Source organism: Jeotgalicoccus saudimassiliensis (genome assembly GCF_000756715.1).
Lineage (GTDB): Bacteria > Bacillota > Bacilli > Staphylococcales > Salinicoccaceae > Jeotgalicoccus > Jeotgalicoccus saudimassiliensis.
The window spans coordinates 1,499,725-1,557,395 of sequence record NZ_CCSE01000001.1 but is presented as its reverse complement, the minus strand read 5'-3'; the positions used below and the strand labels follow the sequence as shown (position 1 = coordinate 1,557,395).

54 protein-coding genes, 1 tRNA gene and 2 riboswitches (2 of these 57 only partly in view) are annotated in these 57,671 nt (G+C 41.4%); of the genes, 19 read left to right on the top strand and 36 right to left on the bottom strand.

Annotated elements, in window-relative coordinates; all coding sequences use genetic code 11:
* From RZ44_RS07725 to RZ44_RS07705, 5 genes are all read right to left on the bottom strand, one after another.
* Nucleotides 1-606 carry the 5' portion of an NAD(P)/FAD-dependent oxidoreductase gene (locus RZ44_RS07725; protein ID WP_035810123.1) on the bottom strand. Its footprint begins 561 nt before the window's first position, so 606 of the gene's 1,167 nt are visible here — the first part of the coding sequence; the start codon lies at nt 604-606; its stop codon lies off the left edge, out of view.
* A gap of 28 nt (nt 607-634) precedes the next feature.
* Nucleotides 635-1,846, bottom strand: a complete 1,212-nt coding sequence (locus tag RZ44_RS07720; RefSeq protein WP_035810122.1) for an NAD(P)/FAD-dependent oxidoreductase — start codon at nt 1,844-1,846, stop codon at nt 635-637.
* A 2-nt stretch (nt 1,847-1,848) separates the two neighbouring features.
* Entirely contained in the window at nt 1,849-2,166 is a 318-nt protein-coding gene (locus RZ44_RS07715) for a (2Fe-2S)-binding protein (RefSeq protein ID WP_035810121.1), read from the bottom strand.
* A gap of 1 nt (nt 2,167) precedes the next feature.
* A complete protein-coding gene (locus RZ44_RS07710) occupies nt 2,168-2,428 on the bottom strand; it encodes a (2Fe-2S)-binding protein (RefSeq protein ID WP_035810120.1) in 261 nt (86 codons plus the stop codon).
* 287 nt (nt 2,429-2,715) lie between these two features.
* Nucleotides 2,716-2,797: transfer RNA gene (locus RZ44_RS07705), tRNA-Leu, on the bottom strand.
* 132 nt (nt 2,798-2,929) lie between these two features.
* Here RZ44_RS07705 and RZ44_RS07700 point away from each other — a divergent pair.
* Nucleotides 2,930-3,577 (top strand): HD domain-containing protein, encoded by a 648-nt coding sequence (locus RZ44_RS07700; RefSeq protein ID WP_035810119.1) that lies wholly within the window; start codon nt 2,930-2,932, stop codon nt 3,575-3,577.
* Nucleotides 3,578-3,632: 55 nt separating this feature from the next.
* On the opposite strand, the gene RZ44_RS07695 is transcribed toward RZ44_RS07700, so the two are convergent.
* Nucleotides 3,633-4,154 (bottom strand): hypothetical protein, encoded by a 522-nt coding sequence (locus RZ44_RS07695; protein ID WP_141638998.1) that lies wholly within the window; start codon nt 4,152-4,154, stop codon nt 3,633-3,635.
* A gap of 231 nt (nt 4,155-4,385) precedes the next feature.
* Between RZ44_RS07695 and RZ44_RS07690 the strand changes: the two genes are divergently transcribed.
* The gene (locus RZ44_RS07690) at nt 4,386-5,003 is read left to right on the top strand and encodes an NAD(P)-dependent oxidoreductase (RefSeq protein WP_035810116.1); all 618 of its coding nucleotides are present in this window, start codon (nt 4,386-4,388) and stop codon (nt 5,001-5,003) included.
* Nucleotides 5,004-5,052: 49 nt separating this feature from the next.
* On the opposite strand, the gene RZ44_RS11315 is transcribed toward RZ44_RS07690, so the two are convergent.
* The 9 genes from RZ44_RS11315 to RZ44_RS07650 all read right to left on the bottom strand — a co-directional run bounded on the left by RZ44_RS11315 (nt 5,053) and on the right by RZ44_RS07650 (nt 15,906).
* Nucleotides 5,053-5,226, bottom strand: a complete 174-nt coding sequence (locus RZ44_RS11315) for a hypothetical protein (RefSeq protein ID WP_171816119.1) — start codon at nt 5,224-5,226, stop codon at nt 5,053-5,055.
* Between the two features lie 69 nt (nt 5,227-5,295).
* Nucleotides 5,296-5,399: riboswitch (SAM riboswitch) on the bottom strand.
* A 70-nt stretch (nt 5,400-5,469) separates the two neighbouring features.
* Nucleotides 5,470-6,879, bottom strand: coding sequence for a sodium:solute symporter family protein (locus RZ44_RS07685; RefSeq protein ID WP_035810115.1), 1,410 nt, complete (start codon nt 6,877-6,879; stop codon nt 5,470-5,472).
* Between the two features lie 154 nt (nt 6,880-7,033).
* Entirely contained in the window at nt 7,034-7,990 is a 957-nt protein-coding gene (locus tag RZ44_RS07680) for a 2-hydroxyacid dehydrogenase (protein ID WP_035810114.1), read from the bottom strand.
* Between the two features lie 189 nt (nt 7,991-8,179).
* Nucleotides 8,180-8,902 carry a transglycosylase family protein gene (locus RZ44_RS11465; RefSeq protein WP_035810113.1) on the bottom strand — a complete coding sequence of 241 codons (723 nt, stop codon included), beginning with the start codon at nt 8,900-8,902 and terminating at the stop codon, nt 8,180-8,182.
* A gap of 336 nt (nt 8,903-9,238) precedes the next feature.
* Nucleotides 9,239-10,126 carry a hypothetical protein gene (locus tag RZ44_RS07670; protein WP_035810112.1) on the bottom strand — a complete coding sequence of 296 codons (888 nt, stop codon included), beginning with the start codon at nt 10,124-10,126 and terminating at the stop codon, nt 9,239-9,241.
* A 103-nt stretch (nt 10,127-10,229) separates the two neighbouring features.
* The gene (locus RZ44_RS07665) at nt 10,230-11,696 is read right to left on the bottom strand and encodes a carbon starvation CstA family protein (RefSeq protein ID WP_035810111.1); all 1,467 of its coding nucleotides are present in this window, start codon (nt 11,694-11,696) and stop codon (nt 10,230-10,232) included.
* A gap of 131 nt (nt 11,697-11,827) precedes the next feature.
* Nucleotides 11,828-12,547, bottom strand: a complete 720-nt coding sequence (locus RZ44_RS07660; protein ID WP_035810110.1) for a LytR/AlgR family response regulator transcription factor — start codon at nt 12,545-12,547, stop codon at nt 11,828-11,830.
* The gene (locus RZ44_RS07655) at nt 12,531-14,183 is read right to left on the bottom strand and encodes a LytS/YhcK type 5TM receptor domain-containing protein (RefSeq protein WP_035810108.1); all 1,653 of its coding nucleotides are present in this window, start codon (nt 14,181-14,183) and stop codon (nt 12,531-12,533) included. Before RZ44_RS07655 ends, RZ44_RS07660 begins: the two co-directional genes overlap by 17 nt.
* A gap of 109 nt (nt 14,184-14,292) precedes the next feature.
* Nucleotides 14,293-15,906 (bottom strand): BCCT family transporter, encoded by a 1,614-nt coding sequence (locus RZ44_RS07650; RefSeq protein WP_035810106.1) that lies wholly within the window; start codon nt 15,904-15,906, stop codon nt 14,293-14,295.
* A gap of 394 nt (nt 15,907-16,300) precedes the next feature.
* Here RZ44_RS07650 and RZ44_RS07645 point away from each other — a divergent pair, with 394 nt between their 5' ends.
* Nucleotides 16,301-16,723: a universal stress protein gene (locus tag RZ44_RS07645; RefSeq protein ID WP_035810104.1), complete on the top strand. Its 423-nt coding sequence runs from the start codon at nt 16,301-16,303 to the stop codon at nt 16,721-16,723.
* Between the two features lie 41 nt (nt 16,724-16,764).
* Here RZ44_RS07645 and RZ44_RS07640 read toward each other — a convergent pair whose 3' ends face one another.
* Nucleotides 16,765-17,868 carry an ABC transporter ATP-binding protein gene (locus RZ44_RS07640; RefSeq protein ID WP_035810102.1) on the bottom strand — a complete coding sequence of 368 codons (1,104 nt, stop codon included), beginning with the start codon at nt 17,866-17,868 and terminating at the stop codon, nt 16,765-16,767.
* A 192-nt stretch (nt 17,869-18,060) separates the two neighbouring features.
* Between RZ44_RS07640 and RZ44_RS07635 the strand changes: the two genes are divergently transcribed.
* The 3 genes from RZ44_RS07635 (at nt 18,061) to RZ44_RS07625 (ending at nt 21,861) form a co-directional block, all read left to right on the top strand.
* Complete coding sequence (locus tag RZ44_RS07635) at nt 18,061-18,483, top strand: universal stress protein (protein ID WP_035810100.1); 423 nt, start codon at nt 18,061-18,063, stop codon at nt 18,481-18,483.
* Nucleotides 18,484-18,515: 32 nt separating this feature from the next.
* Nucleotides 18,516-19,997, top strand: a complete 1,482-nt coding sequence (gene mqo, locus RZ44_RS07630) for a malate dehydrogenase (quinone) (RefSeq protein ID WP_035810098.1) — start codon at nt 18,516-18,518, stop codon at nt 19,995-19,997.
* A 196-nt stretch (nt 19,998-20,193) separates the two neighbouring features.
* A complete protein-coding gene (locus tag RZ44_RS07625) occupies nt 20,194-21,861 on the top strand; it encodes an ABC transporter substrate-binding protein (protein WP_035810096.1) in 1,668 nt (555 codons plus the stop codon).
* Between the two features lie 46 nt (nt 21,862-21,907).
* Here RZ44_RS07625 and RZ44_RS07620 read toward each other — a convergent pair whose 3' ends face one another.
* Both RZ44_RS07620 and RZ44_RS07615 read right to left on the bottom strand, forming a co-directional pair.
* On the bottom strand, nt 21,908-23,092 hold the full coding sequence (locus tag RZ44_RS07620) for an NAD(P)/FAD-dependent oxidoreductase (protein WP_035810094.1): 1,185 nt from the start codon (nt 23,090-23,092) through the stop codon (nt 21,908-21,910).
* Between the two features lie 74 nt (nt 23,093-23,166).
* Nucleotides 23,167-24,300: a trans-sulfuration enzyme family protein gene (locus RZ44_RS07615; protein WP_035810091.1), complete on the bottom strand. Its 1,134-nt coding sequence runs from the start codon at nt 24,298-24,300 to the stop codon at nt 23,167-23,169.
* A gap of 148 nt (nt 24,301-24,448) precedes the next feature.
* Between RZ44_RS07615 and RZ44_RS07610 the strand changes: the two genes are divergently transcribed.
* Nucleotides 24,449-24,739 carry a hypothetical protein gene (locus tag RZ44_RS07610; RefSeq protein WP_035810088.1) on the top strand — a complete coding sequence of 97 codons (291 nt, stop codon included), beginning with the start codon at nt 24,449-24,451 and terminating at the stop codon, nt 24,737-24,739.
* 33 nt (nt 24,740-24,772) lie between these two features.
* On the opposite strand, the gene RZ44_RS07605 is transcribed toward RZ44_RS07610, so the two are convergent.
* From RZ44_RS07605 to RZ44_RS07585, 5 genes are all read right to left on the bottom strand, one after another.
* Complete coding sequence (locus tag RZ44_RS07605) at nt 24,773-25,591, bottom strand: MetQ/NlpA family ABC transporter substrate-binding protein (RefSeq protein WP_035810085.1); 819 nt, start codon at nt 25,589-25,591, stop codon at nt 24,773-24,775.
* A 19-nt stretch (nt 25,592-25,610) separates the two neighbouring features.
* Nucleotides 25,611-26,261, bottom strand: coding sequence for a methionine ABC transporter permease (locus RZ44_RS07600; RefSeq protein WP_035810083.1), 651 nt, complete (start codon nt 26,259-26,261; stop codon nt 25,611-25,613).
* Nucleotides 26,251-27,282, bottom strand: coding sequence for a methionine ABC transporter ATP-binding protein (locus RZ44_RS07595; RefSeq protein ID WP_035810081.1), 1,032 nt, complete (start codon nt 27,280-27,282; stop codon nt 26,251-26,253). Before RZ44_RS07595 ends, RZ44_RS07600 begins: the two co-directional genes overlap by 11 nt.
* 163 nt (nt 27,283-27,445) lie before the next feature.
* Nucleotides 27,446-27,545, bottom strand: a riboswitch (SAM riboswitch).
* A gap of 92 nt (nt 27,546-27,637) precedes the next feature.
* Nucleotides 27,638-28,222, bottom strand: a complete 585-nt coding sequence (locus tag RZ44_RS07590; protein ID WP_035810079.1) for an NUDIX hydrolase — start codon at nt 28,220-28,222, stop codon at nt 27,638-27,640.
* 22 nt (nt 28,223-28,244) lie between these two features.
* Entirely contained in the window at nt 28,245-28,979 is a 735-nt protein-coding gene (locus tag RZ44_RS07585) for a DUF554 domain-containing protein (RefSeq protein ID WP_035810076.1), read from the bottom strand.
* Nucleotides 28,980-29,183: 204 nt separating this feature from the next.
* On the opposite strand from RZ44_RS07585, the gene RZ44_RS07580 reads away from it, so the two are divergent.
* Together RZ44_RS07580 and RZ44_RS07575 are read left to right on the top strand one after the other, a co-directional pair.
* On the top strand, nt 29,184-30,803 hold the full coding sequence (locus RZ44_RS07580; protein WP_035810074.1) for a MutS-related protein: 1,620 nt from the start codon (nt 29,184-29,186) through the stop codon (nt 30,801-30,803).
* Nucleotides 30,804-30,927: 124 nt separating this feature from the next.
* Nucleotides 30,928-31,848 (top strand): DMT family transporter, encoded by a 921-nt coding sequence (locus tag RZ44_RS07575; protein WP_035810072.1) that lies wholly within the window; start codon nt 30,928-30,930, stop codon nt 31,846-31,848.
* A gap of 54 nt (nt 31,849-31,902) precedes the next feature.
* On the opposite strand, the gene RZ44_RS07570 is transcribed toward RZ44_RS07575, so the two are convergent.
* Nucleotides 31,903-34,161, bottom strand: a complete 2,259-nt coding sequence (locus tag RZ44_RS07570; RefSeq protein ID WP_035810070.1) for an ATP-binding cassette domain-containing protein — start codon at nt 34,159-34,161, stop codon at nt 31,903-31,905.
* A 220-nt stretch (nt 34,162-34,381) separates the two neighbouring features.
* Here RZ44_RS07570 and RZ44_RS07565 point away from each other — a divergent pair, with 220 nt between their 5' ends.
* Nucleotides 34,382-34,774 carry a hypothetical protein gene (locus tag RZ44_RS07565; protein WP_035810066.1) on the top strand — a complete coding sequence of 131 codons (393 nt, stop codon included), beginning with the start codon at nt 34,382-34,384 and terminating at the stop codon, nt 34,772-34,774.
* A 44-nt stretch (nt 34,775-34,818) separates the two neighbouring features.
* On the opposite strand, the gene RZ44_RS07560 is transcribed toward RZ44_RS07565, so the two are convergent.
* Nucleotides 34,819-35,604 (bottom strand): SDR family NAD(P)-dependent oxidoreductase, encoded by a 786-nt coding sequence (locus tag RZ44_RS07560; protein ID WP_035810064.1) that lies wholly within the window; start codon nt 35,602-35,604, stop codon nt 34,819-34,821.
* Nucleotides 35,605-35,773: 169 nt separating this feature from the next.
* Between RZ44_RS07560 and RZ44_RS07555 the strand changes: the two genes are divergently transcribed.
* The 6 genes from RZ44_RS07555 to RZ44_RS07530 all read left to right on the top strand — a co-directional run bounded on the left by RZ44_RS07555 (nt 35,774) and on the right by RZ44_RS07530 (nt 44,405).
* Nucleotides 35,774-37,330, top strand: a complete 1,557-nt coding sequence (locus tag RZ44_RS07555) for a DUF6583 family protein (protein WP_035810061.1) — start codon at nt 35,774-35,776, stop codon at nt 37,328-37,330.
* Nucleotides 37,331-37,355: 25 nt separating this feature from the next.
* Nucleotides 37,356-38,576 carry an ABC transporter permease gene (locus RZ44_RS07550; protein WP_035810057.1) on the top strand — a complete coding sequence of 407 codons (1,221 nt, stop codon included), beginning with the start codon at nt 37,356-37,358 and terminating at the stop codon, nt 38,574-38,576.
* Nucleotides 38,573-39,697 carry an ABC transporter permease gene (locus RZ44_RS07545; RefSeq protein ID WP_035810052.1) on the top strand — a complete coding sequence of 375 codons (1,125 nt, stop codon included), beginning with the start codon at nt 38,573-38,575 and terminating at the stop codon, nt 39,695-39,697. Before RZ44_RS07550 ends, RZ44_RS07545 begins: the two co-directional genes overlap by 4 nt.
* Nucleotides 39,684-40,340 carry an ABC transporter ATP-binding protein gene (locus tag RZ44_RS07540; protein WP_035810049.1) on the top strand — a complete coding sequence of 219 codons (657 nt, stop codon included), beginning with the start codon at nt 39,684-39,686 and terminating at the stop codon, nt 40,338-40,340. The genes RZ44_RS07545 and RZ44_RS07540 overlap by 14 nt, the downstream gene beginning before the upstream one ends.
* A 134-nt stretch (nt 40,341-40,474) precedes the next feature.
* Nucleotides 40,475-40,966, top strand: coding sequence for a dihydrofolate reductase (locus RZ44_RS07535; protein ID WP_035810047.1), 492 nt, complete (start codon nt 40,475-40,477; stop codon nt 40,964-40,966).
* Between the two features lie 202 nt (nt 40,967-41,168).
* The gene (locus tag RZ44_RS07530) at nt 41,169-44,405 is read left to right on the top strand and encodes an efflux RND transporter permease subunit (protein ID WP_035810045.1); all 3,237 of its coding nucleotides are present in this window, start codon (nt 41,169-41,171) and stop codon (nt 44,403-44,405) included.
* Nucleotides 44,406-44,449: 44 nt separating this feature from the next.
* Here the strand turns inward: RZ44_RS07530 and RZ44_RS07525 are convergent, their stop codons facing one another.
* The 9 genes from RZ44_RS07525 to RZ44_RS11045 form a co-directional block, all read right to left on the bottom strand.
* Entirely contained in the window at nt 44,450-44,926 is a 477-nt protein-coding gene (locus tag RZ44_RS07525; protein WP_035810044.1) for a glutathione peroxidase, read from the bottom strand.
* Nucleotides 44,927-45,115: 189 nt separating this feature from the next.
* Nucleotides 45,116-46,033, bottom strand: coding sequence for a methylisocitrate lyase (prpB, locus tag RZ44_RS07520; RefSeq protein WP_035810041.1), 918 nt, complete (start codon nt 46,031-46,033; stop codon nt 45,116-45,118).
* A 6-nt stretch (nt 46,034-46,039) separates the two neighbouring features.
* On the bottom strand, nt 46,040-47,545 hold the full coding sequence (locus RZ44_RS07515; protein ID WP_035810038.1) for a tripartite tricarboxylate transporter permease: 1,506 nt from the start codon (nt 47,543-47,545) through the stop codon (nt 46,040-46,042).
* Between the two features lie 13 nt (nt 47,546-47,558).
* Entirely contained in the window at nt 47,559-48,008 is a 450-nt protein-coding gene (locus RZ44_RS07510; RefSeq protein ID WP_052108893.1) for a tripartite tricarboxylate transporter TctB family protein, read from the bottom strand.
* A 24-nt stretch (nt 48,009-48,032) separates the two neighbouring features.
* A complete protein-coding gene (locus RZ44_RS07505; protein ID WP_052108889.1) occupies nt 48,033-49,028 on the bottom strand; it encodes a tripartite tricarboxylate transporter substrate binding protein in 996 nt (331 codons plus the stop codon).
* A gap of 135 nt (nt 49,029-49,163) precedes the next feature.
* Nucleotides 49,164-49,832 (bottom strand): response regulator, encoded by a 669-nt coding sequence (locus tag RZ44_RS07500; RefSeq protein ID WP_052108886.1) that lies wholly within the window; start codon nt 49,830-49,832, stop codon nt 49,164-49,166.
* Nucleotides 49,813-51,435, bottom strand: a complete 1,623-nt coding sequence (locus tag RZ44_RS07495; protein ID WP_035810031.1) for an ATP-binding protein — start codon at nt 51,433-51,435, stop codon at nt 49,813-49,815. Before RZ44_RS07495 ends, RZ44_RS07500 begins: the two co-directional genes overlap by 20 nt.
* A gap of 104 nt (nt 51,436-51,539) precedes the next feature.
* Nucleotides 51,540-52,964, bottom strand: a complete 1,425-nt coding sequence (locus RZ44_RS07490; protein WP_035810029.1) for an SLC13 family permease — start codon at nt 52,962-52,964, stop codon at nt 51,540-51,542.
* Nucleotides 52,965-53,006: 42 nt separating this feature from the next.
* Nucleotides 53,007-53,639 carry a TetR/AcrR family transcriptional regulator gene (locus tag RZ44_RS11045; protein WP_052108885.1) on the bottom strand — a complete coding sequence of 211 codons (633 nt, stop codon included), beginning with the start codon at nt 53,637-53,639 and terminating at the stop codon, nt 53,007-53,009.
* Between the two features lie 115 nt (nt 53,640-53,754).
* On the opposite strand from RZ44_RS11045, the gene RZ44_RS07480 reads away from it, so the two are divergent.
* Together RZ44_RS07480 and RZ44_RS07475 are read left to right on the top strand one after the other, a co-directional pair.
* On the top strand, nt 53,755-54,489 hold the full coding sequence (locus RZ44_RS07480; protein WP_035810027.1) for a glucose 1-dehydrogenase: 735 nt from the start codon (nt 53,755-53,757) through the stop codon (nt 54,487-54,489).
* A 29-nt stretch (nt 54,490-54,518) separates the two neighbouring features.
* Complete coding sequence (locus RZ44_RS07475) at nt 54,519-55,271, top strand: SDR family NAD(P)-dependent oxidoreductase (protein ID WP_035810025.1); 753 nt, start codon at nt 54,519-54,521, stop codon at nt 55,269-55,271.
* Nucleotides 55,272-55,335: 64 nt separating this feature from the next.
* Here RZ44_RS07475 and isaB read toward each other — a convergent pair whose 3' ends face one another.
* A complete protein-coding gene (gene isaB / locus RZ44_RS07470) occupies nt 55,336-55,899 on the bottom strand; it encodes an immunodominant staphylococcal antigen IsaB family protein (protein ID WP_035810022.1) in 564 nt (187 codons plus the stop codon).
* 192 nt (nt 55,900-56,091) lie between these two features.
* The gene (locus tag RZ44_RS07465; RefSeq protein ID WP_035810021.1) at nt 56,092-57,171 is read right to left on the bottom strand and encodes an aldo/keto reductase; all 1,080 of its coding nucleotides are present in this window, start codon (nt 57,169-57,171) and stop codon (nt 56,092-56,094) included.
* Nucleotides 57,172-57,299: 128 nt separating this feature from the next.
* On the opposite strand from RZ44_RS07465, the gene RZ44_RS07460 reads away from it, so the two are divergent.
* Nucleotides 57,300-57,671, top strand: partial view of an SDR family oxidoreductase gene (locus RZ44_RS07460; RefSeq protein WP_026859437.1) — the 5' end (the start) only. The gene runs 477 nt beyond the window's last position; only the first 372 of its 849 coding nucleotides appear in the window; the start codon lies at nt 57,300-57,302; the stop codon falls past the right edge of the window.

The following is a 57,671-nucleotide window of genomic DNA, read 5'->3' as shown; positions in this document are numbered from 1 at the left end:
TGCATTTACAACTTTGTTTGCTGTGTACATGCCGTTCGAAGTTTCGATATTAAACGTACCGTCCGGATTTTTATGAAGATTTGTCACTTCGGTATGCGTATGTATTTTGGTACCGTACTGCTTTGCTTTATCCACCATCGAAAAAGTCAGCAGATACGGATTGACGATGGAGTCGGTGCTGCACTCCAGCCCGCCGTACAGATTATCTGCGAGATACGGTGATTCATTGCGCAGATCTTCACGGTTTAGCATTTTAAAGTCCAGTCCCGCTTTTTGCTGCTGGTTAACCCAGCGCTCTGCGGCTTCCAGCTCCACTTCATTTTCACAGACCATAACACTGCCGGGACTGCGGTATTCAAATGGAATATCGAGTTCTCTGCTTAATTCGCTGACCAGTTTCTGACTCTCAAAAGACATCTTGCTGTCGAATCCGGGATCTTTGTCTACTGCCAAAATATCGCCGTCACATTTTGAAGAAGTTCCGCTTGCGACATCTCCTCTTTCAAGCATCGTAATATCCAGACCGCTTTTTGAACCGTAGTAGGCAATGGCGGCACCGATAATACCGCCGCCGATGACCACAACGTCACAGTGCGTCTTTGTCATAGTATTCCCTCCTGTATATATTGATGAATTATTCATTTGTCAGCTGATACTGCTTCCACTGTTCTTTTAACTTCTCTCTGCCGGCATTAATATCGGGGTGGAACTGTATGTATGCATTCGCTCTGATATTTGCCGTTTCACTGACTGATTCCTGAATCTCTTTTTCAATATCTTTACCGGTAAAGTCACCAGCCATCGATAATCCTGCTGTTCTACCCTGTGCAGCAGCCACTTTGGCGCCTTCGATACCAGTAATGTTGCCTGCGACATAAAGTCCCGGAAGCGGAGTTTCCATATTGTCATTGTGCAGTGGAATATATCCGCCGAGTTCCTCAACGAGATAAAACGGACATCCTGCGACACCGGCCAGTTCTGTTAACGGGTACAGACCACCCGCGATACAGACGAAATCCAGTGCAACCCTCTTCTCGCTCCCCGGTATGACTCTACCGTCTGCATTAATAGAAGCGAGCTTAACACCCTCGACTTGTCCGTCACCGTAAATTTCAGTGACAGCTTTACGCAGCTGGATTGGAATCCCCCACATCTTCACACCGTCTTTCGGATAAAACTTCACACCCATATTCTGCATGAAGTTATTTTTCATTAACTTGCTGCCGTATTTTACAAACATTGACGGCGCCATATGAGAAACGTGGAGCAGTGATTTAATCACTGCTTTCGGATCGCCGGCATCTTTCGTTATCATATTTTTTTCGGGTAATGTTAATCCGGCAACTTCTACATCCGCCATTTTTAATTCCATGGCAATCGCAGCGGACAATACATTTACGCCGATAATAATCCCGCGGTTACCGGGTTTTACACGATGGACGTTCGTCATGACCTGTGCAGCACCGACCGACATTACGCCGGGTAATGTCCAGCCCGGTACAGCGACCGGTGATTCAGCGGCACCTGTGGCAAGCAGCAGCTTTTTAGTCTGGAATGTACCTTTTTCGGTATAGACCGTCCATAGATCATCATTGTTTTCGATATCATTTACCGGCGTGCTCAACATAACTTCTGCACCATGATTAACGGCATCTGCAAAGAGTTTCTGCGATTCTTCAATACCGTTCCACCAGCCGCCGCCCGGTTCTTCATACAACTGACCGAGCAGTCTGCCGCCGGCTTTCATGTATTCATCAATTACAAGAACTTTCATGCCATGCCCGGCACAGGTCGAGGCAGCCGTGAGTCCCGCAGGACCTGCCCCTATGATGATGGAATCATACATAATTAATCCTCACCTTCCGGAATGATTTTGCCGCTTTCAACGACCATGCCTTCTTCAACACATGTTAAACAGGCTCTGACTCCTGATTTTCCGTTCACGGTTACTCTGCATTCAAAGCAGTGTCCGATGTTGCAGTATATTCCTCTTGGAGTGCCGCTCTTTTCGTGCCGGCGGAGTGTTCTGATGTTATTGGCTAGTAAAGCGGCGGCCAATGATTCATTTTCTATTGCCTGATATGTAACACCGTCAAACTGAAAATCAACATACCTGCTTTTGTCGATCTTGCCAAGTACCGGATGCTCTGTAATTCTTTCTGCCATGTTACTCTCCTCCCAGACTGCCAAAACTGATCGGCCGGACAGGCGGCTGATATTTTAATGCAACAGTCTCTTTGCTTTGAACATCGTCGTTCGCAATCTGATCAATCACCGGTCTGCATGAACGTCCGCCGCAGTATCCCATCGCTGCACGCGTACGCAATTTCAGCTCTCTTGAACTGCACTGGAATTTTTCGGCAGTGTCTTTTAAAGTCTTATAGCTGACTTCCTCGCATCTGCATACTATTAAGTCGTCGTTATTCATGATCAATCCTCCGTATCTGATACATATTAAATTTCAAAATAAACCTGGGAAACGCTTACAATTAAAGCTTTCATCTTATTCCGGAAATGAAATAAGACCGGATATCTTAAATAGTAAATTTCTTTAATAATGATATTTTATACAAGATAGTGTATATCTTACTCCAGATGATTATAAAACTCAAATACTATTCCCAATAATTTTAAATGAAATATTACTTCGTTTTCTAATTTTTTGGAGCATAAAAAAAGACCACTAAAGTAAATTAGTGGTCTCTCATTCATTAGTGCGGGTAAAGGGAGTCGAACCCCCACGCCGTGAGGCGCTAGATCCTAAGTCTAGTGCGTCTGCCAGTTCCGCCATACCCGCGTAATATAATACTAATTAACAATAATATATAATATGTCTTTATGTCAATGTTTTTATTTCATTTTTGTTAAATACGGGAGAATCAACGTATAATGAAAGTAAGATTAAGATAACTGATGGAGGCATCTTTTTATGAATAAAGAAAAAGTAATACAGAATATCGAAGAATGGGTCAGAGCCGAACTGCAAAATGAAAAGAGCGGTCATGACTGGTACCACATAAAGAGAGTGACAGATATCGCAAAGGAATTGTTAAAACACGAAGAGGCGGATGCTTTTACCGTGACTGCAGCATCACTGCTGCACGATATTGCAGATGATAAAATCACATCGAATGTCGATGCTGCACTGGACCGCATTAAAACTCTTCTTGGAAATAATGAAGTGTCTGAAGACACTGTTGACACAATTATCGATATTATTACGACGATGTCATTTAAAGGCGGTACAGGGAGAAAACTGACGTATATCGAAGCTCAAATCGTGCAGGACGCAGACCGTCTGGATGCACTGGGTGCAATCGGTATTGCAAGAACGTTTCAGTACGGCGGTGCCAAAGGACAGGCGATGTACGATCCGGATATTCCCGTAAGAGACAAAATGAACTTTGAGGAATACCGGAACGGTGAATCCACATCGATTAATCACTTCTACGAAAAGCTGTTGTTATTAAAAGATAAAATGAACACACCGGCAGCAGTTAAAATGGCTGAGGAACGTGAGACATTTATGAAAAATTTCCTCGATACATTTTTCAAAGAATGGAATGGAGAACTATAAAAATGATGGACCGGGATACTATGAATCCCGGTCTATCATTGCAATCTTTAAGCTGTTACCTGCCGTCATTCACCTTGTCTTCAATTAAATAGTAATACCGCTGTTTTTTCATCATCCGTATCAGCTCCTTCTCTCTCGTTGAATCATTCGGATAGACGCTCTCATCGGGATATACGCCGTCGACTCTTTTGAATTTACCTGCAAAAGTCATTTCTGCAATTCTGGTAATCAGAATTTCCGGTCTGAACAATATGCAGCTGACTGCCGTATACTGACCTTCTTCCCAGCCTTTTTCCTGTACGAAAATCTCACCGGTCCCCCACTGCCAGTGTGCAATATCATCATAAAAAACTTTATACTCGTTACCTTTGACTGTCAGTATAAAATACTCATCGGTTTCCTGATAAGTGATATCATACTTGCGTTGAATCCCTACAGTAATCAATAAGCAGATCAGCATAACAACAGCAAAAACAATTGCCATTTCCAATTCATTTATAAGACTGCCGAGTACAGAAAATAATGCACAAATAATAGTGACAGCAATCATGACGCGTTTAAAAAATGTCACAAACATTCCCGGTTTCTGCACTTTATTTGTATATCTTTTTTGTGTCATCCTGCGATGTATTAAGTAAACAACATTAAGTACTATAGGAAGCAGAAATAGTATTGTAAAAACAATACTTTTGAAGCTGAACATAAAATTACCGCCTTTATGGAAAATATTACATATAGTATAGCAAAAAGGGTAGAATAATAATTGAGAATGGATATTTAAATATTCGTAAAGAACAGGGGAATTATTATGAAGATTATAGTATTTGGAGCAACAGGCGGTGTCGGGAAATCCACAGTACGCCAAAGCCTCGATGCAGGACTTGAAGTGACTGCATTTGTACGTACACCATCAAAACTTGGTATGACACACGAGAAGTTAAATGTAGTGAAAGGTGATGCATTTGACAAGGAAGCAGTCAGTGCAGCCATTGCCGGACATGATGCGGTCGTGTCATGTGTCGGCTCGAAGAAAGGCATGAAACAGTCGGAAGAGATTCGGAGTATGACGAAAAATATCGTCGAAGGTATGAAAGACAATAACGTCGACCGTATCGTTTACACAGCATCAGCAGGTGTTCATAACGAATTAAAAGGCATCATGGGAAAAGTCATTATGCAGCTGCTTAAGAATGCATTAATCGATCATCGTGCAGCAGTCGGTTATATTCAGGACGCAGGATTGAACTATACAATCGTCCGTCCGATGGGCTTAACGGATAAAGAGTTCACAGGTAAATACCGAGAAGAGGTTTCAGGTGTGCCGCCTAAATCAAGTTCGATTCCGCGTGCAGACGTTGCACACTTTATCGTTAAAGCATTAACGGATTCTAAATATGAAAACTCGTCAATCGGCCTTGCGACGTGATTAGTAAAAAAGTCCCGTATACTGACAGTCAGTATACGGGACTTTTTGCCTATGCTTCTTTTGACAGTATATATTCTCTGTACTCTTCAACATCAATGCGCTGTTTGATTTCGTTTTTGACTCTGCCTATGTGATTTACTTTTGCGATATTACTCATCGTGCTGTTCGGTTTGTATTCTTTCCAGTAATCCAGTTCTGCAAATAGTTCGCGTACGGTCTTCATATTATTACCACCTTTTTTATTTTTTCAAATAAAATAGCTCTTCCTGAATTAAGAAGAGCTTTACCCGACTTCTTATCATCCAGTTTAAATAAACTGTTGGAATTAGCACATCGCTTTACAGCTGTTGCCGGAGTTTCACAGGGCCAAATCCCTCCACTCGCTCTTAATAAGAGAACTATTTTATTTAATTCATATTATACTACATTCAAAAGTGAATTTCTTCCCTTTTGCCTGAAATCTTCCTTATTGAGCAGCTGTGCAGGTGCCGTTGTCTTTTTTATAAGTAAACACAGTGACAACAAGCAGTACGATAATTGCAGCCGGCACAGATACTATTACTGAGTTTATACCTGTAGATTCCAGATAGAAAAATTCCCAGAATAACGTTGCAATAAGCCCTGTAATCATTGAAGAAAGGCCTGCAGCCTTAGTCACCTGAGGGAACAGGAAGACAGCCAGTAACGCTGGTGTAATGCCCGCACCGTATACTGTGTATGAATACATCTGAACTGAAAGTACTGTCGGGAAATACATTGTCAGTAAGAATGCAATCACACCTAACAGCGGAATGAGTAATCTTGTATAGATGAGCTTTTGTTTATCATTAATATCTTTCTTTATGTATTTAGCGAAGAAATCGTAAATTACACTTGTTGCTGCTGACAGCAGATATGAGTTCCCTGTAGTTACGATGAAAGCTGTTAATGCAGCAATCAGAATACCGCCTACTGCTACTGGAAGTACGCTTGTCAAAGCGATAACTGCCATTCCCGGATCAATATTCGGGAAAATTGATCGCGAAGTGAAAGCAAGAACAGAAATAATCGGTGTCACAATGACAAGTGCAAGAATCCATCCGATTGTGCCGCGCTTTGTACTGTTATCGTTATTAGATGCAGCCATTCTCTGGTAAATATTCTGGTCCCCGAGAAGAAGGAATAATGTCGGAAGATAATAACCCATTAACTGCAGGAAGCTTAGCCCGCCTGTAAATGAAGTGTGAGTGTCCGGTACGTTGGCGATAATCTGATCCCAGCCTCCGGCAGCAGAGATTGCCAGTGGCAATGCAATAATGAGTCCTATGATTACAAGAAAAGCACTCGCAGCATCTGTTGGAGCGACAGACATCAGTCCTCCTATACATGCCAGGAAAATAATAATCGCAGCACCGATAATGGTACCCGTTTCAGGTGAGATTCCCGTCGAAATACTTAAGATAAAACCAAGTCCCTGGAATTGATACGATACAATACCGACAAATGCCAGGATGATAATAAATGCAGCAAGCAGGCTTGCCCATCTGCCGTATTTTACTTCCAGTATTTCAGCAACTGTATGTTTGCCGTAATGTTTAATTTTGGATGAAATAATGAAGATTGTTGTAATACCGATAAGTGATGGAAGAGTACTCATTAATGCCGGCCAGATTCCAAAGGAATAAGCCATGGAGTTTTCTCCGCCTGTGACCGAGCCGCTTCCTACCCATGTAGCGAGAAGTGTCCCCATCAGTACTATAGGACCGAGTGACTTTCCTGCGAGAATGAAATCATCACTCGTCGTGACTTTCTTAGAATAATAGACGCCGAGTATCAGCATAAAAATGCCGTAACCGACGACAAACCAAATTAACATTGGCTGATTTGTAAGTTCCATAAATATAACCCCTTTTAAATTTAGTAAACGTACTAGTAGAGGTTAACAAACTATGACAGCGGATACAAATGTAAAAATAATCAGTTAACTCAATGTTAAGTTGAGGTTAAAAAACTGCCCGTCAGCATATAATCACTGATGGGCAGCCTGTATATTACTTATTTACCTGATAATCTAATCGTTCTTTATTCAGCGCTTTAACTGCCTGATCCGCAGCAACTTCCGCCATTTTATTTCTCGCTTCATAAGTGTCGTTACCGATATGAGGTGTCAGAATTACGTTATCAAGTTTAGCGAGCGTTTCATTGATATGCGGTTCTTCTTCATGCACATCGAGCGCTGCAGCCTGAATCTGATTGTTTTTAAGAGCATCGGCAAGCGCTGCTTCATCTACAACACCGCCGCGTGCAGTGTTAATGAAGTATGCAGACTCTTTCATCTGTTCGAATTCTTTTTTACCGAAGAGATGATGTGATGTTTCATTGTAGTTAACCTGAGTAATCACATAATCAGCTTCTTTTAAAGCTTCTTCAAGACTGACTTTTTTCGCATCGAGGTCTGTATCTTTTTCTTCCTGATCGACATATAGCAATTTCATATTAAATGCCAGTGCGAGTTTGCCGATATACTGGCCAATCTGTCCGAAACCGACGACAGCAAGTGTTTTATCGATAACCTGATTTCCGCCGAGGTAACCCATAACCTGCCACCCGTCGAATTCATTTTTCACAGCCATCTCATGCCCTGGAAGTACGCGTCGTGATAAGGCCAGCATCAACGTGAATGCAAGCTCTGCAGTGGATGCCACAGATTCATGAACCGGAGTGTTCGTGACAGGAATATTGTGTTTGTCTGCTTCCTCAATGTCAATGTTGTTGAATCCTGAACCGACATTTGCAATAACTTTAAGATCAGGGTTTGCCCGTATGACTTCAGCTGGTGCCTGCACGTTAACACCTGTAATTAAACCGTCAGCATCTTTTACTTTTTCTGCAATTTCATCAGGTTTTGGTGTCGTTAACTCATCGTGCATGTCCAGTTCAATATTTTGGTCTTTAATGATTTTTACTGCAGTTTCAGGAAGCTTTACTGCACTATAAATTTTAGTCATAATTCAACCTGCTTTCTTTGTTGTATGTATTTGTGTCCTATAGCCTAACTATAGATATTTAAACTTTTATAAGACAGCAAAATGCCTGGTGAAAAATTGAAATTTCTAATTGCCCGGGAAATATCGTAAAAATAAACATAAAAAAAAGATCGGGATTATTATCCCGATCCTTAAATACTTATTATTCTATTACAGGTTGGCACCACATACAGGCCAAGGCTGTGAACCTCTTTGGTCGTAAAGCATTTGTGCTCTTTTAGTCTGTTCAGCTGCTGATGCATCTGATGCTACACCAGAACCGCCAACTGACTGCCAAGTTTGAGCGTCAAACTGGTAAAGACCGTGGTACATACCGTTTGCACTTACAATGTTAGGGTTGCCGCCTGATTCACATGCAGCTAATGAACCCCAGTTTAAACCGCTGTTTGTGTTAGTTGTGCTTGCAGTATTGTTTTGTGGAGCTGGTGCTGCCGGCTCTTCAACTTCTTCTACTGCCGGAGCTTGTGTTTGTGTGTTTTGTGCCGGTTCTTGTACTTCTTCAGTGTAAGTGTAGCTGTTTTCTTCATAAGTGTAGTTGTTTTGTTCAACTGTTTGAGTTTCTTCTTTTACTGCAGGTGCAGCTGTCTGTTCCTGAGCTGGTAATTCAGCTTGTGCGTTACCATTGCTTTGGTAAGCCCATGCATAGTAAGTACCATCAGAGTTGAAATCGTAGTTAAAGTTGTTGTGGCTGAAGTTATAGTCATATGCACCTTCGTGAAGTGCAGATGCGTTTAAAGCTTCAGGATTGTTTTGTGCCGTGTAAGCAAGTTCTTCTTTGTTAAGATCGTATGATGAAGCATCTGCCTGACCTGCTGTAATTCCAGTTACGCCTAAACCTAATGCTAATGTAGTCGCTAATATTGTTTTCTTCATAATTTGTAATTCCTCCAAAAAAAGATTATGCAATTAATGCATTTACTGTTTTTTTAATTTGATTAAGGGTAAACATAAACTTAATAAAAGTCTTGTTTTCCGAAGACATGACCAAATATAACACAGAAGTTTTTTACGTGTGTTACAGTCTAATAAGAAGAACGTTACAATTAAAAGCAGAATTGTAATATTGACATCTGGCTGTATTATTTCTGATTATTACCATGAAATAGACATATTTACGTAATATAAAGGGGCTTTTTCGTAATATATAACAGAAATATGACATAAAAAAAGTTCCGTTCAGCATGAAGCTGAACGGAACTTTTTGTTTTTTTATTCTACACGTCTGTTTTCAAGCTCTTGATAGTCTGTCAGATAATACCTGCCGTCCTGTTCCACGACCTGATAGCGGGCATATACTTCATAAACGCTGTCTGTATTTATATGTGAATATTCCCGTGTTGCATACACGTATTGGCTGCCGTCAGGGTTCTCCACTACAGAATCGATAAAGACGGAGTACGTCATGTGGTTGCTGTAGTTCCCTGATGCTCTGTTTGCAAACAGAGCATGATAGCCCGGTGATTCCGGGAGATAGAAACTGAGTGCGACCTCATCCTCATTATTGAAGTAAGAAGGCAGTGCGAATAAATACTGCTGAACAAATTCTGATGGATTCGCAATATCTGCCGGCATTTTGTCAGAGCGCGGGAGAACAGTTGAATTCACCTGGTTGGAGTCACCATATTTGACTTCAAATGAATATTTCACAGCGCATGGCAGGCAGCCGCTTCCCGGTACCTGCGGCAATGTTCCATCTTCAACAAGGTCCCTGTATGCCTGGAACTGATCTGCTTCCGGAACGTTCTCACACTCTGTAAGCTGCGTCATAATACAATGTTCTGCAGCTGTATAGTCCGGCTCATTTACTGTATTCTCATTTGTTTCAGTCTGCTGATCATCCTCTTTACTTTCGTTGTCAGAAGTACTTTCTTCTGATTTCTCTTCATCTTCTGCTGCTTCTGAATCATCCCCGTCCTGCTCAGCCGAGTCACTCTGACCGGTCTGTTCTTCAGAGTCATCCTGCTTATCAGCTTCAGAGTCCGTTTCTTCTGATGTGTTGTCCGTTTCGTTTTCAGTATCTGCTTCCGGTACGTCCGTGCTGCATGCTGCGAGAGTTATCATCGTAACCGTAAGTAACAAGATTATCCATTTCTTCATAATGAACCTCTCCTAACTTATTGCACGGTTAAATGGTTCTTACTATAAAATATGCCCTAAATAAAGAGCAGTTAAACTCTTCATTTAAGGCATAAGTTATTATTTATTTTGAGTAAGCGTATTGTTCTTTGCTCCAAGAAGAAATATCTGATTCCAGCGGTGTTTTTTCGCTGCGGCGTTTTCTTGCAGCATTAAAGAATAACAGTGTAATGAACAAAGTAACGACCGCACTGATGATTAATGAAATGTTCATCGGCATATTCAAACCGATAGGTGCATTAATAATATAAGTTGTTACCGTCATCGTCATAAATACTGCCGGTACAACAGCTATCCAGTAGTTTCGTCCGCCAATGAACAGATACATAGCTCCAATCCACAGTGCAATCATCGCAGTTGACTGGTTGGCCCAGTTAAAGTATCGCCATAACAGCGTAAAATCCATATTTGTCAGTATAATTGACACGATAAATATCGGTGCAGCAATCCAGATTCTGCTCATGATTTTTTTCTGAGGTACACGGATATAGTCCGCAATAATCATACGTGCACTTCTGAATGCAGTGTCACCCGAAGTAATCGGCAGAACAATGACACCTAAAACTGCAAAGGTACCGAAAATTGGGCCGAGCATCATCGTTGAGATTTCATTGACGATACCGCCGGTACCAATCGTATTAATCAGTTCGCTTAAAGTAACCGGTCCGTCAAACAGACTCATTGCAGCAGCGGCCCAGATCATCGCTATAATACCTTCTGCAATCATCATTCCGTAGAAAATTGAACGCCCCTGTGTTTCATTTTTCGTTGTGCGTGAAATAATCGGTGACTGCGTGGCATGGAAGCCTGATAAAGCTCCGCATGAAATTGTTAAAAACAGCAGCGGGAATATTGCCGCGCCTGCAGGATGAGTATTCGTAAACGACAGTTCAGGAATCGGTGCCTGATTCCAAATGAGTGCGAATCCGATGCCCACTGTGCTGAATAAGAGCAATGCCCCGAGATACGGATAAATCGTCCCGATAATTTTATTGATCGGTAATATTGTTGCTAAAAGATAATAGATAAAAATAAGGACGATAAATATAATGACCGGTACTGCCCCATTAGACAGGTCATACAGTAAATCTGCAGGTGATGCTACAAATACTGTACCGACAAGCAGCAGCAGCAGGATAGAAAAAGCATTTACGACATGTTTCATTGCTTTTCCTAAAAATTTGCCCGCAAGTTCCGGTAAGTGCGCCCCATTGTTACGAATAGAAATCATACCTGTTAAGTAATCATGAACACCGCCGGCAAATATACAGCCCACGACAATCCAGATAAATGCCGGCGGACCGTAAAGTGCGCCCATAATTGGTCCAAAGATTGGACCAACCCCGGCAATACTGATTAATTGAATCAGTGCGTTTTTATTTTTATGCATTGGCAGATAATCGACACCATCATGTTTTGTGTACGCGGGTGTTGCTCTGTGTTCTTTTGGCTGGAAAACTTTCTCGACAAATTTCCCGTATGTAAAGAACCCAATTATTAAAAGAGCGACAGCCCCTATAAATGTAATCATCTTGCTCCCCCTAATTATGAATGCGTTTTCATAGAACAGTTTACAAAAGATACTGATTATAAAGTAGGGATTCTGCTATCGTGTCGAAATACGGTTCCGAAAAGCAAAATAACGGCCTTAAAAGGCCGTTATTATAATTCTATTTGTGTCCGCAGCGCTTTTACGTAATTTCTGCTGACGGGAATTTGAACATCTGTATGACTCAGCGCTAGCTGAAAAGCACCGTTAAACCAGGGTGTCATTTCAATTATCATATCGGTATTCACGATATAACTTTTATGAACACGGAAAAATGGATGATTCGAGAGTCTGGATTCGAGATCCTTTAAAGTCATTCTGCTTTTGAACGTTCCCTTTAATGAAATGACTGATGTCGTGTTATTTTCTCTTGAAGCAAACAATATATCGCAGGGGTTTAAATAAGTTACTGCTTCATCGATGCCGACTGCGAGCTTCCCGGTCGACGGACCGCGTCTGGATTCCAACAGTTCAGCGGCGTGGCGAACAGCTTCGGCCAGTTCTGTTTCATCAACAGGCTTCAGCAAATATCCGGCAGCCTGTACTTTGAAAGCATCCACTGCGTATTCAGAATAGGCAGTAGTAAAAATAATGAGCGGCGGATTTTTCATCTTCTTTAAAATCACTGCGAGCTCTGTGCCGGTCATTTCAGGCATGTCGATATCGAGAAGCAGCAGTTCAGGCTCCTCGGAAATTATTTTGGACAGGGCTTCCTGTCCGGTGGATGCTTCACCGGTAATCTGAATGGAGGGATGTTCTTTCAGTAAAAATTTTAATTCCTCAAGGCTGTACTTTTCATCATCTGCAACGAGTGTTTTAATCGTCTGCTTCATATATAAACGAATCCTTTCGAATATAGTGGAAAGTGCTGGGTATTTTAAAAGATACTGTCATGCCGGACCCCGGTTTTGAACTGAATTGAAGACCGCAGCTCCGCCCGAAAGTCATTATAAGTCTTTTGTTGATATTATACAGCGCGATACCATTGCCGTCTGTACTATTCCCGGGACATGAAGTCAGTGTTTCCATCATCTCCGGGTCTGCACCTGTGCCGTTATCTTCTATATATATGTGAACATCTTCATTACTTTGCCGGATGTTGATTTGAAGCTCACACTGTCCGCTTTTTCTTTTAAATCCGTGTTTTACTGCATTTTCAATAATCGGCTGGAGAGTCAGTGCAGGCAGTGCTGTGTCGAGACAGTTTTCTTCTATATGATATGAGACTTTAATTCTGTCTTCAAACCGGATTTGTTCAATTGATAAATAAGATTTTATATGTTCGAGCTCGTCACTGACCGTATGAACATCTTCGGTAGTGGACTGCAGATTATGCCTTATAAATTTGGACAATGATCTCAGTGCGGCTCTCGCTTTTTCAGGATCGATGCGAATGAGCGACAGCACGGTATTTAAAGTGTTGAAAAGGAAATGAGGGTTTATCTGAGCCTGTAAAGCATTGATTTCAGCATCCTGTGCCAGATTATAGAGCTTATCAGCTTCGGCCAGTTCAAGCTGGCTGTTCAGCAGTTTTACCAGACCAGACAGCGTTTCTTTCTGAAGAGCTGTCACATTGGAATGAAAGTAAAACCCGACAGTACCGATTGTGTGCAGTCTGCTGCTCAGTGTTTCAGTGACCATTGAATCGCTTTTTCCCCCGATTTCAGCAAGTGTGCGGCTGCTTTCTTTAATGACCACACCTTTCAGTTTTAATTCTTTATACAAAATTAAAGACACGTGTCCGGCAGACTGTACAGTCAATCCGGATTTTAAATAAACGAGTGTCTGTTCGGCGATACGGAGTACTTTTTGAGCCTGCAGAGCTGCTGCTTTCTCTTTTTCTCTTTCGACACTTTTAATAATTAACAGGAAAAGCGCACAGCCTACTCCGTTTGCAAGGATCATCGGTATTGCAATGTGCTGAACGAGCGTTACAGCGTCAGCCAGCGGACGGGCAAGCAGTACAATCAGCCCCATCTGCATCATTTCCGCCGCGCCGCCTATCGCGAACACGTGGAGAGGACGGGAGGTAACTCCGGGATTTCTTGAACGGAACCAGGCTGCAAAAATACCTGCTGCAATCGTTGCAATACCGCATGCAAATCCTGTGAACCCGCCGAGCAGCATCCGATGGCCGCCGGCCATAAGCCCTGCTGCGCCACCGACCTTATAGCCGCCGAATAACCCCGCAAGTACTACCCCGATGACGCGGAAGTTGGCAATTGCTTCTGTATTTAAAATACCTGTTGTAAAACGTTCAAGCTGAAATGGTTCCGCCTGAAAAGTAACGCCGGAATATGTACCGATAATCCCGAAAGTCCCAAAGAATAAAATTGCAGTATATTCCTGCTTTTTCGTTGGGGCTGCCGGTGAAAGCATATCTCTGAAAAACCTGAGACGTGTTGCAATAAAGGCAAGCATTACAATCAGGCCCAGCCGTTCAAGCATAATCAGTAACAGTTCGAACATCTGTATCTCCACGTTTCTGTTTTAGTGTCTATATAGTATATCAAAAAAAATTACACTTTAATTTAAAAAAATCCCCCGTAAAAGCTGAATTTTTACGGGAGATTTATCGTTACAGGTCTCTTTCGTCGACACCTGCATTTTTTTGTTCCTGATATTCACGTTCTTCTTTTTTAAGATACTCCTGCATACGTTTTGAATTCGGAGTAATAGTCAGACCGAGATATTTTCTTTCTTCGTTGGCATCTTTATAAAATGAAATCATCATCATAATAATGACAAAGCTGAATGGCAGTGCTGCGATAATTGCGGCCGACTGAAGCGCCTCAAGTCCGGTTTCACCGCCTGACAGCAGCAGAACATAAGCAATTGCCGATAAGCTGATGCCCCATACGATTTTAATACTCGACCGGGGACGGAGTGATCCATATGATGTCTGCATACCGAGTACGAAAGTAGCTGAGTCGGCTGATGTGATAAAGAATGAGGATACGAGTATAATTGCCAGAATTGACAGCGGTACGCTGAGCGGCAATTCATTAAATATAGCGAACAGCTGTGTTTCGGGACCGTGGCCAATGACTTCTGAAACAGAACTTGCAATTTCTATACCGGTAACACCGAAGACGGTAAACCATATTATACCGATAGTTGTCGGCACAGTAAGCAGTGCCAGTACGAACTCACGCACTGTACGGCCTTTTGAAACTCGCGCAATGAAAATGCCGACAAAAGGACTCCAGCTGAGCCACCATGCCCAGTAGTAAATCGTCCACGACTGCAGCCAGCTGTTTTTACTACTGCTTAACGGGGCCGCATCCAGTGTTCTTGCTACAAATGTATTGATGTACTCACCGGCAGCAGTAGGAAGCATATTTAATATGAGCATTGTCGGACCGAGAAACAGTACAACCAGCAGTAAAATTGATGCGATAATCATATTAAGATTGCTTAAATATTTAATGCCCTTACTTAAGCCGCTCCATGCACTGGCAAGAAACAGAATCGTTACTGCTCCAATAATCAGTCCCTGGGCTGTCAGGTTGATAGGGACTCCGAAAAGATAATTGAGACCGCCGTTAATTTGTGTTGTACCGACACCGAGAGATACAGCGACGCCGATGACTGTCGCAAATACAGTTAACACATCGATGAGGATACCGATTGGACCGTCAACTTTATCACCTAAAATGGGACGTAATGTTTTTGACAGTAATCCGGATTCACCTTTTCTGAATTGGAAATAGGCAAGCGCTAAAGCAACTGCACCGTACATCCCCCATGCGTGGGCACCCCAGTGGAAAATTGTTGCACGAATAGCTTCGAGCATTGCTTCCTGTGACTCGGGTTCTGCAGTGGCGGGCATAAAGAAGTGTGCAATTGGTTCGGAAGTGCTGTAAAACACAACCCCGATACCCATCCCTGCGCTGAACAGCATTGTCAGCCATGACCGTGTACTGAACTCAGGCTCGTGATGAGGCTTACCGAGTTTTAATTTCCCGATGGGGCTGAAAATGAGAAATATACAAAAGAATAAAGTGGCTGAAGTAATAATCATGTAATACCAGCCGAAATAGTTACTGACCCAGTTTGATATCGCACCTGCAACGGCTCCAAAACGCTCGGGATTAACAGCTCCGATAACGACAAGCAGTCCGACGATTAAAACCGAATAAATAAATACTTTCGACAATTTTTTATTACCTGGGTTTGAAGGATCCTTCATTAATAATGCTCCTTATAGTTTAATAGAGTATTATCTGCATACCCTAAATTTCGATAACTTCTAAATAAATAACCTATTGATAATAACAAACTTACACTTCAAGTGCAATTTGGCTTTTGTGGAATTAATGATTATATGTAACGCATAGCGTTACTATGTGTGAATGCGGAGGATATAACGTTGTTTTAACGAGGTTTGTGAAGTAACGCCCGGCGTTACATTTTAAAAGTGACAATATAGGAACGAATATTATAACGGAACTGTATATAACTATATTTCTATTTCAACGTGCAGCTGCATCAGATAAAATGTGTAAACTTTTTACGACAGGGAAGACTAATAAATAGAGCATTAACTTTATATGAAGTACGAAAATATAAAAGGATGTGTAAGTATGTATAAAAAAATATTACTGCCGTATGATTTCGGGAACTCTTTCGATAATGTACCCGATCAGCTCACCAAGCTGACGGAAGACACAGAGGGCGCCATGATCACTATATTTAACGTTATTACTGAACAGGAAATGTCGGGTGATGTGAAGTTCAACGGTAAACGTTTCAATGAGATACAGGCGGATAAAGTAAATGAACTTAAGCCTTTTACAGATGAACTGGAGAAACGTAATCTGGATTACGAAGTACGATTTGAAACCGGTCGTGTAATTAACAAGCTTATGAAGGAAATTGAGAATAACGATTATGAAATTATTGTGATGAGCAATAAACGGTCTAAAATGGATATTAAACATGTACTTGGCCACGTTACCCATAAAATTGCGAAGCGTGTAAACACGCCTGTAATGATTATTAAATAAAATATAAATGCCTGCTCACTCATGTTGTCAGCAGGCATCTTTCATTTATCAGTAATTCTTTCCCCGGTTTCTGCATTAAATAAATGTGCTTTGCTCATATCAAATGCAGCGGTAATGGTATCGCCCGGTTCGCTTTGATTTTCAGGACCGTCTTTCACTGTCACTGACTGACCTTCAAGTTCCGCATAAATAATCACTTCTGAACCAGGCATTTCAGAAATTCTGACTGTTGCTTTAAACGGAGTACCATCGGCATGTTTGTCTTCGTCATATAACATAACATTTTCCGGACGGATGCCGAGTTTAACAGGCTTCCCTTTATACCCGAGCGTATTCAGCATGTGACTGGCTGCATCAGTCGGAGTGATTGTTATGCTTCCGGCAGTCAGGTGTATTCCATCGAAGTTGCAGTCTATGATATTCATCGCTGGTGAACCGATAAATTGGGCGGTAAACAGATTGGCCGGTGTTTTATAGACCGCTTCCGGTGTGCCGACCTGCATTATTTCACCGTTATTCATAATGACAATTCTCGATGCCATCGTCATTGCTTCAGTCTGATCGTGTGTGACGTATATAGTTGTCGTTTTCAGGCGCTGATGAAGCTGCATAATTTCAGCTCTCATCTGTACACGTAATTTAGCGTCGAGATTCGACAACGGTTCGTCCATTAGAAAGACATTGGCTTCTCTGACGATTGCACGGCCGAGTGCGACACGCTGCCTCTGTCCGCCGGACAGTGCTTTCGGTTTCCTGTGGAGATAGTCAGTCAATCCGAGAATTGCTGCAGCCCGCCCGACTTTTATCTTTATGTCATGCTTTGATACTTTGTGCATTTTCAGTCCGAAAGCGATATTATCGAATACAGTCATATGCGGATACAGGGCATAATTCTGAAAAACCATCGCAATATCGCGTTTTTTTGGAGGGATGCTGTTCATCAGTGTATCACCGATATAAAATTCACCGTCTGTAATGTCTTCAAGACCGGCTATCATGCGGAGGATAGTAGATTTACCACACCCTGACGGTCCGACAAAAACGATGAACTCGCCTTCTTTTATATCCAGACTGAAATCTTTTACAGCATTAGAATCTGAATGATTATATTGTTTTTTAATATTTTTAAAATGTAACCGGGCCATAAAATTTCTCCTTAAATATGTTCCGTATAAAATATTTACATTACAATTATAACAGTGCGCGGGGTAATTACAGCAGTATTCCATACGCCGTAAACAATTTTACCGGAAAAAGGGTATTGAATTGCAAAAGTATCGTGATAAGATTTAAAATTAAATTAATAGATTAATGGAAATGAAAGGAAGTGCTTTAGTATGTATAAAAGTATTTTAGTCCCGTTTGATTTTGGGAACTCTTTTGATAATGTGCCTGCTCAACTTGCAAAACTGACGAACGGCAGTAAAGAATCAACGATAACAATTTTTAACGTCATCACAGAAAATGAAATGGCGGATAACGTGAAATATCAGGGGAAACATTTTGACGATATAGCAAAAGAAAGAGTAGGAAATATGCAGTTCTTCACAGAACAGCTCGATGAGTATGGTCTGAACTACAAAATTTATTTTGGAACTGGACGTGTAATCGCGGAACTTAAAAAAGAAATCGAAAGCAATGAATACGAGCTCGTCGTAATGAGTAATAAGCGCTCGAAAAGAACGCTTAAACATGTACTGGGCCATGTCACGCATAAAGTGGCAAAACGCGCGAACATACCGGTAATGATTATTAAATAATTCAGTTCAAAAAAACAGAAAGCTGGCTAAACATGGATAATAACTCTTCTAAAAGCATTATATTAATCGGTGCGGGAATTATGAGTACAACACTGGGCACATTTTTGAAAAATCTGGAGCCCGGCTGGAATATTAAAATGTTTGAAAGACTGGATGTATCCGGAAATGAAAGTTCACATGAAACCAATAACGCAGGTACAGGTCATGCTGCATTGTGTGAGCTGAACTATACTGTTGAACAACAAGACGGATCCATCGATATTGAGAAAGCCAAAACAATCAATGAACAGTTTGAAATCTCGAAGCAGTTCTGGTCTTATCTTGTTAAGAGCAAACATATAAATAATCCGAAGGAATTTATCCGTCCCCTGCCGCATATCAGTTTTGTGATGGGGGCAGGTAACGTGGATTTTCTGAAACGCCGTTATGAAGCACTGGCGCCCCACCCGATGTTTCAGGATTTGGAATACACAGAGGATAACAGTGTAATCAAAAACTGGATTCCATTAATGATGAATGGACGCAATTCGGAGGAATCTGTTGCAGCAAGTAAAATTGACGACGGTACAGATGTGAACTTCGGTGAATTAACACGTAAGATGGCGCGCAGTATTGATGGCCATAAAAATGCATCAATTCATTACCGTCACGAAGTACAGGATTTCAGACAGCTTGAAGACGGCAAATGGGAAGTTAAGGTTCATAATATAAAGGAAAGCAAAATAGAATATCATGCAGCGGACTATATTTTTATCGGTGCCGGCGGACATGCCATTCCGCTGCTGCAGAAAACAGGGATACCTGAAAGTAAGCACCTTGGAGGGTTTCCAATCAGCGGTGCCTTCCTGGTATGTAACAATCCTGAAGTTGTCGGGAGACATAACGCAAAAGTATACGGCAAAGAACCATATGGTACACCGCCGATGACAGTGCCGCATCTGGACAGACGTTATATTCAGGGACAAGAAAGTCTGCTGTTTGGGCCGTTTGCTGCCATCGGACCGAAGTTTTTAAAATACGGTTCGAATATGGATATGTTCAAATCGATTAAACCGGACAATATGCTGACACTCGTATCTGCGGGTATTAAAAACATGCCGCTGGTGAAATATTCAATTCAGCAGGTAATGATGCGTAAATCAGACAGAATGGCAGAGCTTAGAAAATTTGTGCCGGATGCAAAAGATGAAGACTGGGATATTCATATTGCAGGTAAACGTGTTCAGGTCATTAAAGATAGTGAAGAACACGGAAAAGGATTCATTCAGTTCGGAACGGAAGTGGTCAGTTCAGAAGATAACACTGTAATCGCACTGCTTGGAGAATCACCGGGCGCATCAGTATCGGTATCAGTGGCACTCGAGGTATTTAAGCAGAGCTTCCCGGAATACCGGGAAACGTGGGAAACAAAATTGAAAGAAATGATTCCATCATACGGGCAGTCATTAATCGAGAACAGTAAACTGCTGTATGAGATCAGAGAAATGACGGCAAAAGAACTGGAATTGAAATAAAGAGAAGCCGGGACTGATTCAAGTCCCGGCTTTTTTGAATTTGGGAGACGTTAGACATTGAAGCAACCTTATTGTCACAGCAGTGCCGCCCGGCTTCTAAAATAAAAATAGCTATTATTATTATTTCATTATATAATTTTAAATATTCTTACTATTTAAAAAGGATATAAATAAAACAATTTTTGGGGGTACTGCTATGCGTAGAAAGTATTGTTTGTTATTGATGATAATTCTCCTGTTAGTGGCTGCAGCCTGCTCGAATGATGAGGCTGTTGAGACCACTGAAAATGAGAGTGCTGAAAGTACCAAAACCGGTGATGTTGTGGTCGGTTTTGATCAGGATTTATCAACTGTTGATCCACACGGAACGAATGATGTGAATGCAATTCAAATCAGAAGACATCTGTATCAGACGCTTGTTGCACGTGAAATTGATATGTCTCATAAACCGGGACTGGCGACTGAATGGAATCAGGTGGATGAAACGACATGGAACTTTAAGCTGGCTGAAGGTGTAACCTTCCATAATGGTTCTGAGTTTACAGCGGATGATGTGAAAGCTTCGCTTGAACGCGTGCAGGATCCGAGCATCAGTGCCCCTACCGTCTTCCTTTTCGAAATGATTGAAGATATTGAGGTAGTCGGTGATTATGAATTGAATATCACAACTGCTTATCCATTCGCCCCGCTGCCTGATAATCTGGCGCATACAGCAGCAAGCATTATGAGTAAGGAAAGTATTGATGCAGATTACCAGAATGCAATTGAGCAGGCGGGTCTTGATTTGACTGTGGAAGATTATTATGAGTTAAGAGATGCCGGCGGTGAACCATTTACAGAGGTTTCGGAACAAATCGCTGAGCATACAAGTGCTTATTTATCAGAGCATCCGGATGGTACAAACTACGTTAAATTTAAAGCGAGAGCACCCGGTCAGAACATAGAGTTCGAACGTTTTGAAGATTATAAAGGTGAAAGTAATATCGATAATCTCACGTTTGTGATTATTCCGGAATCTGGGTCGATGATGGCTGAACTTGAATCCGGCGGTGTGAATATAACAACACCTGTCGATATGGCAATGATGGACAGAGTGAACAGCAGCGACAGTACAGAGTTTGTTGAATCAGAGTCTCTCAGAACAAACTATCTCGGTTTTAATACAGAACAAGAACCTTTCAATGATGTTAAAGTCCGTCAGGCGATTGATTTTGCTATCGACAGAGAAGAGTTAAAAGAAGGTATTTACAATGGACAGGCGTCAATTCCAAACAGTATGATATCTGCACAGGTATTTGGTCATGATGCGGAACTGCCTGAAGTCGGACAGGATATGGAAAAAGCTGAAGCGGCACTTGCAGAATCGAATCACTCAGACGGTTTTGATGCGACGATTTGGGTAAATGACAGTCAGGATCTGATTGATTCGGCGGTATATATTCAGGAACAGCTGAAAGCACTGAATATTAATATAACGATTGAACAATTTGAAATGGCTACATTTATGGAACGTTTAGGACAGGGACAGCATGACATGTTCCTGCTGAGTTTTACTGCTTCAACGGGTGATGCGGACTACCTGATTTCTGCGCTGACACTGAGTACTAACAGAGGTTTCGGAGGTAATCGGGCATTCTATACAAATGATGAAGTGGATACAGTACTTGAGACAGCAAGAAGTGCGACAGAGGATGATGAAAGATTGGCTGAGTATACAAATATTCATAATATGCTTCGTGAAGATGTACCGTATGCACCACTGGTTCATACGAATATGAGTCTTGCATATAACACTGTACAGATTGATGGTGTTGAACTCGATGCAGCAGGCTATATCAGATTGGAGAATCTTACTTTTAAATAAACCAAACGACGTTTCCGGTTATCCGGTAACGTCGTTTTTCATAAATCTAACCTTTCCCTTTCAGCATGGCATGCCAGTACATAATCGGCAGCATATTCTTTTTAAACTGATAAAATATCTTCTTATCATCTGCCTGATTGAGGAATGTCGTTTCTGACGGGATTCTGTCATAGCCGAACTCAGCGAGTATCAGCTCACCGTATTCAGTAGCAATCGGGCATGCAGTCTTGCCGTCGTATTTATGGGACGGTTCTTTATCGTTCATACGTTCAATCAGATTATCAACGAGTACGGGCAGCTGCTGTCTTACGGCTGCTCCCATTTTTACTGTCGGCAGGCTTGATGCGTCTCCAAGTGAAAATACCGTCGTATACTTTTTGTGCATCATCGTATGCTTATCAACGTCGACCCAGCCTTCGTCGTCGAGCAGTCCTGAATTTTCCAGTACTCTTGGGCCGTGCATCGGCGGTGTGATTACAATCATTTCAAAAGGTACGGTATGAATATCACCGTTCACTGTATTTTTAAAGACGGCAATTTTTTCATCACCGTTGACTTCAACAAGTTCCTCATTCAGCATATAATCGATATGTTTTTCTTCCATCTGGCTGATCAGACTGTCGTTATATTTCTTCACTTCAAATATTTCATCCCGGCCGCTCCGGAATATAATATCAACATGGCGGTCATGCTGTTTTACGAAATCATCCATCGTAAACAGCGAGTTCTCAGCAGATACACCGCCCTTAATTTTAGATTTTGGCTTTGTCACCAGTATATTTCCGGTCTTGGTGTTTTTCAGTGATTCATAAGTGTATTCAACAAAGTCATACAGATAGTTTGTACAGACACTGTTTTTGCCGATAAACTCTTTCGCCCCTTTGATGGCATCGTAGTTTAATTCAATACCGAGCGCGACGATTAAATACTCGTAGCTGATAACAGTGCTGTCAGCTGTAATTTCCCTTTTAACCGGGTCTGCATTTTTAACAGAGGCCTGCAGCCAGCGGGCGCCTTTCGGGATTACTTTTTCAGTAGGTTTCTTTGTGGACCGCAGTTTTTCCACACCGCTTCCAACTAACGGCCATGCGGGCTGGAAATAATGATAGTCACCAGGCTCTATAATTAAGACGTCATCTTTTAAATCCTTCTTTTTTGACAGTACACGGCTGGCTGTCGAAATCCCGCCTGCACCTCCGCCGAGAATAACTAGTTTATAGTGCTTTTTCATAAGAACACCTCCGTGTTACTGGAAATATTCCCGTTTACACAGAGGTTACTCATAATATCATTTATTCTTTTTACTTAAATTTCTGCTAATGCCTGTTCCAGATCTTCTATAAGATCGTCAGCATTTTCAAGTCCGATGGATAATCGGAGCAGTGTATCCGGTGCTTTCGTCAGTTCCTTTTCCACAGAAGCACGGTGTTCGATGTAACTGTGTGTACCACCGAGACTCGTCGCCTGGGTAAATATTTTTACGGTGTTGGCAATTTTCAGCGCATCTTCTGCATTGCCTTTTACTTTAAACGACAGCAGTCCGCCGAAGTCGCTCATTTGTGATGCTGCGATGTCATGACCGGGGTGACCGGTTAAGCCGGGGTAGAATACAGTTTCAACTTTCTCATGTGCATTCAGAAAGTCTGCAATCGTACGGGCACTCTGGCAGTGAACTGACATTCTGGCAGATAAAGTCTGAACGCCGCGAAGTGCAAGCCAGCAATCGAATGATGATGGCACAGCGCCTTTGGCGTGCTGCCATGTACGTACGTTCTGAAGCATCCGGCTGTCCTTTTTCGCAACGACTGCCCCGAGCAGCAGATCACTGTGCCCGCCGATATATTTAGTTACCGAATGCAGCGAGAAATCTGCTCCCAGCTGAAGCGGATTCTGAAGAACCGGTGTAGCTGTAGTGTTGTCCACGACAGTAACGGCGCCTGCTTTTTTTGCAATTTCAGCCACTGCTGCAATATCGATGATTTTAATTTGTGGGTTGGATGGTGTTTCAATCCAAAACAAACCGGGTGCCTTTTCACTCACAACAGCTTTCAGCTCATCGGGGTCGCTCATATTTGCAGTGACGATTTCAAAGCGTCTGCCGATATCTGTTTCATTCAGTAGAGTTAAAACGCCGAAATACATATCGTCCGGTAAAATAATACGCTGCGGCATATCCGCCGGCAGTGCTTCAATGACTGACGAAATTGCAGCCATGCCGGATGAAAAAGCGACACAGTCATGACCTTCCTCAAGTGCTGTGAGACATTCTTCCAGTGAACGGCGATTGGGGTTATCTCCCCTGCTGTACATAAAGCCGTCAGTATAAGAACCGTCAGCAGCTCTCTCGTATGTTGTAGACAGGTGAAGCGGTGTTGTTACCGCACCTGTCACGGGATCGACCTGTCTGCCGGCATGAATTGCTTTCGTTTCAAAACGCATATTTATCCCTCTTTTTCTAGTTTATATGATTCAGTATACATCTCACTATTCAAATTATCTATAAATTCAGACAAATAGACTATGAATACAAACGATTGTTTCCCGTGAAAAAGGGTATCTGTTTAGAAACACCGGAAGGAGCTTTTTGATGGAAATTAAAAATATTGAACCTTCGGCGATCACCGACTTTGAGAATGAGCTGCAGCTTGAGAATGTAAAGTATTTAACGCTTTGTACAGAGGAAGGTATTATCGCCTATCTTGCCGGCATAAGCAGTGAGGTGGATAATGAAATTAATGTGCACTACGGATTTGTGAACGACTTCAATGAACCTGTGGCAAAACAGATGTATGAGTTATTTATGACGCATAATATCAGCGAGGATATTACTTTTAATCCTGAAAGTGACGCAGAAGAAAAATTTATAGAATCATTGTAAAAATAAAGGCTCCCCGAAGGGAGCTCCTTTTATTTACCAGCCGATTTCGCTCAGTTCAAGTACTGTCGGAATTAAAGCACCGTCGTACTCTTCTTCGATAAATTCAGCAGTATCAGCTTCCTGATACAGTTCGGCAATTCTGTTGTATGTTTCATTATCTGCATCTTCAGCGTTTGAAGCGATGATGTTTACGTAATCCGTTGCTGTATCATCTTCGCGGTAAATTGAATCGTGGATCGGATGAAGTCCGGCATCTTTTGCTATGCCGTTATTAATAATACCGAGATCCACATCACCAAGGGCACGCGGAATCTGTGCAGGTGCAACTTCTTCAAATTTATAATCATTTGGATTTTCAACTACTGCATTTTCGATTGAACCGAGACCGTCATAGTCTTCAACGAGTGTAATCAGTCCGGCATCTTCAAGCAGCATTAATGCTCGGCCTTGGTTTGATACATCGTTAGGCAGAGCGATTGTACCGCCGTCCGGAATGTCATTTACATCTGTCAGTGAATCGGAATAAATGCCCATCGGTGCCAGGTTAGTCGTAGCGATTGGAACTAAATCCAGGTTTCTCTCTTCGATAAATTCATCGAAATACGCTACAGTCTGGAATGAGTTTAAATCTATTTCACCGTCAGCAAGTGCTGTATTCGGCTGAACGTAATCATTAAAAGAAACGATTTCAATCTCTATATTCTCTTTCGCAGCTTTTTCCGCCACGTAATCCCATACGACTGTGTCGGTACCGCTGATACCGATCTTAACTTCTTCTTTTCCGCCGTCACCGCACGCTGAAAGTATAATGCTGATTAACAGTAAACTCGTAAATAATACAACTTTTTTCATAATATATTTCCTCCAATTTTTATTTTCTTCTTACAACTCTTGCGAACTTGTTACCTGCTGACTGCAGACCCTGAACCATGATGATTAATATCACGACTGTGATCAGCATTGTAATCGTATCGAATCTCTGATAACCGTAAGTAATCGCTAAATCACCAATTCCGCCGCCGCCGACTGTGCCGGCCATTGCAGAAGCACCGACGAGTCCGATGATGGATATCGTGAAGTTTACGATGAGTGACCCGAATGCTTCAGGCAGCACGAATTTGATAATCGTCTGCATCGGTGTTGCACCCATTGCATCTGCAGCTTCCAGCACGCCGTCATCCACTTCAAGGAGTGAACTCTCAACCAGTCTGGAAATATACGGACCGGCGAAGAATACCATTGGGACAATTGCCGCCTCTGTACCGATTGAAGTACCGACGATGAACTTAGTGACCGGTATAATCGCTACGAGCAGGATGATGAAAGGCAGCGATCGGAATATGTTAATGATGCCGTTTAATATTGTGAAAACTGCTTTGTTTTCTAAAATCTGACCGGGACGTGTGACATATAACATAATCCCGAGCGGCAGTCCGAGCAGGACTGAAAAAATAAATGAAATACTGACCATCTGGACAGTTTCCAAAAATGCTTCGAATATCGTACTCCAGCTAACCAGCATATGTATTCACCTCACTGTACTGAACATTGTTTTCCGTTAAATAAAGCAGTGCTTTTTTGAGTTCCTCAGCCTCACCGTCAAACTGAACGATTAAATTGCCGAAAGGCACACCCTGCAGTTCTGTTATATTGCCGAAAAGGACATTGACGTCGAGATTATAAAGCTTGCTGATTTGAGACAGATACGGTTTTACAGCGAGCTGACTGATAAAGTTAATTCTGTAAATAAACTGGCTGCTGCTGCTGTCATCAATCAGTTCCCGGACGTAATTCGGCAGTTCTGTCTGCATAACGGTGTTGACGAATCGTCTGCCCGTTTCTGTCTGCGGACTGGAGAACACATCGAAGACTGAACCGCGTTCAATTATTTTTCCTTTCTCCATTACAGCTACTTTATGACAGATATCGCGGATGACAGACATTTCATGAGTAATCAGCAGAATTGTTATGTTGTACTCTTTATTTATCTTCTTTAGAAGTTTCAGAATCGACTCTGTTGTATCAGGATCGAGTGCTGACGTGGCTTCATCGCACAAAAGAATCGACGGATTCGTCGCAAGTGCCCGGGCAATGCCGACACGTTGTTTCTGACCGCCTGACAGCTGATCGGGATATTGGGATGCTTTATCCGACAGACCGACGAACTCAAGCAGCTCCGTGACGCGCTCCTTAATTTCGCTCTTCGGCGTTTTATTTAAAATAAGCGGCATTGCGACATTCGTATAAATCGTTTTTGAATTTAATAAATTAAAGTGCTGGAATATCATTCCGATACGCTTCTTTGTGATACGCAGTTCAGCCGGTGTCAGCGCAGTTAAATCTTTGTCATCGACGATGACCTGTCCTGCGGAGACGCGTTCCAGCTGATTGACGCAGCGTATTAATGTGCTTTTACCTGCTCCGCTGTATCCGACGACACCGTATATTTCGCCGGTATCGACTTTGAAGTTAATATTATCAAGGGCATGAATTTCTGCATCGCTGCCCTGATACGTTTTATCTACACCGATAAACTCAATCATGTAAAACGCTCCTTAAACATAGTTAAATAGTATGAATTAAAAAATGTAATAAAAATACACCAGTATAAGACCGGTGTTTTTTAAAAACCAGCTATACATTCTTTTGAATAAAGAAATAACCTCTTCTTAAAATATAAGAAGAGGCCGATATGTATAGTCGCTCTTCTCATCTTTTAGCGTAATGCTACAGGATTTGGCACAGTACAATTAAGTCTGTTGCCGAGATTTCACAGGGCCAGTCCCTCCATCTCTCTTGATAAGAAATTAAGTTATTTGAATATTTGATTTAAACTAACTATAGAGCAGCGCAGATTTAATGTCAACATAAAATTAAAATTAATTTCAAAGTGACTATTTAAGTATGCTGCTTAATGCTTGCTATAACAGCATTTATATAACTGTTTTCATGTGGTACAAAATCAGTTTTGCTGATCTGTATATCGTTAACAGTGATTGAGTCTGCTTCTTCAGACCACAGTTCTTCAAATGCAGACAGCTCAATTTTAAATACGCCGGATACTTCATTATCCATAAACACGTAATCAGGTACGGTATTTTCCGGAATGTTATATAAAAACACATGACATAATTCTTTGTCGATAAAATTACCGATGATAATTTCGTCACGTACTGTACCGGTGTAAGTTAAATCATCCGGAGTCAGTTCAATACCGAGTTCTTCTTTAATTTCCCGGACGCCGTCATTAACGTCTTCATCGGAGCTTAAATGGCCGGCCGCGGTTATATCCAGCTGATTTGGAAAATCTTTTTTATCCGGACTGCGAAGCTGGAAATGGACATATTTCCGTCCGCGTTCTTTACTGACGAACCAGCAGTGAAACGTTTCGTGCCACAGCCCCAGCTGATGAGCGGAGGTACGGGACGCTGTACCTGTTAAATTGCCCTGTGCGTCAAATATATTAAGCAGTTCTTCTTCCATAATCAATGCATCTCCTTTGAAGCTAGAACATTTGTACAAAGAATAAGCTGATTGTTTCCCAGTAATACTGAATGACTATAAACAGTACAGCAAATAACAGTGCCGGCAGCATATTCGCTACTCTTATATTCATTAGACCGAGGAGCCGGATACCGATGGCAATAATCATTACTCCACCTGTACCGGTAATTGCGATAATAATATGATCCATCAGATCAGGCTGAATGAAACGGTTAATCTGGGATGCTGACAGCGCAATTGTACCCTGGAACAGTAATACGGAAATTGCTGAAAACATAATGCCGATTCCCATCGTGGATGTCAGGAAAATAGCAAGCACGCCGTCGATTAATGCTTTCGTTAATAACACGGTGTGATCATTTCTGAGACCGCTGTCGAGTGCACCGATGATACTGACTGCACCGACGACGTAAACGAGTGTCGCGGTTACGAATGCAGCAGCAGCACCGCCTTCTGTTGCCCCTGTTTTCGTTTCAAGCCATATACCGAAATGGTTCATCTTATCTTCAATATCCCACTTTTCACCGAGCATGGAGCCGAGCGCGAGACTGGCAACAACTATAATCAGTATATCCCCTGACTCGAGTGCCATATCAATCCCGATAACCAGTACTGTAATAGATAGTGCCTGAAGAATAGTAGATTTCATATTCTCTTTAATATTTCTCCAAAAAAGACCGATGATGCTGCCCAAAATAATAGCAAGAGCATCTACGATAGTTCCAAACAGCGCCATGGCCAATTCCCCCGTATCCATAAATTCTAACTAAATATATCATAACGGCCACGGGGGTTATATATAAAAACAACTATCCGGAATAGTTGGATAGTTTATAAATATAGTGTTTATGTTATAACTTTACATAATTAATTTGTATCGTAGTATATTTTCATATTAATGATAAAATTATTAATAAATAATTGTGCATTTGAGAGAAAGGTGATTGTCATTCAGACGTTGTATATCCTAATTATTGTCATGTTTTTAATCATGATTGTTTCACTGATCATAAAGATTCTTGAACAATTTAAACTGAAGAAGGATGTAAAGGATTTATGGAACAGAAAACAAAAGTATGAAAACAGACAGGAGTACTATATTCATCATCATAATTATTTCGTAAATATGATGGAAAATGAAGATACGGACCATCGTCATGTGGTTGATGATGAAACGTGGAAAGATCTGGATATGGCCAGACTGCTCGAGAAAATGAATTATACATTTACGACAATCGGAGCCGAAAATCTGTACGCCGCCCTGCGCAATGCACATGAAACAGACAGCATTGATGAAGAGCTGATTATTAAAATAAAAAATGATGAAGAATTCAGAAGAGATATATCATACCGGATGGCGGAGCTCGGCAGATCCGGCAATACAAACACAAGTAAATTTATGTACGAATTTAGACCGGTGAGAAAATATAATCCGCTGCTGCTCCTTTGTTCGATTATGCCGATTGCCGGTGCACTGCTCTTTTTCGTAAATCCGTATATATCACTGTTGTTAATTCTGACGGGTTTCAGCCTTAATGCATATTTTTCAACTAAGCATAAAAGTACAACAGGACTGGATTACACAGATATATTCTATGCGATTAATATTATTGTGACTGCGGGCCGACTGAACAAAAAATATAACAGTAAAGGACTGAAGCGGCTGTCAATTTTAAGTCCACTGTTTGTAAATGATGACAGTGCAAAAGAAATGAATGTCGGCGTTCAGATGTTTGCAGCTTTCAAGCTGATGTTTCTGATTGATTATCATCTGTTTCACATTGCTCACGGTTCACTCAGAAAAAATTATGATTTATATAAAGCGGGCTGGCGTTATACGGCTGATTTGGATCTGCATTACAGTCTCGCTATGTGGCGGGAAACACTGCCCTATTACACGACACCGGCTTCAGAAAAATATTTAGTAACGGAAGGCCTGTATCATCCGCTGGTAGAAAGTGCAGTGGATAATGATTTCAGTTTCAATAACGATATACTGCTTACCGGTTCCAATGCCGCCGGGAAATCAACATTTATGAAAGCTCTTGGTGTGAATGTGATATTGAGTAACGGGCTGAATACGTCAACCGCTTCAACATTTAAATACACTCCGGGGAAAGTAACATCATCGATGGAAATTACGGACAGCGTGATTGAAGGGGACAGTTACTTCATCAGTGAGGTGAAATCTTTAAAACGTATTGTCGAAGAGATAGAAGACTTTGAGGGCAGAGTGTACTGTATTATCGATGAAATTTTCAAAGGTACAAATACGATTGAAAGACTGGCTGCAGGAGAATCATTTTTACGTTATCTGCACGACCAGAAAAATGTGGATTTAATTGCTGCCACTCACGATATGGAACTGACAAATCTTCTGAACGGTGAACTCGATTTCTATCATTTCAGTGAAACACTTATTGATGATGATATTGAATTTGATTACAAAATTAAACCTGGTATTGCGACGAGTTCGAATGCTATTGAGCTGTTACGATTATACGGATTTCCTGAAGCTGTTTATAAAAATGCCAGGAGTAAAGTGTCAGGAACTATATAACATCAAAGTATAACGCTATGGATTACAAAATAACGCTATGCGTTGCAAAGCGTAAAGTCAAGAGATCGCATCGCTTTATGGCATACTGAAATTAAATAAATTAAACGGACCCGGAGGGATGCAGGTGAATCAGAAAAGACAGATAATCATCTATTCATTAATCTTTACAATAATGGTTTTATGGGGAATTAATATTGTGATTCTTAAAGTACTCGTAACAGAGCTGCCTCCGGCGACGATGACAGCTTTCCGGGTGATGCTCGCCGGGATTACGACGATGACCATTTTAATACTGTCGAGTTCGATACGGAAAATAACGGGTTACGAATGGAAGTACATGCTTCTCGGAATGGTTTTCGGTGTGATACTCCACCACGCTTTGCTCGCGATATCTCTGACGATGATCGATGCTTCGAGTGCAGCATTGATTCTGGCACTTGTGCCGTTAACAACGGCAGTAATGGCAGTTATATTTCTCGGTGAAAAACTGACGCCGGCAAGGACGCTCGGTATCCTGATTGCACTGACAGGTGTGTTTTTCATTCAGGATGAATCGTTTACAAGTTTTACTTTTTCGCTGGGTGAGATCCTGATATTTATATCGATGTTTACGCAGGCATTAAGTTTTATTTTTATAAGAAAAGTTACGATGACGCTGAGTCCGACTCAAACGACGGCCATGATGTTTTTAACGGGATCTCTCGGTCTGGTCATTGTAAGTTTTATAGTTGAGCCCGGCGGAATTAAGGAAATGTTTTCGGCTGAACCGTATGTGTATGTACTGTTTGTATTGTCCGGTATTATCGTCACCGGCTTCGGCTACATGGTTTATAATTCCGCTATTAAAGAAATCGGTGCAGGACAGACGGTTATTTTTAATAACTTCGTTCCGTTTTTCGGCGTTATCTTTTCGATGATCTTTTTAAATGAAACGATTACGAATGCGCAAATAGCGGGATTTGTTCTCGTAGTAATCGGCGTCTTGTTCGGGACAGGTTATATTGAATATACGTGGCGTAAGCGCAATAAAAAGAATGAGTTTTAAGCAGAAGAAGTCCCCCGGAATTTTTCCGGGGGACTTCTTTTTTTAAAAGAGCAGTTATTTCTTGGTGTAACGCTTCAGATGATTTGCCGTTACGGACTCCTTCACATCGATCAGTCCGTTTGGTTTGCCGCTGTATAAAATTTTACCGCCTTTCATTCCGGGACCCGGACCGACATCGATAAACCAGTCCGCATGGGTCATCATCGTCAGGTTATGTTCTATAAGAATAACGGTGTTATTCTGTTCAATCAGCTGTTCGAAACACGACAACAGTGCAGGTATATCATCTTCGTGCAGTCCCGTTGTCGGCTCGTCAAAAATGAATACTTTATTCTGTGCATCGCTGTCTAAATAACGGCTGAGTTTTAAGCGCTGTATTTCCCCGCCGGACAAAGTATCGAGGGACTGGCCAAGCGTCATATAATGCAGTCCTGTTGCCTCCAGGTTTTTAAGCCGTGAAGCAACGATTCCGTTATTTTTAAACAGTTCCGCACCTTCCTCCACAGTAAGCGCCAGTACATTTGCGATTGAGTAGCCGTTCACTGTTGCATCAAGTACTTCTTTTTTATAACGCGTACCGTTACACACTTCACAGATCTGTGAAAAGTCCGCCATAAAGGCAAGTTCCGTCTTAATAACGCCTTTACCGTTACATTCAGAACATGCCCCTTCGGAGTTATAACTGAACATACTCTTTTTTAACCCGGTCTGTTTGCTGAAGAAAGTCCGGACCTCATCAAACAAGTCCATATACGTCAGCAGATTTGAACGGTTCGTTGCCTGTACGGATTTCTGGTCGATAAAGACCGCCTCTTCCGACTTGGAAAAACCTGTTTTAATCAGTGTGCTTTTACCTGATCCTGCGACTCCGGTAACGACTGACAACACCCCTTTCGGGATATCGACAGAAACATCTTTTAAGTTGTTTCTTGTAATGTTGTTAAGTCCGATAAATGCCTTCGGTTTACGGGGACTCTGTTTCAGCTTGTGTTGTCTGTTCAATGCTGTACTTGTCGGGGTATCTGTCTGCATCAGTTCTTCATATGTGCCGTTAAAAATAATTTCCCCGCCGTGCTGTCCGGCACCGGGACCGATATCGATAACGTGGTCTGCGATATGAATGACGTCCGGATCATGTTCGACAATCAGCACGGTGTTGCCTTTGTCACGAATGGAGCGCATAATTTCATTTATTTTTTCAATATCTTCAGGATGGAGTCCGACACTCGGCTCATCGATAATATAAACGAGATCTGTCAGCGGACTGTTCAGATGACGGATCAGTTTAATGCGCTGGGATTCCCCGCCGGACAGTGTCGGTGTCTCACGGTCCAGAGTTAAATAATTTAAACCGATATACGCGAGAGCCTTCATTTGTTCGAGCAGCGGCTTAACGATAAACTTCGCCTTCTCGTCATCAAGCTGTGTTAGAAACTCAATCGCATCATCGACGGATAATGACGTAAAATCAGCGATACTGAATCCGTTGATTTTACAGCTCAGCACTTTATCATTGAGGCGTTTACCTTTGCAGTCCGGACATTTCCGGTTCGTCACAACGCGTTCAACATCTTTTCGGAAACGTTTCTTTTCGAAGTTGTCATTTAACAGAAATGAACGGCGGAAGCGGTGAATCAATCCTTCAAACTTAGCTGTACGCGGCCAGTTATCCGGCGGATTTTTAATTTTTCTCGGTTTTGTATACAGGAACGTATCCATTTCCTCTGTCGTATAATCCTTCAGCTTTTTATCATTATCAAACAGACCGCTGTATAAATAGCGCTTGCCTCTCCAGCTGTCGGGTCTGAATGACGGAAAATTAATGGCATCTTCGTTTAAGGATCTGTCAAAATCGAGCAGTTCATTTAAATCGATATCTTCAACATAGCCGAGTCCGTGGCAGCGTTCGCACATACCGCTAGGGTTATTAAATGAAAAGACATTGGAATAGCCAACAAACGGTGTGCCGATGCGTGACCATAATAAACGGACTGACGAGTAGATATCGGAAATTGTTCCAACTGTGGACCGTGAATTTCCGCCGAGCTTTTTCTGATTGATTACCATTGCGACCGGCAGATTTTCAATACGGTCCACATCGGGCTTCTCGTATTGTGTCAGCTGATGCTGAATGTAGCTTGAGTATGTTTCATTTAACAGCCGCTCCGATTCGGCAGCCAGCACGCTGAACACGAGTGAAGACTTGCCTGAACCCGAGCGCCCGGTAAAGACCGTCAGGCGGTGTTTTGGAATATCAACACTCACATTTTTTAAGTTGTTTTGATTTGCACCATGAACGCGTATATGTGACATTAAATCCACCTCTGTATTTATATTGATCTGTAATTAATTATACTGTTAACAATACCCTGTTCCCATGTTATGAAATCGGGCCGGAAGATAAAATATTTAGTGAAGCGCCGTGTACAGGCTGTACACGGCTTTAATTATGTCTTAAATTATAATCTGTTCATACTCCATTCATATTAAAAGTGTAATATATAAAATAAACAGTTATCGAAAGGAAGTTATTATGAAAAATCCCGTTAAACTTTTATTAGTCTTTTCAGCATTCTTTGGATTGCTCGGAGCTGTAATAGGCTCACATATGGCAGGTTCGGGTTCATATGCACTGAGACCGATTCATGCACATATTTTAGTTGTAGGATGGCTGAGCTTATTCGCCTGGGCAGTATTTTATAAAGCATTCGAAGTGAAGTACAATGCATTATCGAAATTCCATGTCTGGTCTGCAATTCTCGGAACAACGGGACTTGTTACCGGTATGTTCTTAACGAATGTTGCATCACTTGGTCTGCCAGAAGGAATAACGCTTGTGATTTATATTGGAGGCGGTGTGGGTCTCCTTTTAAGCTATGTGGCATTCTTCGTGCAGGCAATTATGTATAAGCCCGCAGATAAATAACAGAAAAGCTCAGAATCCTGATTCAGGAATTCTGAGCTTTTTGTTTAGTCAAATTCAATCGGACGTGCAATTTTGTTGCTCTGGCCGCCATCGACAAGTATCGTCTGACCGCTGACATAGGTTGAATCATCCGATGCCAGGAAAAGGCATGCTTTTGCGATATCATCTACGGTGCCCACCCGCCCCATCGGATTGAAAGCAAGAGACTCTTCAAATGACTTATCCGGATTTTCAAGACCTGCAAATGTTTTATGGAGAAGCGGTGTATCCACCGAACTCGGCCCGACAGCATTAACACGGATCTGATGTTGTCCGTAATCCAGTGCCATCTGACGTGTTAAAGCAGTCAGCCCGCCTTTTGCACTCGCATATGCTGCGAGTCTTGTAATCGTCGTTTCAGCATGCCATGACACCATATTGATAATCGATGATGTATCCTGTTTCTGCATTTCAGGAATCGCATACTTGCTGCAAAGAAACGGCCCGGTTAAATTAATACCCATTAAATTGTTCCATTCTTCCAGAGACGTTTCATGCAGAGCTTTACGGAAATTCACCGCTGCATTGTTGACCAGCACATCTAATCTGCCGAATTCTTCAATCGTGAACGCGATTAAGTTTTGAACATCTGCTTCCCTGCTGACATCCGTCTTGCAGAAGCGGACATCGAGATCTTTATCAGAAAGCTCTTTTACAGTCTTCTCCGCTGATTCTGCATCGATGTCAGCAATCACTATTTTTGCCCCTTCTTCAGCAAAAACCTGTGCCACTCCGCGGCCGATTCCCTGACTGCCTCCGGTAATTACAGCGACTTTATTTTTAAGTCTCATCTGATAACCATCCTTTCCCTGTTCCTCTGACCCTTATTTTATCATTTCATCCCAACATTATAACATTGGATGAAATTTCGGGAACCGACACTTTTCAGACACATTATATGTTATAATATTACTAAGTATAATATTAGAGTAAATTAGCGCAAGCAGAGGAGGATTTTTTATGGGGAAGAAAGGTTTAACAATTTTAGGTGTGTCCGTCGGGGTCATTGCGGTACTGGCAATCGGGGCATACATTCTGTTTCAAACGATGGTGAACAACCCGAAAAACAACTACCTGTTGGCTGAGCTCGACAGTGTGGAGGATTCTTTCGGTTTGTTTGAAGAGCGCTTTGAGAGCGAGCTGGACTGGTATGAACATGCTCAGGAAAATGCGATTCAGTCAACAGTGGATATTACAGCTGAGACAAACGATCCGTCATTCCAGGAAATGGGGATGACAGACATGATTAACAACTCTAATATTAAATTGGATGTCGGACAGGATGTGGCGAATGAAGTCAGTACATTAGGACTTAACGCCGATGTTGCAGGGTTCTCCATTTCAGACGTACATGCATACATTACAGGTGAAAAAGCAGGTGTAACACTGCCGTTTGTCGAAGAGTATATGGTGGTTAACGAAGAAGATGCAGCTTCATTCCTGCATAAGCTGGATCCGGAAACATTTACCGGTGAAGAAGATATTGACTACTCGGTCTTCTTTGAATCCAGTGCAATGACAGAAACACAGCGCGAATACTTTAAAGATGAGTATTCTTCATTCATCAGAGAAAATCTTCCTGATGAAGCTTTTGAATCAGAAAGTGAAGAAATTACTGTTGGAGATAATACGGTCAATGCAGATAAGCTGACTATGACTTTAACCGAGGAACAGATTCATACGTTCCTGAGAGATTTATTCAATAAGATGGCTGAAGACGAAGAACTTGCCAACATTATAGAAACGCAGATGATGGCAGCAAATGTGGGTAATCCGGAAGCGCCGACGGGTGAAGAAGCAGCGACGGAGTTTAACGATTCATTAAAAGAAGCTGCAGAAAATGTTGAAGATCTTGGTTTCCCTGATGGTCTGACTTCAATAATCTGGACAGACGGCGACGACAATATTATACAGCGCGATATGGATACTGCCCTGACGATTGACGACTCTACAGGTCAGATTGCAGTCGATGGTACGACTGAAGTTAAAGAAAACAGCAGAGTGACTAACTACGATATTGCTGTGTCAGATGATAGTATGGAAACAGTATTCGGCTACACTGCAGATTTAAACGAAACTGAAACAGGCTATGAAGATACAATCACTTTAAGAGCCGATGCTGACGATATTTCAGGTGACCTTGTAATAATCAATTCGGTTAAATCTGAAGAAGAAGACAATGAAATCTGGAATGCAGATATCAGTTTTAACGAAGAGTTGTTCGGTTCACCATTAACGTTATATGTTGAAAGCAATTCTGTTTATAACGATGATCAGGCGACCGGGGATATGACATTTTATGCTGAAGACGGCATGAATGTTACGAAAGATACGTTCGTACTGAATCTTGCCAGTGATAGTGAGACGGTAAGTGAAATTGAACTGCCGGGTGAGGATAACGAGAAAAATATCGGTCAGATGAGTGAGGATGAACTGAACTCATACTTTAACGATGAAGTCGGTCCGCAATTCGAAGAATGGGTGACAGAAAACTTCGGAGCACCGTCAGGATTCTAATTAAACATGAAAGGATGCGTCAGCGATGAGAAAAATGAAGCATATATTTGTATTCATCGCTAACGACATCAGCAGACTTAGGAGGAAGTGGCTGACACTTCCTCTTATTTTCATTTCACCGGTCATTTTTCTGAGTCTTGTGATCTGGATGCTGAGTTCATTTCTGTCGTTTGATGATCCGGATAAAATGTCTGTCGGTCTCGTCAATTTAGATGACAGCGAAGAGACGGAAATGATTGTATCTGCACTTGCCGATTCGGCCGATGTTGCAGACGGATTTGAGATGACGGTACTGTCAGAAGCGGATGCAGAAATGATGATCGAAAATAATGAGCTGGTCTCTTATATAATATTCCCCGGGAAATTTACGGAAAGAATGATGCAGGGGGAATCCAGTGAATTGGTTGTCGTTGGTAATCCCGATATGAAGCTTGAAAGTTATGTCATCAGCAGCGTGATTGACACGGTCGTGAGGCATATCAGAAACTCACAGGCGGGAATATTAACAATTAACCACTACGCAAAAGAATTTGGTATGAATGATGAAGAGCGTCATGAATTGATTTTTCAGGAGTTTGTCAGCCAGTTTATTCAGGTGCTTTCAAGTGGAACCTTAATGGATGAACATGAGAGAACCCAGAATGTCAGTGCGGGGAATCTGTATTTTATCGTAAATGCGCTGTTTATCATTATGACACTCTGGGTGTATATGCTCTATACAGCGTTAATGCGTGACGTGAGCAGCAATCTCGAAGACCGCATGCAAGTGTTCGGTGTCACTTACCTCTCCCGCGGTGCAGCAAAAGTACTGACTGTCGGCACGCTTGTCACGGCTGCATCAGCCTTTATAACATTTTGGGTTCTGTTTTTCGGCGGTATTGAACTGGATTTTGAAAATATGATACGGCTGCTCGTTTTAATTGTGCTCCATATATATACGACGGTAATCATTATGGTTATTATCGACTGGCTCATTCCGTCGTTTAAACTGGGTATCGTTGCACAGCTGGCATTCCAGATATTGATTATATTATTTGCAGGGAGCATTATTCCCAGAATCTATTTCCCGTTGTATATGGACCGGATATTTGAATATATGTACAGCTACCAGGGATTATCGTGGATGGAAGAGATTATTTTAAACGGCCGGTTTACGATGGAAACTGACGTTATGATACTGACACTTGCTGGTGTTTCGGGCTTATTTTTAGTACTGGCTGTCTTAAAGGAGCGTGGATTATTATGACTGATATGATCTATGCAAGATGGCTGCTTATAAAACGCCGGCTGCCGAAAATACTGATATGGCTTACACTGCCACTCTTTTTGACGCTTGCAGCATCAGCAGTATTTAATAATACCAGCGATGATTTCAGGGTGCCTGTTGCGGTTATTGTCCATGAACAGAGTGCTGAAGCGGATTATTTTGCAGAAGGACTTGCCGGCAGCGAGTTTATGGACGTTGAAGTATTTGATGACACAGAAAGTCAGGCTGTGTTAAGAGAGCTTGAACAATATCAGCTGGACAGTGTATTCATCTTACCGGAAGACTATGAAGAAAAAGTGCGTGACGTAAAGCGGAGAAACTTAATAGAGACGTATTTTACAGATCGTTCGATTTATTATGAACCGGCAAAAGAACTTGCGGCATCGGTCATCCAGGAACGGATGGGAGCATACGGCACAGTTGATTTTGTAATGAATATGCAGGAAGAGATGCTTGCTGAAAATGAAGTGTCGGGTGAGGAAATTGCTGCTGAACGCGAGCGTATTGAGACCGGTACAAATCTCGTGCAACAGGTGTTTTATTTCCACGGTGAACGGACGGACACAGAGGAACAGACAGGTTTAAACCCATGGGCGGTATGGGCCTATATTACGCTGATTATTACCATTTTTACATTCGACTTTGTTACACGTGAAACCGTCGGTGGAGCAGGTGTCAGATTTACGTTTATGAAGTATTCCTACAAGTCATTTATGATACTGACCTTCGTATTGATGACCGGCCTGATGCTGGTCATAGACGGCATTACCTGGATGATAATCAGTGACAAGCTGTCGGCGGATATCAGTCTGCTGTCACTCGTTATGTACAGAATTGTTGTTAACAGCATCGCTTTTCTGCTTGCATCAGCCGTGAGCACACCGGTAAAGCTCTATCAGCTGGCAATTGCGGTGGCAATGACTGTTCTTGTACTCCATGTTGCAATGCCGGTCATTATTTCCGTTACAGGGATACATGTCATTTCGGCACTTCATCCGGTACGGATTTTTACAGAAAATAATTTAAACATTCCATGGCTGATTATACTTATACTGCTGATGTTTGTTTGGATGTGGAGGGATAGTAATGCTCGAAGTTAAGTCGGTTAATAAAAGCTACGGCAGACGTCGTGTACTGGACGACTTTAGCATGACGGCAAAACGCGGAGAAGTTATTGGTCTCGTCGGTGAAAACGGCGCGGGTAAATCAACTCTCCTGAAGATTTTAGCCACATTGTCTAAACCGGACTCCGGTGAAGTGTATTTAAACGGCAAATCGTACAGGAAGCATTTTAAAGCACACAGAAAAAGAATCGGTTATGTCCCTCAGGATATCGCTGTATGGGAAGATCTGACTGTACTTGAAAATATGAAATTCTTTGCCAGGCTGTCACCGGTCAAAAAAACTCTACCGGAATTAAAAGGACTCCTGAATAACATACAGCTCGACAGACATGATACGAAAGTTAACAAACTCTCAGGTGGAATGAAACGGAAATTAAATCTGGCAATCAGTTTAATTAACGACCCTGAATTTCTGCTGCTGGATGAACCGACGGCAGGTATAGATTTGAAATCCCGAATAGAAATTGGAGAGTTTTTAAAAACAATGGCGGTCAATAACGATACACTTATTATTTATACTTCACATGATATGAGTGAAATTAAAGAAGTGTGCGACCGTGTTGTTGTGATTGGACAAGACTCGTTCTACCGGGAAATCCTGGCTGATTATATAAAATAACATGGAGCGTTACTTTATAACGCTCCATGTTATAAGCGTTGGTGTGTATGGATTCTCCAAATCAATGAATAATCAGGATGGTATCCGGGTATATATTTTATAAGAAACATCCGGGTGTTAAAGGAGAGATGTATATGCTCGCTTATGTTTGGGCTGAAGATGAGAACAGACTGATTGGTAAAGGTGATGCACTGCCGTGGCGCCTGCCTGCAGATGTGGCCTTTTTTAAAAAAATTACAATGCGCGGAGATATCGTCACGGGACGTAAGACTTATGAAACAATTCCGAACAGGCCCCTTCCAGGCCGGAAGAATATCGTGCTGACAACCCGGCAGGATTACGAGGCACCGGGTGCGATTGTTGTGCATTCAAAAGAAGAAATTCTCGAGCTTGAGAGAAACGGCGATGAAGACCTTTATATTATCGGCGGTGCGGTACTGTTTAAAATGTTTGAAGATGAAGTCGATGAATTATACCGGACGGTCATTCATAAAACATTCGATGGCGATACGTACTTCGATGAGAATTTTGACTACAGTAAATTTGAACTGGTTGAAACAGAAAAAGGTATCGTTGATGATAAAAATATATATGAGCATACATTTGAATTATGGAAAAGGAAATAACCATTGAAACCAAAGCCCCGGAACTGATTAATTCCGGGGCTTTACTTACTCCTTCGACTCAATTCCGACACTTCTTATTAGTTTCAGGCACATATAAAATTATTTTTTATTGAATGTGTTCAACTACTTTATTATGATTATAAGGGATTATATAACAAGCCGCCGGCTTAAATAAATGAACGAATATATAAGGAGAGTACATATGAAAATATCGGATTTTTCCATACGACGTCCCAAGTTTACAATCGTCGTTATGATAATACTTATGCTGCTTGGAATGGTGTCATTAACAAGACTGCCGCTGCAGCTAATGCCGAACATTCAGCCGCCTGTTGCGGCAGTGGCTACTACGTATCAGGGGGCAGGGCCTGAAGAAGTAATGGAGGATGTCACAAAACCGATTGAGTCGGAATTGTCATCCATAAACGGCCTGACAAATATATCATCTCAATCACAGGAGAACTCCTCCATTGTTATTTTGGAATTCGGCTATGATATGACGATTGATGAAGTGGAAAGTGACATTACAAGAGCGCTTGAGAGTGTTCAGCTGCCGGATCAGGCTGGAGACCCGTCATTCCTTGAATTTGATATTTCCATGATGCCGAGTATCCAAATGGCCGTCACATCGAGTGGTGATGATATCGCTGAATATCAGGGACAGGTAGATAATTTAATTACTGCACTTGAGAATATTGAAGGTGTTGCATCGATTTCACAAAACGGTACGGTTGTTGAGGAAATACAGGTTAATCTCGATGTAGATGCCCTGTCGGAAGGGAATATGAGCCAGAGCGATGTTGCCGGGCTGATTGAGGCAAACAACATCTCGATACCGAATGCCACAATTGTCGATACCGAAGACCGTACTGCCATCTCGACACGTACAATAAGCGATATCGACGGTGTTGAAACACTAAGTGAGCTGGTCATTGCCGACCTTCCCGGAGGTAAAACGCTGACACTTGATGATATTGCAGACGTCTCCATAGAAGAACAGGACAGCAACTCGATTACGAGACTCAACCAGGATAATGCACTTTCTATTGATGTAATGCTTGCATCAGATGCCAATGCATCGAACGTTAACAGCGAATTCAATGAGGTACTTGATGAAAAACTGGAAGAAGATGAATTCAGCAACTTAACCGTTGAAACGCTGTACGATGAAGGTGAATATATCGATCTCGCGATTAACAGTGTATACACTTCTCTGATTTCCGGAGCAATACTTGCAATGGTTATTCTGTTTGCATTCCTGCGCAACTTAAAAGCACCGTTAATAATCGGACTGGCTATACCATTCTCGGTTATCACAACGTTTGCACTGCTCTTCTTTACAAATATAAGTATTAACTTAATGACACTTGGCGGACTGGCACTCGGTATCGGGATGCTTGTCGATAACTCTGTTGTTGTAATAGAAAATATATACCGTCATCTGTCAATGGGTAAAAATCCGGGGAAAGCAGCAAGTGACGGAACGAAAGAAGTCGCCTCTGCAATTATTGCATCAACACTGACAACTGCAGCCGTATTTGCTCCTGTGGTTTTCGTCAGCGGCCTTGTCGGCCAGCTGTTTACACCACTGGCGATTACTGTCGTATTCAGTCTCTTTGCATCACTGTTCGTCGCATTGACAGTTGTGCCGATGATTGCGAGCCGCATACTGGATGCGCCTGAGGAGAATATAGAAAAGGTCCGTACTGAAAGACCATATATGAAACTGCTGACAGGATTTACACGCTGGACTCTGCAGCACCGCCTGCTTGTAATGATTATTACTGTACTGCTTATGGCGGCAGGTATTTCAGGTGTCATCAATCAGGGTATGACATTAATGCCTGAAAGTGATGAAGGCGCGATTACTATTGAAATAGAAAAAGAACAGGGTACGATTTATGATGATACTTTTGAAACAGTTCAGCTTATCGAAGATCAGCTTGAAGACTATCCTGAAATTGAAATGTATCTGAGCAGCGTCGGATCACTCCAGCCGATGATGTCGATGACAGAAGAAACTAACAAAGCGAGTATTACAGCAACGCTGGTCAGTCAGTCTGACCGAAATGTAACTACAAATGAATTTATCGGCAATATAGAAGATGAGATGGGGGTATTGGATGAATCAGCAGATATTAATGTGATTCCGATGTCGCAGTCCGGTATGAGCTCGGAACCGAATACTCTGATGATGAGAGTGTCTGACGGCAACGCAGAGCGACTAGCTGAATCCGAGGCAATTATTATTGAGGAACTTGAAGCAGACAGCGATATTGAAGGTGTTGCTTCGAGCAGAGAAGACATGGTGGAAGAAATGCAGATCAGGGTCGACCGTGCAGCTGCACGGGAGAACGGTCTGCAGCCTGCACAAATAGGTCAGGCATTGTACGAAGCATCAAATGGTATCATGGCCTCAACTGTTGAAGCGGATGATGAGTTCATGTCCATCAACGTGAAATATCCGGATACGTACCTTGACAGCGTGTCGAATTTTGAAACACTTGAGATTCCGAATGCTGAGGGTGAATACGTGGCGGTCAGTGAAGTTGCAACACTTGAAGAGGCGGAAATGCTGCCGTTAATTACGCGCAACGACCAGGAAGAAACAAGTGAACTGACAGTAACTTATTCTTCAGATATGTCTCTTAATGAAGCAGGCACATACGTCGAAGATATCGTTGCAGGCGCAGACTTCAGTGAAGATACTCACTATTCTGTAGGGGGAGATCTTGAAATGCTTGGGGATGCGATTCCTCAAATGCTGCTCGCAATCGTCTTAGGTGTAGTATTTATCTACCTGGTCATGGTTGCACAGTTTGAATCGTTTAGACATCCGTTTATCGTTATTATGGCAATGCCGTTAAGTATTGTCGGTGTCATGGCGGCACTGGTACTTACAGACAGCCCGTTAAGCGTTGTGTCATTCGTCGGTATTATAATGCTGCTCGGGATAGTGGTCAACAACTCCATACTGCTTGTCGACTATACGAATCAGCAGAAAGAAAAAGGTATTCCGACAATTGAAGCGCTCGAAATCAGTGTTCAGCACCGTTTCCGTCCGATTATTATTACAGCACTGACAACAGCGCTTGGTATGCTACCGCTGGCAATGGGTATCGGTGAAGGCGGAGAGATGATTGCACCTATGGGGACAGTAGTCATCGGTGGACTCGTCAGCAGTACGTTCTTTACACTGTTTGTAATTCCGATCTTTTACAGCTATATCGACAAAGAAACACGCAACATGCATAAGAAGTATATGACGCCTGAAGGCGAAATCATTACTCAAAAAGATATCGATGCTGAAAAACGTAAAGAAGCACAGACAGAACAGATGAATGTTAATGAAGTGAATGAAGAAGAAGAGGAAAGAAATTATATCGATGAGATGCAAAGACTAATCGATAAAATGAAAAATAATAGCAATAGAAAATGAAAAATACCTTACCGGAACAATTCCGGTAAGGTATTTTTATATTGTTACAACAGTTCCTGTATAAGGCTGTCCATTTTCTTGGGTTCGTCCTTAGGTCCGAATCTTTTTACGACTTCACCGTTTCTGTCTATTACAAATTTAGTGAAGTTCCATTTGATTTTACTGCCGAGCAATCCGCCCTGCTGTTCTTTTAAATAAGTGTACAACGGGTGTTCATTCTCACCGTTAACATTAATTTTTTCATGAATTGGGAAAGTAACGCCGTAATTAATTTTGCAAGACTCAGCAGCCTCTTCCGCGCTGCCCGGCTCCTGATTGGCAAACTGGTTACATGGGAAACCTAGAATGATAAACTTCTCATCTTTATATTGCTGATACAGCTTTTCAAGTCCGTCAAACTGTCCGCTTAAACCGCATTTTGTTGCTGTGTTAACGATAACTATTACATGGTCTTCGTACTTATCGAGTGTGTAAGTGCTGTGGTCTTTATTTTCAACTTCTATATCATAAATACTGCTCATTGATTATCCCGCCTTATTTTTAATTTGAGTATACATTTATTAATTAAAAAATGTAATGATTACGGCTTGGAATTCAAGCGTAGAATATAAAATGGGACCGGGACATAAAATAAATAATATTCTTCGGCAAGAGAATTACTGTTTCAGATAATATAGCCGATTCTACTATTGGGCGCACTATATACTTGCTCAGTCATCTACTTGTTCACCGGGCAGTACTGTACGGGCAATTTTTGAATCCATTTCTTCATATTCGTGCAGTTTTAGAATTTCATACAGCTCTTTACGAGTCTGGAGTTTATCCAGTACAGATTTCTGAGTACCTTTTTCTTTTATTACTTTATAGGTTGTTTCGATATTATAAGCAGCAGCTCTGAGTGACGTTACAGGAAAAATAACCAGATTGATTCCTATTTCAGAAAAGGTTTCAAGATCAATATAATCTGTTTTTCCGAATTCAGTCATATTAGCAAGTACAGGAACATTAAATTCTTTTCGCATAAAGCGGAAGTCATCTTCAGAACGCATTGCCTCGGGAAATACGATGTCGGCACCGGCTTCTATATATGCGTGAAGCCTTTCAGTCATGCCTGGCATCCCTTCCACAGCATATGCATCAGAGCGTGCAACAATTTTAAGCGTTGGGGCAGTCTTTTTAATCATTTGAATCTTTTTAACCATATCATCTTCAGAAATCAGTTTCTTTCCGTTTAAATGTCCGCATTTTTTAGGAATCTGCTGATCTTCGATTTGAACAGCAGCTACCCTTGCTTCGACCATTTCGAGACATGTCCGTGCAACATTTAAAGGTTCTCCAAACCCGTTGTCGATATCAACCAGCAGGGGAAGATTTGATGCTCTTATAATTTCGCGTGCACGGCCGGCGACATCTTCCAGAGTCAAAAGCCCTATGTCAGGAATACCCATACTTGCCGACAGTGCGCCACCGGAAAGATACAGATGATTAAAACCGCATTTTTTTGCCAAAAGGGAGCTCATGCCGTCATGAGCTCCCACAATTGGTAATGCATTATCATTTTTTACATGTTCCATAAAATCTGAAGCCAGCTGCTGCTGGCTTTTTGATTCTTCAATAATCCAAGTCAATTTTCATCATCCTTTATTATCAACTTTTACTCTTGAAAGACGTCCAAGTATCATAGGAAGGAATACAGATGACACAGTTAATACTGCAAATAAAATTGCAATTGGTGAAGCAGTCATCATTGCAAAGACATTATCGTAACTTACACTTGCCATTCTGAAGTTCTGTTCCAGCTGGTGGCCGATTATAACTGCAAGAATCAGCGGTGCAGTAGGAATGTTAAGGATCTTCATAAACAGACCGATAACTCCAAAGATCATCAGAATAGAAAAGTCGACAATACTGTATCCGAGTGTGTATGTTCCGATAAATGCCAGTACTAAGATAATCGGATAGAGTACTTTAGGCGGTGTTTTTAAGATTTTAATTAAGAACCCGATTAAAAGTATATTCATAATAACAAGTGCGATGTTACCGATAGCTAAACTGTTAATGAATGTCCACACAACATCCGGCTGGTTCTGAAACAGCATCGGTCCGGGCTGCAGTCCAAGCATAATGAGAGCACCGAGAATTACTGCGGTTGTACCTGAACCGGGGATACCCATAGTAAGCATAGGTATAAATGCACCGATTGCCGCTGCGTTATTCGAAGACTCCGGTGCAGCGAGCCCTTCAGGTGCTCCTTTACCAAATTCTTCACTCTTTTTGGATAGCTGCTGCTCAGTTGAATAACTGATCATTGAGGCAATGGAACCGCCGGCCCCTGGAAGTATTCCTATCAGGAAACCGACAGGAGACTGGCGGAGAGTCGGCCAGAATGAACGCTTCCACTGCTCTTTTGTAATCCAGGTTTTACCTACACTCTGTTTAATTCTCTGACTGTCGTCATTAAGAAGTAAAATGTTGTAGAGCACTTCCCCGACAGCATAAATACCGATAATAACTACAAGAAAATCGATTCCTTCGCTCAGGTGCGGGATATCAAATGTATAACGATATACACCTGACTGTGAATCCACACCAATTGTAGTTATAAGAAGACCAAGGGCCATTGAAACAAACCCCTTTATCATATTTCCTTTTGCGAGAGAAACTACAGCTGACAGTGTGAATAACAGCAGGAAGAAGTACTCTGCAGGTCCAAACTGCAATGCAAAGTTTGCTAATGGTTTGGCGAGAAATACAAATCCGATAATTGCTACGGTACCACCAACTAAAGAAGCAAGAGTTGCTAATGTTAAAGCCTGCCCGGCCTGCCCTTTTCTTGTCATTGGGTATCCGTCAAATGTTGCTGCGATTGCAGATCCGTCACCCGGTGTATTGAGTAAAATCGAGCTTCTGGAACCGCCGTACATTGCTCCATAGTAAATTGCTCCAAGAAGAACAAGCGCGCTTGTAGAGTCCATTCCAAATGTAATCGGAATAAGAACTGCAATCGCTGTGGCAGGGCCAAGGCCCGGAAGCATACCGACAATTGTTCCCAGCAGTCCGCCGAGAATAATAAATATTATATTTTGGAGGCTTAAGGCTGTTGTTAAACCTTCCAGAAAACTATTCCAATCTACACCCATCGATAAGCCTCCTTTATGGCAAGCTGACGCTTAACAGTTCTGAGAACGTGTACCATGAAATAAATGAAAACAAAACTGCTACAGTAATATTCATTATCCATTTGCGTCTTCCGTTTATTAAAAATAATAAAGCTCCTAAAAATAACACTGTCGAAATTAAAAATCCGATGCGTTCAAATAATAATGTGTAACCTAAACAGAATACCATCACAACAACAACTTTTACTGTCAGTTCTTTATCAGCAAATATCTTAAATGCTGTGAAGGCTTTCTTCTTGTCTTTGATTTCCGACAGAATATAAAGAATTGACAATCCTAAAAGTGAAAACCCTATCAGCAGCGGGTAGTTCATTGCTGCTGTAGGATTTCCAACTTTGGACTCAGGTAAGTTAAATGTCAGTATCAGATAGATTACGGAAATTACCAGTATGATTGAAGGTACTATAAATCTAATGATCTCCACCCACTTTTCCGTATTTTAATTATGTTACTCAGTTAAGCCTGCTTTTTGCATAAGATCTTCATACATTGCACTCTGTTCTTCAAGGAAAGCACTCGTTTCTGCGCTGTCCATGTAGTAGTCTTCCCAGCTGTTATTTTCCAGAACCTGCTGCCATCCTTCGGTTTCGACCATTTTGCCGAATGTTTCATCCCAGTAAGCTATTTCTTCTTCTGTCATATCAGGCGGTCCCATGATTCCTCTCCAGTGAGGGAAAGTAAAGTCGATGCCCTGATCCTGCCATGACTGAATGCTTTCGTCTTCCGGAATTGGTGCATCTGCAGTTGTAGCAATAATGTTGATGCTGCCGTCCAGGTGCTGATCAAGTGATTCTGAAAGTGAAAGTGTCGCAACGTCAATATGTCCGCCCATCAGAGCAGTCAGAATGTCTCCGCCACTTTCATAAATCATATAATCAAGTTGTGATACGTCTACTCCATAATCTTCAGCAACACGTACGAATGAAAGATGGTCATTGTTTCCAAGAGCCGGTCCTACACCGATTTTCAATGATTTAGGATCTTCTTTCAGCTGATCGAGCATCGCAATCCCGTCTTCAATTTCAGAATCACCGGGAACTGCAACCGTCATCCACTCTGTTGCAAGAATTGCTAATGGTGTGAAGTCTTCGTATGTAAGCTCACTTTGACCTAAAAGGTTATTAGCGATTACAAGACTCGAGTTAATTGAAATCGTATGACCGTCTTTACCTTTAAGATATTGCCAGCCGACTTCACCGCCGCCTCCCGGTTTGTTAACAACATTCATATTTGATTCAACAAGTCCCTCTGAATCAAGAACATTTTGCATAGCACGTGCTGTAGTATCCCAGCCGCCTCCTGGTGTTGCAGGTGCAACGATTTCAAGATTCTTTGTAGGATAAGCTGCTTCCGAATCTGCTGAACTGTCACCGCTGCTGCACCCTCCGAGCACTAGAGCAGCGGATAACATGATTCCTGAAAATATTTTCATATGGCCTTTCATAAAATACATCCCCTTCCAATAGTTTGAAAATTCATTTTTCGTTACTGCTACCCATCTTAAATAGACAACCTTAAAATGTAAACGCTACCAAAGTTAAAAATATAAAGAACTTTATGTTATTAAAAAACATAAAGTTCACGATAGGTTCTTTCTATACTTTTTTTCAGGCCGTCCCTTATCTCCAAAATCCTGAGAAACAGTCAGCTTTCCCAACTCTCTCATGTATTCCAAATATCTTCGGACCGTTGTTCTGGAAGTTCCCAAATGCTCACCCAGCTGGGATGATGTCCATTCATGCTGGTTTGAAAAAACTTCTTCAATCTTTTTAAGTGTCAATGGGTCAATGCCTTTTGGAAGACTGTTTACCGCAGGTGTCCCTATGCGCCCGAAATACATATCTATATCATCTTGTTCCAGTTCAATTGATTTTGAAAGAGTCACATTTTTCTTTTTATAGTCATTAACAGTCTCACTTAATTTATCCAGTTTCACAGGCTTGACTAAATAGTATAGTGCGCCGAGCTGCATCGCATTTTTAACCTTTTCACTTTCCTGACTTGCTGTTACTACTATAAAGTTCATATAAGGATATTGTTTTAAAACATTTTCTATTAATTTATCACCATGCATATCGGGGAGGTAAATATCTACAAGCATGAGATTAATATCGTGGTTCTGTATGGTTTTTAGACTCTCAGCTGCATTCAGAGCAATGTGTATCTCGTCTTCAGGTGCATTTTTCAACAAGTATTCCTTATACATTTCTGCTATTCTAAAATCGTCTTCAACTATAAGAATTTTCAATATTATATTCTCCTTCCTCGGCTATAGGAACTTCAACGGTGAATACAGTTTGACCGTTCCTGGATTTGACGTCTATATATCCTTCGAGAAGCTCAACATTTGCAGTAACGTTATAAAGTCCGTAGCCTCTGTTGATACCGCCGTTCTTAGTCGAATAACCCTTTTTAAAGATGTTCTCCTCATCATTTATACCGCAGCCGTTATCCTGAACTGCAATTTCCAGCCATCCGTCAAAATAACCGATATAAAAATTGATTTCAGGTTCATTCTGATCGAGCACTGCTTCAATGGAATTGTCAATGAGATTACTGATAATAGTAATCAGAGAATTAATTTTATGTTTATTGGAAATAGGAATCATCTGGCTCTGATTATTGATTTTGAAATTAACCTGTTTTTCAGCGGCTTTATTCATTTTGGCAATCAGCAGAGCTTTTATTCGGTCTTCTTCGATACCAATCAGGTTTTTTTCATATAAATCCAGATTATCTATTTCATCATCAAGTACATCCCGTATGCCATGATATTTTTGCATTTCCAGCAATCCTGAAATAAGGTGAAGTCTGTTTTTATATTCATGACTTTGTGCTCGTAAATCATCAAAAAGTGATTCTACAATGGTTAGTTTATTGGAGAGCTCTGACATCTCTGTCATATCTCTTAATATAATGACGTGACCGGAACGTTCTTCTTTTTCGTAGAGATTATTAACAATAACAACAATTTCTTTGTCGTCTAAATAAGTTTCAAAGTATCTGATACCATTATTGCTGTCATTTTGATTTAAATATCTTTCTAAATCATTTTGAAAGTAATCATGGATATTATTATTCATGTGAGTATCTGCAGAGTTTCCAAGATATTTACGAGCTGCCTTATTAACATAAATAATTTTTCCGGATAAATCAGCCGCAATGATCCCTTCATCCAGAGCTGAAAAAATATTTTCCCGGTTTTTAAGAATCATAGTAATTTCTTTTGGTTCATAACCTAGTGTCTCTGATTTTATGTATTTTCCAAACCATCTGCTGATAAAGAAACTTAGAATGATGAAAAAGATAATAATGAATGAAAGCTGATACAGTTTATTCAGCACTTTCTCAGTAATTTTACTTTCAAAATAACCGACTTTAACTACGCCGCTCAATTGCCTAACTTCATTTCCCGTATAGACAGGAGCTATGGCTATAACAGCAGGTTCTATATACTTATCGGTTACCTCCGTATAGTAAGCACCAAAAATATTCGCACGCATGTCTTCCTCGTATGGTTCATGTTCCCCAATCATTGAAGGGTTTGGATGGGACAGAATAGTTCCTCCTTTATTTTTCACGATAACGAAATCTATATCATTCTCAAAAATATACTGATTGGTCAGCGTCTGAATTTTTTCATTATCTTTTAAATTATCACTGTCAGTTATTGATGGTAAAAAAGAAATAGTTTTTGCAGATTGGAGAGTCAGTCTTTTTGCATTGTCGTAATATTCATTGCCTGAGTGATAAAGGTAAAAAGCTGACAATGAAATGATGATTAGGCTTATAACGCCAATCAATATCCCATTAATTTTAGTTTCAAGGCTTACTTCTAAAAAACGCTTCATATATAATCATTCTTTCTCAAGTAGACTATTGCCTATTATAACAGAATAGAAATCGCATTGATGCTGCTTTTGAATCAAGAGATTAAATTTTCAAATAATTATTTTTACAACCATAGCGTCCAATAAGTGGATGCAGCGATTATTGCAGTGATAATGAATATACCTGTTGAAAATGCAGCGATTATATAATGATCTTTTTTACTGAGAACTCCTGATTGAAATGCAAAATATGATGTGGGTGAATGTATGGGCAAAATATTTGTACCGCCGACAATTAAAATTACAAGAAATGCAAGACTTAATGCAGGTATGTTAGTGATGTCTGCATAAGAAACTACGATAGGAAAAATTACTATTATGGCAGATGAAGGAACAATAAATATCATTCTGAATACAAATGTAATCAAAGCAATAAGTACAGTTTTAAAAATCAATCCGGAATCCTCGGGAACAAACTGCATCATATGTTCTGCTATTACTACAGCTGTTCCATTCTGATCCAGTAAAATACCGATGGAAAAAGAGGCGCCGAGAAGCAGAAAGCTTTCCCAGTCAAATGCTCTGATATCTGTATTATTCAGCAAACCGATTTTCGGAATTGAGTAAATAACGAGCAGGATCATTGGCGGCAGCAAGGTCGGAACGACATTATTATCTGTTAGTGCCCATACTATAATCATCATCAAAAAAGTCATTATTACAAATTGGAACCTTTTTCTCTCCCGTGGTGTTTCAAAATACTTTTCAGGCTGAATTGCTTTTTGGACCTGGCTGTCCGGAGTTTCGGATGGATAGGAATATTTAAAGTAATTCCATGCAAATATATTTACGATAAGCAGCGCCAGCCAAAGCGGCGGTGCAATAATAAGAAACCATTCCAGCCATCCAAGATCAGCAACATTGTAGTCATTTAAAAGCTGAGCTGCTAAAACCGGGAAGCCTCCGCCGGTATAGACTATAATAGTTCCGTTCTGATTCATTAGTCCGATAACATATAATGCATACTTCTTGAAAACACTGTGATTTGAAAATCCGAATGAATCATTCAATCTGTCTACGAATGGCAGCAGCATTTTAAGCCGTGCGAATGCGGAGGGCATAAGTGCAGGGAGTATTGCAATCAGTACCGGCAGTGCAACAGCTATCGCTTTAGGACCTTTTTCATTCAATCTCAGCAGCTGCGAGGCGACGACTTTATCGACACCGGTCTTCACAAGCACTCTGCTTAATATAGTTAAAATTAAAATGAAATAAAGCGCAGAAGATAGAAATCCGCTCATTGCACTTTCGACTGAGTCTACAAGTCCGAGAATCATCATCATCGCGAGAAGAAGTATACTCGCTGCTCCTGACGGCAGAGGAGAAATGGTCCATAGATAAATGGCAAGTACAAGAAGCCCCACAGTTCTTCGCTGTTCAGGTGTGAAATCCTGAAGAAAAGTCGATGGAGCAATAAAGATAAGAAGTATAAAAACCAGTATTACTGAAATATTAAATGTCATTGTAAATCTTGTTCTATTTAATCTCATCACAATCCCACCAGCTCTATTCCCCTTAAGATGAATATATTTTTAAGATTCTCTGAGTCTTTCCATATACATGTCATGCATAATTTTTAACTGGGTGCTGATACCCGGGTGCTTTTCCAATGTCATAATACCTTTCATCAGCGCAAGCTTCCGTGCGAAAAGACTGTAGTTATTAATCATCGTCATAATTTCATCGGTAACACCCTCGCCGGAAGGCAGTGTATTATCGGTCTGACCTTCTTGGACAATTTTGCTTACGATATTGGAAATATCATTGCGTATGGCGAAGTAATCTTTTGCTTCTGCTGCAAAATTATCGAACTCGCTGATATTCGATTCAAAGACATCGATAAACTTCGATTTCTTTAATGCACCGGGATTATCAAGTCTATTTACTCTCGTAAAGATTGATTCGACTTTTTCAATGCCGGTTATCTCCTGTTTACTGATATCACAGTAAAAATCGAGTTCTTCAGTTAATATCTGATTGGCAACTGCGATAATAAGCATCTGCTTTTTCGGGAAGTATCTGAAAAGTGTTGCGACACCGACTTCAGCTTCTTTTGCGATATCCTGCATCTGCACGCTGTCCCAGCTGCTTTCTATCAGCAGTTTTTCGGCAGCATCGATAATAGCCTTATGACGGCGTTCTTTGTTTGCCAGCTGTTTTGACATACAATCTTCCCCTTTCAAATATTAATTATAATGCATGTCTAAATATTAGCATAACAGTTAAATTAGCGTTATAATTATATTGAGAGTCAGACTATCATTGTTGGAGGATTATAATATGACGAAATTATTAGACAAAGTTGCAATTGTTACAGGCGGAGCAAGAGGTATGGGAGAATCACACGTACGCCGTTTCGTTGAAGAAGGCGCTAAAGTTGTATTTACTGATATAAATGAAGAAGTCGGCGAGAAACTGGCTGCTGAACTTGGAGATAATGCACTGTTTGTAAAACACGATGTGACTGACGAAGCAGGATGGCAGGAAGTTATTGAGAAAACAGAAGCGGCTTTCGGTCCGGTTAACGTTCTTGTAAACAATGCAGGAATCAGCATGAGCAAGAGCATTTTTGATATGTCAGTTGAAGATTATAAAAAAATTATCGATATTAATCAGGTTTCTGTCTTCCTTGGTATTAAAGCAGTATTACCATCAATGCAAAAAGCTGAAGGCGGTTCAATCGTGAACATTTCATCGATGAACGGAATTGTCGGCGGTGCAGTTGGCTATACAGACTCTAAATTTGCTGTCAGAGGGCTGACAAAAGCAGCTGCGCTGCAGGTTGGACACCTTGGTATCAGAGTAAACTCTGTGCATCCGGGTGTAATCGAAACACCGATGGTTACTGAAGGCGATGCAGTGGAACAGATTAAAGAGTTCGCGAAGCACATCCCAATGCGCCGCATGGCTCAGTCGGAAGAAGTGACAAATATGGTGCTGTTCCTGGCATCAGAAGAATCAAGCTATTCTACAGGATCTGAATTCATTATTGATGGCGGCTTAACAGCAATGTAAGTTAAATTGTACAAAATGGAGTGATCAGTATGAAATTAAAAGATAAAGCAGTTATTATTACAGGCGGTGCCGGCGGGATAGGCAGCGGTATGGCAAGAGCGATGGCAAAAGAAGGTGCTAAAGTAGCGATTGTTGATCTGAACGAAGAACAGGGCAACGCGGTACTGAGTGAACTTCAGGAAATATCACCGGATTCAATGTTCATTAAAGCGGACTTAACAGAGCGCGAAAAACTGCATGAAATCGTCGATACTGTTGTGGAGAAATACGGCAAACTCGATGTGCTTGTAAACAATGCACATGCATCCAGACAGGTGAACTTTGAAGATACAACACAGGCAGATATGGACTTCTCATTCGACACAGGATTTTATCCGACATTTTATCTGATGCAAAGTGCATTCCCGCATCTTAAAGAGTCTAAAGGCAGCGTAATTAATTTTGCCTCCGGTGCAGGTCTTGAAGGGCAAAAAACACAAACGGCATATGCAGCAGCAAAAGAAGCGATCCGTGCGATTTCAAAAGTTGCAGCAAACGAATGGGGAGAATATGGTATTAATGTGAATATCATCAGCCCAATCGCAATGACACCGGGGGTTGAAGCGTGGTCGAAAGAGCACCCTGAAACATTCGAAGCAATTGTTTCCAAAGTGCCGATGAAACGCTGGGGAGATCCTGAAAAAGATATCGGTCCGATAGCTGTGTTTTTAGCATCAGAAGATTCAAATTATATGACAGGCCAGACACTGATGGCTGACGGCGGTTCAATACAGATCCGCTAATCATAAAAAGAGACCTCACGGCATATCATCATTAAACTGCCGGAGGTCTCTTATTTTTATTCTTTTAGTAAGAACTGCTGTAACCGATTGTTCCCTGGGTTACAAAATCATTTTCTACTTTGAATGCTATAACGTTTTTCTCAGCTTCGTCTTTCTGGTCGCCGAGTTTATATACATACGTTTCGTATTTATCATCTTTATCTTTTTTTACTTCGTAGTCGTCCCCGTATGCTTCAGTTACTTCATCAATTGATAAAGTTTCTTCCTGAATCGGGAAGACGACTTTAGTTGCTGTTCCTCCGCGAAGTGTAAACTTTTGATCGTGTTCTTCAACAAACTCGGATTTCTTCTTCGCACGTTTTTCGTAATCAGTTTCTGAAGCTTCAATAGCGTGGCCGTTGAATGCTAAATCACCGTCTTCTTCCAGTGTTTTTATAAGAGCATCGTTAAGAAGGAAGTTTCCATCACCGTAACCTGTATCGCCTTGATATTTATAATTTGAATTTTTAGATTCTGCTGCTTCGACTGTATTCATACCGTCATCTCCGCTTGCAACATGTGCGCTTGTAACGACAGTAGCTGCAATTCCCGCTGATGCCAGCACTTTAACTAATTTGTGCATGTTCATTTGGAATCATCTCCTAAAGTTGTATAGCTTAAGTCCTAATTGTTGCACAATTTTTTATTAACTGCAATTGATGTCAGGAGATACAGGAGTAATGCGTAGCGTTATATTATAACGCCCTGCTTTAAAGTGCTGTTATGACAGTGTTTATAGCGCTCGTGCAGATGTTTCACGTTAAACAATTTTTTTTAATAATTATATTTCCTGATCTTTCTGCGTCATCGTTTTGTTATACGCTTCGAGGTATACTTTTTCCGATTCAGAAGCCATATCCATCGTGTTCATTGCGCGGTGCCAATGAGGGTAAATTGGTTCAAGAGCAGTAAAATCTGTAATTTGTGAAACGTCGTCATCGGATAATTGCAGCGTATAAGAAGCCACATTTTCATAAAGCTGTTCCTTGTTGCGTGCAGCGATAATTACCGAGTCGACATTGGGTCTGTCGCGAAGCCACGCGAGAACAACCTGCGGTACTGTGGCATTGTGTTTTGATGCAATATCCTGGAGCATTTCAACGAGGTTATAAAAGAATTCTTTATCTTTCAAGTACGGCTCGGCCCATCCATTGCCCTGGCGTGTGCCAGGCTGTGCTTTTTGGTTTCTGGTAATTTTGCCATTCAGCATACCTTCACCTAACGGCGACCAGATTGTGTTGCCAATTCCAAGCTCTGTCCCTGCAGGCAGCAGTTCATACTCCGCCTCGCGTGATTCAGGTGTGTAGTAAATTTGATGTGCGGCTGGCGGAATAAGATTATTTTCCACTGCAAATGTGTGTGTTTTTGCTAACGACCAGCCGCTGTAATTTGAAACTCCCCAATAACGGATTTTACCTTTTTTAATCAGGTCATTCATTACCTGGACTGTTTCGGAAACAGGCACACGTCCGTCCCACATATGAACATAATAAAGATCCAGATAATTCGTCCCGAGACGTTCCAGTGTTTTATCAATTGTGGATTCTATATTAATGCGAGTTGCACCGCCGTCATTAGGTCCGCCTTGAATCTGCACACCGGTCTTGCTGGCAATCGTCATATCTTTACGCTTATTGCCCAGCGCTTTGCCGAGTACAATTTCTGCATCACCTTTCGCGTACAGATTTGCTGTATCGAAATGGTTAATGCCGTGATCGAGCGCATAGTCGACAAAATGATTTGCAGTTTCCTGCCCCATATCCGCAGCGCCTTCAAAACCGTTTGTGCCGCTGAATGGAATTGTCCCAAGAGAGTACTTCGAAATATTTAAACCTGAATTACCCAGTAGTTTGTAATCCATCATTATCCCTCCATCTTTAAACAGTATTTATATTCCCGCCATATTTATTTGTAATCACTATTCTGAAATTAAAATCATTTATACAGGGTATATAGTCTAATGAATCAAATTAACAGGAGGGTTATTTAATGACTCAGACAGTTCTTATTACAGGTGCCGGAACAGGCTTCGGTAAAAATATTGCATTTGCACTGGCGGAAAAAGGCAATCCGGTGATTGCAACGGTGGAAGTGATGTCGCAGGTCTCAGCGTTAGAGCAGGAAGCGCGCGAACGCGGTGTGACGATGCAGATTGAGAAACTGGACGTAACAAATGCTAAAGACCGTGAGAAAGCATGGACGTGGGATATTGATGTGCTGGTGAATAACGCTGCAGTCAAAGAAGGCGGTTCATTAGTTGATATACCGGAAGAGAATCTACGCCATCAGTTCGAGGCTAACGTTTTTGGACCGATACTCTTAACTAAAGGATTTGCCCGTAAAATGGTAGAGAATAAGAGC

What these genes read in the sequence shown, in the direction of transcription:
- RZ44_RS07720 (WP_035810122.1), bottom strand. Translation starts at nt 1,846, where the DNA reads ATGTATGATTCCATCATCATAGGGGCAGGTCCTGCGGGACTCACGGCT.
- RZ44_RS07715 (WP_035810121.1), bottom strand. Translation starts at nt 2,166, where the DNA reads ATGGCAGAAAGAATTACAGAGCATCCGGTACTTGGCAAGATCGACAAA.
- RZ44_RS07710 (WP_035810120.1), bottom strand. Translation starts at nt 2,428, where the DNA reads ATGAATAACGACGACTTAATAGTATGCAGATGCGAGGAAGTCAGCTAT.
- RZ44_RS07700 (WP_035810119.1), top strand. Translation starts at nt 2,930, where the DNA reads ATGAATAAAGAAAAAGTAATACAGAATATCGAAGAATGGGTCAGAGCC.
- RZ44_RS07695 (WP_141638998.1), bottom strand. Translation starts at nt 4,154, where the DNA reads ATGTTTGTGACATTTTTTAAACGCGTCATGATTGCTGTCACTATTATT.
- RZ44_RS07690 (WP_035810116.1), top strand. Translation starts at nt 4,386, where the DNA reads ATGAAGATTATAGTATTTGGAGCAACAGGCGGTGTCGGGAAATCCACA.
- RZ44_RS11315 (WP_171816119.1), bottom strand. Translation starts at nt 5,226, where the DNA reads ATGAAGACCGTACGCGAACTATTTGCAGAACTGGATTACTGGAAAGAA.
- RZ44_RS07685 (WP_035810115.1), bottom strand. Translation starts at nt 6,879, where the DNA reads ATGGAACTTACAAATCAGCCAATGTTAATTTGGTTTGTCGTCGGTTAC.
- RZ44_RS07680 (WP_035810114.1), bottom strand. Translation starts at nt 7,990, where the DNA reads ATGACTAAAATTTATAGTGCAGTAAAGCTTCCTGAAACTGCAGTAAAA.
- RZ44_RS11465 (WP_035810113.1), bottom strand. Translation starts at nt 8,902, where the DNA reads ATGAAGAAAACAATATTAGCGACTACATTAGCATTAGGTTTAGGCGTA.
- RZ44_RS07670 (WP_035810112.1), bottom strand. Translation starts at nt 10,126, where the DNA reads ATGAAGAAATGGATAATCTTGTTACTTACGGTTACGATGATAACTCTC.
- RZ44_RS07665 (WP_035810111.1), bottom strand. Translation starts at nt 11,696, where the DNA reads ATGATTACATTTATAGGGGCTGTCGCTCTTTTAATAATTGGGTTCTTT.
- RZ44_RS07660 (WP_035810110.1), bottom strand. Translation starts at nt 12,547, where the DNA reads ATGAAGCAGACGATTAAAACACTCGTTGCAGATGATGAAAAGTACAGC.
- RZ44_RS07655 (WP_035810108.1), bottom strand. Translation starts at nt 14,183, where the DNA reads ATGTTCGAACTGTTACTGATTATGCTTGAACGGCTGGGCCTGATTGTA.
- RZ44_RS07650 (WP_035810106.1), bottom strand. Translation starts at nt 15,906, where the DNA reads ATGAAGGATCCTTCAAACCCAGGTAATAAAAAATTGTCGAAAGTATTT.
- RZ44_RS07645 (WP_035810104.1), top strand. Translation starts at nt 16,301, where the DNA reads ATGTATAAAAAAATATTACTGCCGTATGATTTCGGGAACTCTTTCGAT.
- RZ44_RS07640 (WP_035810102.1), bottom strand. Translation starts at nt 17,868, where the DNA reads ATGGCCCGGTTACATTTTAAAAATATTAAAAAACAATATAATCATTCA.
- RZ44_RS07635 (WP_035810100.1), top strand. Translation starts at nt 18,061, where the DNA reads ATGTATAAAAGTATTTTAGTCCCGTTTGATTTTGGGAACTCTTTTGAT.
- mqo (WP_035810098.1), top strand. Translation starts at nt 18,516, where the DNA reads ATGGATAATAACTCTTCTAAAAGCATTATATTAATCGGTGCGGGAATT.
- RZ44_RS07625 (WP_035810096.1), top strand. Translation starts at nt 20,194, where the DNA reads ATGCGTAGAAAGTATTGTTTGTTATTGATGATAATTCTCCTGTTAGTG.
- RZ44_RS07620 (WP_035810094.1), bottom strand. Translation starts at nt 23,092, where the DNA reads ATGAAAAAGCACTATAAACTAGTTATTCTCGGCGGAGGTGCAGGCGGG.
- RZ44_RS07615 (WP_035810091.1), bottom strand. Translation starts at nt 24,300, where the DNA reads ATGCGTTTTGAAACGAAAGCAATTCATGCCGGCAGACAGGTCGATCCC.
- RZ44_RS07610 (WP_035810088.1), top strand. Translation starts at nt 24,449, where the DNA reads ATGGAAATTAAAAATATTGAACCTTCGGCGATCACCGACTTTGAGAAT.
- RZ44_RS07605 (WP_035810085.1), bottom strand. Translation starts at nt 25,591, where the DNA reads ATGAAAAAAGTTGTATTATTTACGAGTTTACTGTTAATCAGCATTATA.
- RZ44_RS07600 (WP_035810083.1), bottom strand. Translation starts at nt 26,261, where the DNA reads ATGCTGGTTAGCTGGAGTACGATATTCGAAGCATTTTTGGAAACTGTC.
- RZ44_RS07595 (WP_035810081.1), bottom strand. Translation starts at nt 27,282, where the DNA reads ATGATTGAGTTTATCGGTGTAGATAAAACGTATCAGGGCAGCGATGCA.
- RZ44_RS07590 (WP_035810079.1), bottom strand. Translation starts at nt 28,222, where the DNA reads ATGGAAGAAGAACTGCTTAATATATTTGACGCACAGGGCAATTTAACA.
- RZ44_RS07585 (WP_035810076.1), bottom strand. Translation starts at nt 28,979, where the DNA reads ATGGCGCTGTTTGGAACTATCGTAGATGCTCTTGCTATTATTTTGGGC.
- RZ44_RS07570 (WP_035810070.1), bottom strand. Translation starts at nt 34,161, where the DNA reads ATGTCACATATACGCGTTCATGGTGCAAATCAAAACAACTTAAAAAAT.
- RZ44_RS07565 (WP_035810066.1), top strand. Translation starts at nt 34,382, where the DNA reads ATGAAAAATCCCGTTAAACTTTTATTAGTCTTTTCAGCATTCTTTGGA.
- RZ44_RS07560 (WP_035810064.1), bottom strand. Translation starts at nt 35,604, where the DNA reads ATGAGACTTAAAAATAAAGTCGCTGTAATTACCGGAGGCAGTCAGGGA.
- RZ44_RS07555 (WP_035810061.1), top strand. Translation starts at nt 35,774, where the DNA reads ATGGGGAAGAAAGGTTTAACAATTTTAGGTGTGTCCGTCGGGGTCATT.
- RZ44_RS07550 (WP_035810057.1), top strand. Translation starts at nt 37,356, where the DNA reads ATGAGAAAAATGAAGCATATATTTGTATTCATCGCTAACGACATCAGC.
- RZ44_RS07545 (WP_035810052.1), top strand. Translation starts at nt 38,573, where the DNA reads ATGACTGATATGATCTATGCAAGATGGCTGCTTATAAAACGCCGGCTG.
- RZ44_RS07540 (WP_035810049.1), top strand. Translation starts at nt 39,684, where the DNA reads ATGCTCGAAGTTAAGTCGGTTAATAAAAGCTACGGCAGACGTCGTGTA.
- RZ44_RS07535 (WP_035810047.1), top strand. Translation starts at nt 40,475, where the DNA reads ATGCTCGCTTATGTTTGGGCTGAAGATGAGAACAGACTGATTGGTAAA.
- RZ44_RS07530 (WP_035810045.1), top strand. Translation starts at nt 41,169, where the DNA reads ATGAAAATATCGGATTTTTCCATACGACGTCCCAAGTTTACAATCGTC.
- RZ44_RS07525 (WP_035810044.1), bottom strand. Translation starts at nt 44,926, where the DNA reads ATGAGCAGTATTTATGATATAGAAGTTGAAAATAAAGACCACAGCACT.
- RZ44_RS07515 (WP_035810038.1), bottom strand. Translation starts at nt 47,545, where the DNA reads ATGGGTGTAGATTGGAATAGTTTTCTGGAAGGTTTAACAACAGCCTTA.
- RZ44_RS07505 (WP_052108889.1), bottom strand. Translation starts at nt 49,028, where the DNA reads ATGAAAGGCCATATGAAAATATTTTCAGGAATCATGTTATCCGCTGCT.
- RZ44_RS07495 (WP_035810031.1), bottom strand. Translation starts at nt 51,435, where the DNA reads ATGAAGCGTTTTTTAGAAGTAAGCCTTGAAACTAAAATTAATGGGATA.
- RZ44_RS07490 (WP_035810029.1), bottom strand. Translation starts at nt 52,964, where the DNA reads ATGAGATTAAATAGAACAAGATTTACAATGACATTTAATATTTCAGTA.
- RZ44_RS11045 (WP_052108885.1), bottom strand. Translation starts at nt 53,639, where the DNA reads ATGTCAAAACAGCTGGCAAACAAAGAACGCCGTCATAAGGCTATTATC.
- RZ44_RS07480 (WP_035810027.1), top strand. Translation starts at nt 53,755, where the DNA reads ATGACGAAATTATTAGACAAAGTTGCAATTGTTACAGGCGGAGCAAGA.
- RZ44_RS07475 (WP_035810025.1), top strand. Translation starts at nt 54,519, where the DNA reads ATGAAATTAAAAGATAAAGCAGTTATTATTACAGGCGGTGCCGGCGGG.
- isaB (WP_035810022.1), bottom strand. Translation starts at nt 55,899, where the DNA reads ATGAACATGCACAAATTAGTTAAAGTGCTGGCATCAGCGGGAATTGCA.
- RZ44_RS07465 (WP_035810021.1), bottom strand. Translation starts at nt 57,171, where the DNA reads ATGGATTACAAACTACTGGGTAATTCAGGTTTAAATATTTCGAAGTAC.